Consider the following 55,830-nt stretch of genomic DNA (forward strand, 5'->3'; position numbering starts at 1 on the left):
CGCACACCCGGCACACCCCGCAACCGGTGCCGGTTCCCCCTCCAGCCGTAGCGGCAGTTCAACGGGTGTGGAGCTGTATCGGGTCGGGCATTCCTGTACCTCCACTTTTGGCCGGTACTCCACACCTTCGACCGTTCAGCGAGGACCCAGTAGGGGCATCCGTAGGGGCAAGTAGCCGTCTGATGATGCGAATTGCTACGAAGTGACACCTGCGGGGGCAAGATGGACACATGGCGATTGGGGAACTTGTCAGGGACCTACGCACGTCTCGCGGCTGGTCACAGGGGCGACTAGCGTCGGAGATCAACGACGCCTTTGGGACCAACCTGGACCGGGAGTATGTGAGCCGCTGGGAGCGTTCCAAAGTGACGCCGGGGCCGTACTACCTCCGGTGCCTGTCGGCCGTCCTGGACGTGCCCCTAGCCGTGCTTGAGGGTGAAGTGAAGCGCCGTACGTTCCTCAGCGATGTCGCAGCGACCGCCATAGCACCTGTGGTGGCTTCAGACTTGCTCAGCGCGGGGTTCGCCGCCCGGCTGGCCAAGGGGCCGACCGCGGACGATTGGGAGGCGAAGCTCGCCACGTACGGCACCGAGTACATGAGCCTTGGAGCCGCCGATATCCAACGCCGCGTCACCGGTGAGCTGGTAGCCGTCCAGCAGCAGCTAGACACCCCACAGCTCTGGTCCGTTGCCGCGCGTCTGATGACGCTCTACGCCAAGACGTTCCCCGGCTCCGACGGGGCCAAGGCCGTGAACTGGTACCGCATGGCAGCCAAAGCCGCTGACGAGTCGGGCGATGAGCACACCCGCGTATGGGTGCGGGGACGAGCGGCGATCGCCCTTGGCTACGAGGGGGCGTCCCTTGGCGTTGCCGACGTACTTGCTGATCAGGCCCTGGCCATCAGCGACAAGCCGTCCCTGGGGCTCTTGAACGCGGTCATGGGCAAGGCGCACGCCGCAGCCATCCGGGGCGACCACACGACCGCACGCAAGCTCATGGACGAAGGCCGCCGGGTCTTCGACGCCGCCGCATCGTACGAACAGACCTCCGACTACGCCGTGCCCTGGTGGCGGATGAACGTCTTCACCTCGCTCCTCGCAGCCCGGCTGGGTGACGAGAGTGCGGCTGTGGCAGCGCAGGAAGCCGCACGCCGGGAGTTGCCCGCAACGCTGCCACGGTTCGCCACCCACCTTGAAATGCACCGGGGCCTGATGCTCGCCCGTTCCGGTGATCGCTCCGGAGGCGTGGCCTACGCACGCGCAGCCCTAGACGAGCTTCCCCCGGAAAAACACTCGCTGACTCTGCGTCTCCTCATGTCCGAGGTGGAACGCTCGTGATTTCCCTCGGTCCGCCATGGGTGAGCTTCACCGCTTTGAGGGCAGGGCGCGTCCTCCTCGGAGCGTTGGTGCTCCCCGGGCGGGTCGAAGCGGGTTAGCGCTGGCCGGGGAGGGGGAGGCGGGCGGTGATGCGGAAGCCGCCGCCGGGGCGGGGGCCGGTCTCCAGATGGCCGCCGACCATGCCGACGCGTTCGCGCATGCCGATCAGGCCGTGCCCGAGCCCGTCGGCGCCGCCCTCCTCGTACAGTTCCGCCTGGGCGCCGCGTCCGTCGTCCTCGGCCAGCAGGCACAGCTCGTCCGGCCCGTAGGTGACGCGCACCCGGGCCCCGGCCTGCGGTCCGCCGTGTTTGCGGGTGTTGGTCAGGGCCTCCTGCACGATGCGGTACGCCGTCAGCTCGACGCCGCTGGGCAGCGGGCGCGGCGTGCCTTCGATGAGGAAGTCCACCGTCAGGCCGGTGCCGCGTACCTGCTCGACGAGTTCGGTGAGCTGCTCCACGCCCGGCTGCGGCACGTACTCGCCGGGGTCGCCGTCCTCGCTGGTGCGCAGCACGCCCAGCAGGCGGCGCATCTCGGCGAGCGCCTGGCGGCCGGTCGCGGAGATCGTCCCGAGGGCCTGCCGCGCCTGGTCCGGTGTGGAGTCCAGGACGTAGGCGGCGCCGTCGGCCTGCACGACCATCACGGAGACGTTGTGCGCCACCACGTCGTGCAGCTCGCGCGCGATGCGGGCCCGTTCGGCGGCGACAGCCATCTTCGCCTGCGCCTCGCGCTCCTTCTCCAGCCGCGCCGCGCGCTCCTCCAGCTGCATGTAGTAGGCGCGGCGGGTGCGCAGGCTGTCGCCCAGCACCCAGGCCAGCAGCATGCAGACGGTGAGGAAGATGGTGCCGACGACCGCGCTGAACGTGCCCGAGTTCTCGTCGTGCTGGAACAGGAACACCGTCGCCAGCGTGGGCGCGACGAACGCCCCGGCCAGCGCCGCGCGGGAGGCCCAGCGCACCTGTCCGGAGGCAGCGGTGTAGACGATCACCAGCAGCGCGAAGTCGGGGATGACGGCGAACACCTGCACGAACAGCTGCGCCAGACCGGCCGCGCCCGCCGCCACCAGCATCCACTGGGGCCAGCGCCGTCGCAGCCACACCACGGCACACAGCGTCAGCGTGATGGGGAGGGCGGCGAGCACCTGCCAGTGCTCCAGCGTGGCGTACCGACCGGCCGTTGCCTCGCTTTCCAGCCAGATCGCGGACAGCAGCAGCAGGCAGGCGGCCCAGAAGCCGTCCACCCACATGGGATGCCTGCGGAGGAACTCGTAGAGCCGGTGCACGTCACCCAGCGTAAAGAGGCATTCCGGCGGGCGGGTCAGCCGCAGGACCGATCCCCGGGCGCCGCGCGTACGCCCCAGGGTGGACGCGTGGCACCAGCACGCACCCCGGCCGCCTACCGTGGGACGACGTGAGCGAGGACTTCTCCGACGCCGACGACCCCGGAGTCAGCGCCCGCACCGGGCTTGAGGCCCCGTGTCCCGGTGATGACGACGGGCCGGGCGAGCACCCCGGGCCGGGCGGTGACGACGGGCCAGGCGAGCACCCCAGGCCCCAGGGACACACCGGGCACACCAGACGCTCCGGGCACGGCGGCCACTTTGGCTTCACCGGCTGGCGGGAGGCCACCGAGCACGCCCTGTACGGCCCGGACGGCTTCTTCATGCGCGAGGCGCCCGGCGCGCACTTCCGCACCTCCGTGCACGCCTCCGCCCAGTACGCCGAGGCCGTCGCCGAGCTGCTGTGCCGGGTGGACGCCGCGCTCGGGTGCCCCAAGCCGCTGGCCCTGGTGGACGTGGGCGCCGGGCGCGGCGAACTGCTGGCCGGGGTGCTGGCGGCGCTGCCCGGGAGCGTCGCGCGGCGGCTGCGTCCGGTGGCCGTCGAGCGCGCCGCCCGCCCCGGCGGGCTCGACCCGCGCGTGACGTGGCAGGCGGAACCCCCGCAGGGCGTGCGCGGACTGCTGTTCGCCAACGAGTGGCTGGACAACGTGCCGTGCGACGTCGCCGAGTCCGACGCCGATGGTCGCTGGCACCGGGTGCTGGTCCGCGCCGACGGCACCGAACGGCTCGGGCCCCCGGTGGACGGCGCCGACGCGGCCTGGCTCGCCCGCTGGTGGCCGCCGGCGGTGCGCGAACCCGGGCTGCGCGCGGAGATCGGCGCACCGCGCGACACCGCGTGGCGGGCGGCGGTCGGCACGCTGGACGCGGGGCTGGCCGTCGCCGCCGACTACGCGCACACCGCGCGCGACCGCCCGCTGTTCGGCACCCTCACCGGCTACCGCGACGGGCGCGCGGTGCCCCCGGTGCCGGACGGCTCCTGCGACATCACCGCCCACGTCGCGCTCGACGCCTGCGCCGGACCCCGTGCGCTGCTGCTGCCCCAGCGGGCGGCGCTGACCCGGCTGGGCGTGGCGGGCACGCGGCCACCGCTGGACCTGGCGCGCACCGACCCGGCCGCCTACCTCCGCGCGCTGTCCGCCGCCGGGGACGCCGCCGAACTCCTGGCCCCGGGCGGCCTGGGCGGCCACGTGTGGCTCACCGAACCGGTCACCATCGCCAACCCCCTGGGGTGACCCGCTGTGGGACGGGCCGCCGGGCTCGGGCCGTCCGGAGCCGGGTGGGGCGCCCTGCCCCGGGAGCGTCGCGCGGCGGCGGGGCGCGTCGTGGGCAACGTCTAGCATGAGGGCGACGTCCGGTACCGAACCGCGGACTGGAACGGAAGGCACGAAAGCCCGTGAACGAACACCGCGCCCCCGAGCGCCCCGCGCGGCTGCGCGTCGGCGTGGTCGGCGCTGGCCGGGTCGGCCCGGCGCTCGCCGCCGCGCTCGCGCTGGCCGGGCACCAGCCCGTGGCCGCCTCCGGGGTCTCCGACGCCTCGCGGCGCCGCGCCGCCGAGCTGCTGCCCGGCGTGCCCCTGCTCGACCCCGCCGGGGTGCTGGCCCGCGCCGAGCTGGTGCTGCTCACCGTGCCGGATGACGCGCTGCCGGAGCTGGTGTCCAGGCTGGCCGAGACCGGCGCCGTGCGCCCCGGCCAGCTCATCGCCCACACCTCCGGCCGTTACGGCACCGCCGTGCTCGACCCGGCGCTGCGCGCGGGCGCGCTGCCGCTCGCGCTGCACCCGGTGATGACGTTCACCGGCACCTCGGTTGACGTGCAGCGCCTGGCGGGGTGCTCGTTCGGGGTGACGGCGCCCGAGGAGCTGCGGCTGGCCGCCGAGGCGCTGGTGATCGAGATGGGCGGGGAGCCGGAGTACATCGCGGAGGAGGCCCGTCCGCTCTACCACGCGGCGCTGGCGCTGGGCGCGAACTACCTGGTCACCCTCGTGGCGCAGGCGCAGGAGCTGTTGCGCGCCTCCGGGGTCGGGGCGCCCGACCGGATGCTCGGGCCACTGCTGGGCGCCGCGCTGGACAACGCCCTGCGCTCCGGTGACGCCGCGCTCACCGGCCCCGTGGCGCGCGGGGACGCGGGCACCGTGGCGGCGCACCTCGCCGAGCTGCGGCGGCACGCCCCGCACACGGTGTCCGGCTACGTCGCGATGGCCCGCGCCACCGCCGACCGCGCGCTCGCCCACGGGCTGCTCAAGCCGGAGCTGGCCGAGGACCTGCTGGAAGTCCTCTCCGACGCGAGCTCCGCCGCGCCCGGGGACGGCCCCCGATGACGCACCCGCCCACCCTGCTGCGCACCGCCGCCGAGCTGCGCGCGAGCGCGCCGCCGCGCGGCCCGCGCGCCGTGGTGATGACGATGGGCGCCCTGCACGCGGGCCACGCCGCGCTCATCACCGCAGCGCGCGCCCGCGCGGGCCGCGACGGCCAGGTGGTGGTGACGGTGTTCGTCAACCCGCTGCAGTTCGGCGCGGGCGAGGACCTGGACCGCTACCCACGCACCCTGGACGCTGACCTGGAGGTGGCCGCCACGGCGGGCGCCGACATCGTCTTCGCGCCGCCGGTGGAGGAGGTCTACCCCGGCGGCGAGCCCGAGGTGCGCGTCGCGGCGGGGCCGATGGGGGAGCGGCTGGAGGGCGCGCACCGGCCCGGGCACTTCGACGGCATGCTCACCGTCGTCGCCAAGCTGCTGCACCTGACCGCGCCGGACGTCGCCCTGTACGGCGAGAAGGACGCGCAGCAGCTCGCGCTGATCCGGCGCATGGTGCGGGACCTGAACTTCCCCGTCGAGATCGTGGGCGTGCCCACCGTGCGCGAGCCGGACGGGCTGGCCCTGTCCAGCCGCAACCGCTATCTCTCCCGCCCCGAGCGCCGTACCGCGCTCACGCTCTCCCGCGCGCTGTTCGCGGCCCGGGACCGGCTGACGGCCGAGTCCGCGCTGCGCGCCCGGGCCGAGGCGGCCGGGGCGCACGAGGGGCGGGCGGCGGCGCTGGCCCGGGTGGGGGAGTCGCGGGCGTCGGCGGACGCGCACGCCCTGGCGCACGCCCACGGCCTGCCGTCGGCCGCGCTGGCCGCCGCCCGGGCGGTGCTGGCGGAGGCCGACCGGCTGGAGATCGACTACCTCGCGCTGGTGAACCCGGCCGACTTCACCGACGTCACCGACGGCTACACCGGTGAGGCCGTGCTCGCCGTCGCCGCCCGGGTCGGCACCACCCGGCTCATCGACAACGTCCGCCTCTGCTTCGGGGGCCCGACCGGAGCATCCGCATGAACCACGCGCCCACGACCCACCCCCACGGCATACAGGCCCTCACCGCCCCGCTGCCGAGCTGGGCGATCGAGGCGGACGTCGTCGTGGTCGGTACCGGCGTGGCCGGGCTGACGGCGGCCCTGCGCTGCGCCGCTGCGGGCCGTACCACCGTCATCGTCACCAAGACCGACCTGGGCGAGGGCTCCACCCGCTGGGCGCAGGGCGGCATCGCCGCGGCCCTCGGCGAGGGCGACACCCCCGAGCAGCACCTCGCCGACACCCTCACCGCGGGCGCCGGGCTGTGCGACGAGGACGCGGTGCGCACCCTGGTCACCGAGGGCCCGGCCGCCGTGCGCCGCCTGATCGCCGCCGGAGCCGTCTTCGACACCGCGCCGGAGTCCGGCCAGATCGCGCTCACCCGGGAGGGCGGCCACCACCGCCGCCGCATCGCCCACGCGGGCGGCGACGCCACCGGCGCGGAGATCTCCCGCGCGCTGCTGCACGCCGTCCGCGCCGCCGGTATCCGCACCATCGACCACGCGCTCGTGCTCGACCTGCTGCGCGACGCCGGTGGCCGGGCGGCGGGCGTCACCCTGCACGTGATGGGCGAGGGGCGGCACGACGGGGTGGGCGCCGTGCACGCCCCGGCGGTGGTGCTGGCTACCGGCGGCATGGGCCAGGTGTTCTCGGCCACCACCAACCCGGCTGTCTCCACCGGGGACGGCGTGGCGCTCGCGCTGCGCGCCGGAGCGGAGGTCAGCGACCTGGAGTTCGTGCAGTTCCACCCCACTGTGCTGTATCTGGGGCCCGGCGCGCGCGGACAGCAGCCGCTGATCTCGGAGGCGGTGCGCGGCGAGGGCGCCCACCTGGTGGACGCCGACGGGGTGCGGTTCATGACCGGGCAGCACCCGCTGGGCGAGCTGGCCCCGCGCGACGTCGTCGCCAAGGGCATCATGCGCCGCTGCCAGGAGCGGGGCACCGACCACATGTTCCTCGACGCCCGGCACTTCGGCGCCGCGATGTGGGCCGAGCGCTTTCCCACGATCCTGGCCGCCTGCCGCGCCCACGGCATCGACCCGGTGACGCGGCCGGTCCCCGTCGCCCCGGCCGCGCACTACGCCTCCGGCGGCATCCGCACCGACCTGCGGGGCCGCACCACCGTGCCCGGTCTGTACGCCTGCGGGGAAGCCGCCTGCACCGGCGTGCACGGCGCCAACCGGCTGGCGTCGAACTCGCTGCTGGAGGGTCTGGTGTTCGCCGAGCACATCGCGGCCGACATCACCGGCGCCCCGGCCGGCCCCCGCGACGGCGCCCCGGCCGATGCGTGGGCACCCGCCGCGTCCCCGGGTCCGGGTCCGGGTCCGCTGACCGTCGCCGTCCGGCAGACGCCGCTGCTGCCGCCGCAGGCGCGCGGCACCCTCCAGCGCGCCATGACGGCGGGCGCGGGCGTGCTGCGCTCGGCGGCCAGCCTGGACGCGGCCGCCGAGGCGCTGCGGGAGCTGCCGCGCGCGCCGGACAGCCAGCCCGTCGAGCCGGGCACCGAGGCGTGGGAGGCCACCAACCTGCACCTGGTGGCGTCCGTGCTCGTCGCCGCCGCCCGGCAGCGCGCGGAGACCCGGGGTTGCCACTGGCGCGAGGACCACCCAGACCGCGACGATGCCCACTGGGCCCGGCACCTCGTCGTCACCCTCGACGCCGGGGCCGAGCCCGGGTCTGACGCCCCCGCCCTCACCCTGCGCACCACCGACGCGACCGGCTTCCCGCCGGTCGTCCCCGCCGCCCTCCAGGAGAAGCCGTGACAGCCCCCGACGAGCCCCGCCCGACCGTAGACCTGCCGCTGCTCCAGATCGGCGGCCTGGACGCCTCCCTGGGCGGCGGCTGCGGCGACGCCTGCGGCTGCGGCGTTCCCGAGTCTGACGACGCGCTCGACCCGCTGGAGTGCGGTCTTGACCCCGACCTCGCCCAGCTCCTGGCCGCCGCCGGGCTCGACCCGGTGCGGGTGGAGGACATCGCGCACCTGGCGATCGAGGAGGACCTCGACCACGGCGTGGACGTCACCACCGTCGCCACCATCCCCGAGGAGGCCGTCGCCACCGGCGACTTCACCGCCCGGGAGGCCGGTGTGGTGGCGGGCCTGCGCGTCGCCGAGGCGGTGCTGTCGGTGGTGTGCACCGACGAGTTCGAGGTCGAGCGGCACGCCGAGGACGGCGACCGGGTCGAGGCGGGCACCACCCTGCTGAGCGTCCGCACCCGCACCCGCGACCTGCTCACCGGCGAACGCAGCGCGCTCAACCTGCTGTGCCACCTGTCCGGCATCGCCACCGCGACCCGCGCCTGGGCGGACGCGCTGGCCGGGACCAAGGCCCGCGTCCGCGACACCCGCAAGACGACGCCGGGCCTGCGCGCGCTGGAGAAGTACGCGGTGCGCTGCGGCGGCGGCGTCAACCACCGGTTCTCGCTGTCCGACGCGGCGCTGGTCAAGGACAACCACGTGGTGGCGGCCGGCGGCGTCGCGGCGGCCTTCCGGGCGGTGCGCGAGGAGTTCCCGGACCTGCCCATCGAGGTGGAGGTGGACCGGCTGGACCAGATCGAGCCGGTGCTCGCCGAGGGCGCCGACCTCATCCTGCTGGACAACTTCACCCCCGAGCAGACCGCCGAGGCCGTCGCCCTGGCCGCCGGACGCGCCGTGCTGGAGTCCTCCGGACGGCTGACGCTGGCGAACGCCGCCGCGTACGCGGCCACCGGCGTGGACTACCTGGCCGTGGGCGCGCTCACCCACTCCACGCCGATCCTCGACATCGGCCTGGACCTGCGCGACGAGCACCGCGCCGGGGCCGACGGGAACGGTGCCTGAGCGATGCTGCTGACCATCGACGTCGGAAACACCCACACCGTGCTCGGCCTGTTCGACGGTGAGGAGATCGTCGAGCACTGGCGCATCTCCACCGACGCCCGCCGCACCGCCGACGAACTGGCCGTGCTGCTCCAGGGCCTGATGGGCATGCACCCGCTGCTCGGCATGGAACTGGGCGAGGGGATCGAGGGCATCGCCATCTGCTCCACCGTGCCCTCGGTGCTCCACGAGCTGCGCGAGGTCACCCGGCGCTACTACGGCGACATCCCGGCGGTGCTGGTGGAACCGGGCATCAAGACGGGTGTGCCGGTGCTCACCGACCACCCCAAGGAGGTCGGCGCCGACCGCATCATCAACTCCGTCGCCGCCGTCGAGCTGTACGGAGGCCCCTGCGTCGTCGTGGACTTCGGCACCGCGACGACGTTCGACGCAGTCTCCGCGCGCGGCGAGTACGTCGGCGGCGTCATCGCCCCGGGCATCGAGATCAGCGTCGAGGCGCTGGGCGTGCGCGGGGCGCAGCTGCGCAAGATCGAGCTGGCCCGGCCGCGCGCGGTGATCGGCAAGAACACCGTCGAGGCGATGCAGTCCGGCATCCTGTACGGCTTCGCGGGCCAGGTGGACGCGGTGGCCGAGCGCATGGCCCGCGAGCTGTGCGGACCCGGCGGCGACCCGGACGACGTCACCGTCATCGCCACCGGCGGGCTGGCCCCGATGGTGCTGGGGGAGTCCTCCGTCATCGACGAGCACGAGCCCTGGCTGACGCTGATCGGCCTGCGCCTGGTCTACGAACGCAACGTCACCCGCGGCTGAAGCGCCCCGCCTCGGACGGGGCCGCCCGAGCGGGAGAGCGCGGCGGGGGTGGCGACGCGCCACCGAAGGTCCACCTCTTCACCTCGTGGCGGGGGCCGCGTGGGGGCCGAGATCGTGCAGGACGCGGCCGAGTTGGTCGCGGGTGAGGGGCGGCCCGGGAAGGGGACGGGCGGCCTCGGCGCGCAGACCGTCGAGGAGGAGGGCGAGGTAGCGCCGCCAGGAGCCGGGAACGACGGAGGCGGAGGCTGGTACGACCCTGCCGAGCGCGGCCAGGGTGAACAGGAGGTCCTCGGCCACCACGTCCTCGCGCAGGGCGCCCTCTTCCTGGGCGCGGGCGATCAGGAGGCGAACCGTCTCGCGGTGGTGGGTGTGCAACTCCTGGAGTGAGGTGATCCCTTCGATACCGGTCGTCATCAGGTCGTTGGCGCCCCGGTCCGCCGCCAGGCCCGTGAAGATCCCTTCCAGGTAGCCGGTCAGCCCGGTCCACGCGTCGGCGCTGGTCCGGGCTTCTTCGCCGCTGCGCCGGGTCTCGCTCAGCATCTCGCCGAAGACCGCCTCGACCAGCGCCGCCCGGTTCGGGAAGTGCCGGTACAGCGTGGCGTTGCCGACCCCGGCGCGGCGGGCGATCTCGTCGAGCGGAGCGTGCAGCCCCTGAGCTGCGAACACCTCGTGCGCAGCGCTCCGCAGGGCTTCCCGGTTGCGCCGCGCGTCCCGGCGCAGCGGCGCGGGGGCTTCTTCCCCGGTGGGCATCTGCCGTTGCTCCCTTTCGGATCGCAGAGAAACGTGGACCATTTTCCGGTTGCGATGCTAGCGCCCCTAACCCTAAACGGGGAGTTATCCCCGTTTAGGGTTAGGGGGGAGTGGCTGTGGCGGATACGGTGCTGGTCCTGGGTGGGGGCGGGCTAACCGCGTACGCGCGGCAAGTCCGCGCCGTCTGGCGCGACTGAGCCGCTTGTCCGCCAGGCCCGCGAGCCCGCTTCCGGGCGTCCGCGACGGCGTCACGGCGGTCGCGCAGACCAAGCAGAGGCTCGGGATGGACGGAGGGGTTGGTCGGGTCGCGCAGACCGGCCGGAGCTTGCCGGGCGAAGAGGTGATGCCGGGATGGGGGGGCACCGGAGGGTGGCCCCGGACGGAGGCGGCACCGGAGGGTGGCCCCGGACGGAGGCGCCGGGGGTGCGCCCGGCCGGGTGAGGGCCGGGTCGCCCGGGCGGGCGCGTCTTTGGGGTGTTTCGTCCGTTTAGCACTTAAAGTCACGACTATGCCCACGCCACATGGTTCCCGAGGCGGCATGGCGTTCAGCGCGGACGAACTGTCCGTGCTCCGCCGGGTCCTCGCCTGCGCCCTCCAGTCCGCCGCGCTCCCGGCCCAGGAGATCCGGGAGTGCCTTCACCTCGCCCTGGCCGTGGACGACGCGAGCCGCGAGAGCCACCGCCTGCGCGACTTCCTCTTCGCCGACGTGGCCCGCTACCGCGCCGCGCTCCCCGGCTCCGCGACGGGCTACCTGGCCCAGCTGCGCACCGCGCTCGACGCGGGGTACACCCCATCCGACGAGGACGTCGCCGCCCTGCGCCGCCTGTGCGCCGACCGCACCGGCGCCCAGGAGTCGGCCCGCCGCGTGGAACTCCTGGTCCGCGCGGCCCTCCCGGTGGCACACCGCCGCCTGCTCGCCCTGCCGGGCGGCGCGGACGCGGCGGGTGTCGCGGAGGCCGCTCGCGGCGTCCAGGATGCCGACGGCGCGGACGAGAAGGGGGAGCCGAGGAAGGAGCCCGCGAAGAAGCCGGAGCCCGCTCCCGCCCAGCCGTCCCAGCCGTCCCAGCCCGGACGCGCCCGCCCCTCGCGCCGCCCCGTCCCCACCCCCGGCGAGGTCTTCCCGCCGCGCCGCAAACCACAGCGTCCCGAACAGGCCCGCCCCCACGCCCTCACGGCGTAGCCCGCTCGGCGGGGCCGCACCCAGCCCGCAACCACAGCGTGGGGAAAACCACATCCAGTGGAGACCGCCCGGACGAATCTGGTAAAGGACCAGGCCCTACCCTGGAGATTACGCGTAAAGATCAAGGAGCTAGGGCATGGAGTACATCGCCGCACTGACCCCCTCCGCGGTGATGGCCGTGGCCTTCACCGCTCTCATCGTGACGATCGTCAAGAGCCAAGGTGGGGCCAACAAGGCCAAGGAGGACGCTGCCGTGGATGCGGCATACGCCCGCGCGGAGCGCGCCGAGTCGGAGGCTCGCGTCTGACCGGGGCGGAGCTCGCGCCTGACCGGCGGGGCGGGCACACGACCTACACACCACAACGCACGGGGCGGGGCCGATGGCTCCGCCTCTTTCTCGTGTTGAGGCGCCCGCGACTATCATCGAGGTGTGCCCCGACCTTTGGGTGAGCTGGAAGACGCTGTCATGACGCGGGTATGGCAGTGGAACCGTCCCGTCACTGTGCGAGAAGTTCTTGAGGATCTGCGGGAGGAACGGCAGATCGCCTACACCACGGTCATGACGGTAATGGACAACCTGCATCAGAAGGGCTGGCTCCGGCGCGAGCAGGAGGGCCGTGCCTATCGTTATGAACCCGTCTCCACCCGCGCCGCCTACGCCGCTGCCCTGATGAACGACGCGTGGTCGCACAGCGACAACCCGGCCGCGACCCTCGTCGCCTTCTTCGGGATGTTGTCGCCCGAACAGGCCGACGCCCTGCGCGACGCGCTGCGCGTCTCACAACTCAATGGCGTGCGACTCACCGAGGCCGACGAGGGATAGCGTGCGGGCATGGCAGAAGAGATAAGCGGGAAGCACGCCATCGCCCCCGACCCCGGCAGCCCAGCCAACGCCGTCAACCCCATCACGGTACGGCGCGCACGGACGGGCGATGTGCGCACGGTGCGCCGTCTGATCGACACCTACGCGCGCGACCGCATCCTGCTCGACAAAGCCACCGTGACGCTTTACGAGGACATCCAGGAGTTCTGGGTGGCCGAGCGCACCGCGGACGGCGCCGTGGTGGGCTGCGGCGCGCTGCACGTCATGTGGGAGGACCTGGCGGAGGTCCGCACGCTGGCGGTGGACCCGGTGGCCCGGGGCACAGGCGTCGGGCACATGCTGCTGGAGCGGCTGCTGGAAACCGCGCGCCAGCTCGGCGTCCGGCGTATTTTCTGCCTGACGTTCGAAGTGGACTTCTTCGGCAAGCACGGATTCGCCGAGATCGGGGACGCGCCGGTGGACGGCGATGTGTACAGCGAACTGCTGCGCTCCTCCGACGAAGGCGTCGCGGAGTTCCTGGGACTCGAACGCGTGAAGCCCAACACCCTCGGCAACAGCCGCATGCTGCTGCACCTCTCGTGACAGCCGGGGGCGCGGACGCGTCCCTCGCCGCCGGCTGTCACGAACGCATCACGTCTCCTCCCCGCCGTGGATCCCTATGTCCGAATCCTCCCGCCAATCCCCGGTGCCCAGGTGCGCAAACTCGGCGGAGGGTTTGTGTTTTCCCGGGAAAGGCGGTTTGCTGTGGGTTGTCGATATCAGTATTCGTTATCGCGCCCTGTCTGTGTGATCTGGCGCGGAAGTGCGATTGGGAGCAGCTGTGGCACAGAAGGTTCAGGTACTTCTTGTAGACGACCTCGACGGCGGCGAGGCGGACGAGACGATCACGTTCGCACTGGACGGCAAGTCCTACGAGATCGACCTCAACACCGCGAACGCGGAGAAGCTCCGGGATTCCCTCGCCGAATTCGTCAAGGCGGGGCGCCGCACCGGTAAGGCTTCGGGCGGCGGCCGTGGAAAGGCCCGGGCGGCCTCGGGCGGCGGTACGCAGGACACCGCGAAGATCCGTGCATGGGCCAAGGAGAACGGCTACAGCGTCAACGAACGCGGCCGGGTTCCGGCCGACATCCGCGAAGCGTACGAGAAGGCGAACGGCTGACGCCGCGCATCCCGGTGCAGCACGGCCCGGTGGCACTCCGTCGCGGCCGCGCTGACCAACCGGACGAGGTCGGCCTCAACGCCGCCTCGTCCCGCCTCTGACTCGGGGGGTCGCAGCCATCCGGCGACCCCCCGGGAGCCGCACCGGGTACCCGGGCCGCCCGCTGCGGCGTCGCACGGTGGGCAGTCCAGGCAAGTCGGGCAGCCCGGACCGCCCGGACAGCGCGGCCCCGCCCGGGCGGTGAGCTCCAGCTCCACGCCGCCCCACTGCAGCCACTCCAGCAGCCCCGGCAGCTCCTCCGCGCTCCCGGGCGGCACCCGCAGGAGTACCCGGGCTCCGGGTGCGTCCCACTCCACCGCGCCGCTGGGCACCCCGCGCCGCAGCAGCGCCAGCGCCGCGTCCAGCGGCAGTTCCAGATAGTCATACGCGGCGCCCGCGCACGGTTCGTCCACACTCATGCCGGGAGCAACGCCGACCCCCACGGTAAGTCACTTACGGTTGACAAAGCGGCACCCAGTGTGCCGCCGCCGTGGGTGAGGCGTTCTTCTTTCAGCGCAACGGTGTTCGCCCGTAGCGGATGTGCCCCGGCCCCTCGGCATGGAACAACCGCCGCCTGGGGTAAGACATCACTAGTGGTCACGGGGGTGTGGCACCAGACGATGCCGCTCAGGGCGGGCGTGTCGGCCCATGAGGCGTTCGCCCTGGGCGTACGGAATGCGGGTGCATCCGCTTGGCCTGCGGGAACATCGTCTCGCACCATCGGGTTGGTACTGGTGTCGCCCGCACCGGGGCTCTTCACTGACGGATCTCGGCGCGGGTGTCGGCAGTAGGAATGAGCGGTCCCCCGTTGCGGGACTAAGCTGCGGAAGGACAGGGAGGGGACCTACCCCTTACTGACTGACCGCTCTGAGGAGCGATTAACGATGTTCGAGAGGTTCACCGACCGCGCGCGGCGGGTTGTCGTCCTGGCTCAGGAAGAAGCCCGGATGCTCAACCACAACTACATCGGCACCGAGCACATCCTCCTGGGCCTGATCCACGAGGGCGAGGGCGTCGCCGCCAAAGCACTGGAGAGCCTCGGGATTTCTCTTGAGGCGGTCCGCCAGCAGGTGGAGGAGATCATCGGCCAGGGCCAGCAGGCCCCGTCCGGCCACATCCCCTTCACCCCCCGGGCCAAGAAGGTGCTGGAGCTCTCGCTCCGCGAGGCCCTGCAGCTCGGTCACAACTACATCGGCACCGAGCACATCCTGCTCGGCCTGATCCGCGAGGGCGAGGGCGTCGCCGCCCAGGTCCTGGTGAAGCTGGGCGCCGATCTGAACCGGGTGCGCCAGCAGGTCATCCAGCTGCTTTCCGGTTACTCGGGCGGCAAGGAGACGGCCGCCGCCGGCGGTCCCGCCGAGGGCACCCCGTCCACGTCGCTCGTCCTCGACCAGTTCGGCCGCAACCTGACGCAGGCCGCGCGCGAATCCAAGCTCGACCCGGTCATCGGGCGCGAGAAGGAGATCGAGCGCGTCATGCAGGTGCTCTCGCGCCGCACCAAGAACAACCCGGTGCTCATCGGCGAGCCCGGCGTCGGCAAGACCGCCGTCGTCGAGGGCCTGGCACAGGCCATCGTCAAGGGCGAGGTGCCCGAAACCCTCAAGGACAAGCACCTCTATACCCTGGACCTGGGCGCGCTGGTCGCCGGTTCCCGCTACCGCGGTGACTTCGAGGAGCGCCTGAAGAAGGTGCTCAAGGAGATCCGCACCCGTGGCGACATCATCCTGTTCATCGACGAGCTGCACACCCTGGTCGGCGCCGGTGCCGCCGAGGGCGCGATTGACGCGGCGAGCATCCTCAAGCCGATGCTGGCCCGTGGTGAGCTGCAGACCATCGGTGCCACGACGCTGGACGAGTACCGCAAGCACCTGGAGAAGGACGCCGCGCTGGAGCGCCGCTTCCAGCCGATCCAGGTCGCCGAGCCCTCGCTCGCGCACACCATCGAGATCCTCAAGGGCCTGCGGGACCGCTACGAGGCGCACCACCGCGTCTCCATCACCGACGCCGCACTCGTCGGCGCCGCCACCCTGGCCGACCGCTACATCTCCGACCGCTTCCTGCCGGACAAGGCGATCGACCTGATCGACGAGGCCGGTTCCCGGATGCGCATCCGCCGCATGACGGCCCCGCCGGACCTGCGCGAGTTCGACGAGAAGATCGCGAACGTGCGCCGGGAGAAGGAGTCCGCGATCGACGCGCAGGACTTCGAGAAGGCCGCCAACCTGCGGGACAGCGAGAAGCAGCTGCTCGCGCAGAAGGCCAAGCGGGAGAAGGAGTGGAAGGCCGGCGACATGGACGTCGTCGCCGAGGTGGACGAGGAGCTCATCGCCGAGGTCCTCGCCGCGTCCACCGGCATCCCGGTGTTCAAGCTGACCGAGGAGGAGTCCTCGCGGCTGCTGCGCATGGAAGACGAGCTGCACAAGCGCGTCATCGGCCAGGAGGACGCCATCAAGGCGCTCTCCCAGGCGATCCGGCGCACCCGTGCGGGCCTGAAGGACCCCAAGCGCCCCGGTGGCTCGTTCATCTTCGCCGGCCCGTCCGGCGTCGGTAAGACGGAGCTGTCCAAGACGCTCGCGGAGTTCCTCTTCGGCGACGAGGACGCGCTGATCTCCCTCGACATGTCGGAGTTCAGCGAGAAGCACACCGTCTCCCGGCTGTTCGGCTCGCCTCCCGGCTACGTCGGCTACGAGGAGGGCGGCCAGCTCACGGAGAAGGTGCGCCGCAAGCCGTTCTCGGTCGTCCTGTTCGACGAGGTCGAGAAGGCCCACCCGGACATCTTCAACTCCCTGTTGCAGATCCTGGAGGACGGTCGCCTGACCGACTCCCAGGGCCGGGTCGTGGACTTCAAGAACACCGTCATCATCATGACGACGAACCTCGGCACCCGGGACATCTCCAAGGGCTTCAACCTCGGTTTCGCCGCGCAGAGCGACGTGAAGTCGAACTACGAGCGCATGAAGAACAAGGTCAACGAAGAGCTGAAGCAGCACTTCCGGCCCGAGTTCCTCAACCGCGTGGACGACACGGTGGTCTTCCACCAGCTCTCGCAGGAAGACATCATCCGCATCGTTGACCTGATGATCCACCAGGTGGACGAGCGGCTGAAGGACCGCGACATGGGCATCGAGCTGAGCACCGAGGCCAAGGAACTGCTGGCCAAGCGCGGCTACGACCCGGTCATGGGCGCCCGCCCGCTGCGCCGCACCATCCAGCGGGAGATCGAGGACACCCTGTCCGAGAAGATCCTCTTCGGCGAACTCCGCCCCGGCCACATCGTCGTGGTGGACACCGAAGGCGAGGGCGAGACCGCCAAGTTCACCTTCCGCGGCGAGGAGAAGGCAGCCCTCCCCGACGCCCCACCGGTCGAGGCCGCAGGCGGCCCCAACATGACCAAGGACAGCTGACGGCCACGGCCTGACGCCCCAGCCAACGACGGCCCCGGCATCCGCCCTTGCGGACACCGGGGCCGTCGCCGTACCCAAGCCCTTACCGCGACTACCGCGACGACCACCGTCCCGGGCACACTGAGCCAGGCGTGACCGGCTTGTCCCTGTCACGCCCCGCCCGCGAAGGGCGGAGCACTCCTGGACCGCCTGGTGAAGAGCGTCGCCGATCACCCCTCCGCGCTGGACGAGTCCACGCCGGGTGGGTGAGACCTGACTACTCCGTGGCGGCCGGGAGGCTGTCCATGAAGCTGCTGACGGAGAAGACGGCGTTGCCGGGGCCGGGCGGGCCGTAGCCGGGGGGTGAGGTGAGGCCGTACTCCTCCATCGTCGCGCGGTAGGACTGGAGCAGGCGGATGTGGTATTCGAGCGGGGCGCCGAGCGGGTTCGCCTTGCCCAGGGGGGTGGTGGGCTCCGGGCACCAGGTGGTAAAGCGGGGGGTGATGCCCCGGGACATGAAGTAGTGCAGGCCCTCGGTGGTGGAGTCGATCGCCTCGTCCACCGAGGTGAAGCCGAACGGTTCGGCCATCTCGACGCCCGCGACGAAGTTGGGGATGACGTTGCGCGGCCCGAAGACGTCGGCGGAGTCCAGGATGCGGCGGTGCCACTCGGCGCGGCCGACGTAGCGCTCCTTGCCGGGGCAGTAGAGCTGGAACAGGCGCTCGTCCCACACCTCGTAGTTGGGGTGGTAGATGCGGATGCCGTAGTCGTGGAAGCGCTGGACGTCGGCCTTGGGCAGGGCCTGGGCGACCACCTTGCCGATCCAGCGGCCCGGGAAACGTTCTTCGATGGCCTGCGCGTAGCCGCCGTAGAAGTCGGCCTCGTCCCGGCCGCCGACGTGGGAGGTGATCGAACCGCCGGTGAGCGTGTACGCGGTGGAGGCGCGGGCCGTGTCGTGCTTGTCGATGATGTCGAGGGCTTCCAGCACCTCTTCCACCGGCTTGACGCCCGTGTAGGGACGGCCCGCCGCCTTGTGCTGGCGCCAGTTGTGGTTGATGTCGCAGTACTGGCACTCCTCCTTGGCGCCGAAGTACTGGCACACCCGGAAGACGGTCAGGTAGATCAGGTAGCCCCACTGGATGGTGGGCGCCACCTCCATCACGGACTTGCCCCCGGCGAGCGTGTGCCGGTAGTAGTCCGGCATGGGCGGCAGGCCGACGTCGGCGATGCGGGCGCCGTCGAGGTAGAGGCCGAGGGCGCCGTCGTCGCCGGGCATCACGCGGTAAGGCGAGGACGGGTTCACGCGCACCGAGACCACGGTGCGGCGCAGCTCGTAGGGGCCGCCGGTGAGCACGATCTCCTCGGGCGGCCGGCGCAGGGCGGCCTCGCCCAGCTCGGGCAGGGTGCGGTGGTCGAAGGAGAAGATGAAGTACGACTTCGGCTTGACGTCGCCGTCCTCGTTGCCGCTGAGCGCGGAGTCGTCGAACGCGATCCCGCCGCGCAACAGGTCCTCCTTGATCACCGCCTCCGGTGGTACCTGCGGGAACCGGCCCATCAGGTCCTCGACCAACGCGGTACGACTCTCCATGCGACGCGCCTCCTACTCCCGCTCCTGCGCTGCACCCCCCACTGTCACACGCCGCTCTCGCCGCGCGTGCGCGGGGAGCCGTTGTCCGGCTTCTCGATCTTCCGTGCAGGCGCGGGAACGTGTCGGTCCGGGGCGTGCCGTGGTGCGTCCGGTAGCCGTCGTCCCGCACGGTGTGGACGCGGGGCCGTCCGCCGGGCCGCCCGAAGCCCTCTCAGGCGGACGGCGCGGACGGCGCGGACGGCGCGGACGGCGGGAGCCGGAGGATGGCCCGCGCGCCCGGGTCGGCGTTGGCGAACGTCAGCCGGGCGCCCAGGACGCGGGCCTGACCGGCGGCGATGGTCAGGCCCAGCCCGTGGCCCTGCCCGGCGCGATCGGCGGAGCCGGTGCGGAACCGGCTCGGGCCGTCGGCCAGCAGCGACGCCGGGAAGCCCGGACCGTGGTCGCGTACGCGCAGCTCGCGCGCCTCGACGGTGACCTCGACGGGCGGCGCGCCGTGCCGGGCCGCGTTGGCCAGCAGGTTGCCCAGCACGCGTTCCAGCCGGCGCGGGTCGGTGGTGACGATCGCGTCCTCGCGGACGTGGACGGTCACGTCCGGCGCTAGGGCCCGCACCCGGCGCGTGACGAACTCGCCGAGCGGCACGTCGTGCAGCTCCGCGCGCTCGGCGGCGCCGTCGAGCCGGGCGACCTCCAGAATGTCCTCGACCAGCGTGCGCAGTACCTGCGCCCGGTCGCGCACCAGCTCGGCGGGGCGGCCGTCGGGCAGCAGCCCGGCCGCCGTCACCAGTCCGGTGACCGGGGTGCGCAGCTCGTGCGCGATGTCGGCGGTGACGCGGCGTTCGGCGTCCAGGCGGGTCTGGAGCGCGTCGGCCATGGCGTCGATGGCGCGGGCCAGTTCGTCGGCCTCGTCCTGGGCGCGTCCGCCGATGGCCTCGCGGACCCGCACGTCCGCGTCGCCCGCCGCCACCCGGCCCGCCGCCGCGGCGGCCTTGCGCAGCCGCCGGGACAGCCGCCCGCCGATGAGCACGCCCAGCGCCGTGCTGCCGACGACGACGGAGCCGGCGCCGATGACGAGGGTGCGGTCGAGGTCGGCCAGGACGGAGTAGCGGTCGGCGAAGCGGGCGTGCAGGGACAGCACGCCGCCGTCCGGCAGGGGCGCGGCGGCCCACACGTTGGGGGCGTCGTGGCCGTCGTCGCTGACGTAGGTGGCCCGCTCGCCGCTCGCGACGGCCTCGCGCAGCGGCTTGGGCAGCTCGGGGTCGTTCAGCGTGGCGCCGAGCGTGAGCCGCTGGTGGGACTCGTAGATCCGCTCGGCCGAGCGCAGCCGCTCGTCCTGCACGTCGCGGCTGTCGCTGATCATCGTCACCCGGGCGGCGTTGTGCACGATGAGGCTCAGCAGCAGCGCCACCAGCGCGCTGACGGCGGCGATGGCGCCGCTCAGCTTCCACCGCAGCCCGACCCGGAACGCTCGCACGGCCGCCGCTCAGCCCTTCAGCTTGTATCCGAAGCCACGGACCGTCTCGATCCGGTGCTGCCCGACCTTCGCCCGCAGCCGCTGCACGTGGACGTCCACGACACGGCTGTCGCCGCCCCAGCCGTAGTCCCACACCCGCTCCAGCAGCCGCTCGCGCGAGAGCACGGTGCCGGGGGCGGCGCAGAACTCCAGCAGCAGCCGCATCTCGGTGGGGGTCAGCGGCACGGGGGTGCCCGAACGCCGCACCTCCATGCCGTCGGTGTCCACCTCCAGCTCACCGAAGCGCAGCACGCCGTCGGGCGGCTCCGGGGCGGCCGGACCGTCCGTGCCGCCCGCCGGTCCCGGCGCGCGGGAGTGCTGGAAGCGGCGCAGGACGGCACGGATGCGGGCGACGAGTACCGCGCCGTCGAACGGCTTGGTCACGTAATCGTCGGCGCCCGCCTCCAGACCGAGTACGACGTCGATGGGGTCGGCGCGCGCGGACAACATGATCACGGGCACGGTGGACTCGTCCCGGATGCGACGGCACAGGCTCACCCCGTCCAGGCCCGGCACCATCACGTCCAGCAGCGCCACGTCGGGCCGGTCGGCGCGGAACGCCGCCAGCCCGGCAAGGCCGTCGGAGGCGGCGGTCACCGTGAACCCGTCGCGCTCCAGGGTGAGCTGGAGCGCCTCGCGGATCACGTCGTCGTCCTCGACGAACAGCACGTGTGTTGCGGCCACGGTGCGCTCAGTCCTCCTCGCGCGGGTCACGGGACTTCTCGGCCCCGGGCTGGCTGCCGGTGGGCTCGGGGTACTCCTGGTAGACGCGGTCCAGCTCGTGGAAGCCGCCGTCGCGCCACCGGTAGGTCACCACGTCCTCACCGGACGGGCAGCACAGCGCGTCGCCCGGCAGGTAGATCGGCTGGTGCAGGGTGAGGGCGTCGTCGGCGATCTCCGCGTAGGACGCGGTGCCCTCGTGGGCGAAGACGTTCCGCCACTCGCCCGGCGCCTGCTGCTGGTAGACGTACGAGCCCAGCCCGTGGCCGTCCGCGCAGGTGGAGACGTTGACCACCAGGTCAGCCGCCGCGTCTTCGCCCGTCAGCTGGCCGTAGGCGATGTCGATGGGCCAGGCGTCCGCCACGCAGGGGCTCAGCCCCTCCTTCACCTCGCGGCCGACGGCCGGATCGCCTTTGAGCAGCGAGACGACCTCCACCTCCTCGTCCGCTCCGGGTGGGGAGACCGGAGCGGCCACCGTCGCCGACGGGTCGGCCGAGCGCGGCGCCTCCGGTTCGGCGGGCGCGGCGGGCTCGTCCTCGCCGCTCGCCCCTGGCGACGGGGTAGCCGCTGGCAGCGGGCTGGCCTGCGAGCTGGTGTCCGCCTCGCCGCCGTCCGCCTGCTCGACCCGCACCCCGCCCCCGGCCGCGCAGCCGCTCAGCACGAACACGAGCAGCCCCAGCGTGACGAGCGCCCAGGCGAGCGTCACCGTGGGACGCATCCCAGGCCGCACCGGGCGGGCGCCGGGCCTGGACGGGCGGGCGCCGGACCGAACCGGACGGGCGCCGGACCGCACCGGGCGGGCGCCGGACCGCACCGGACGGGCGCCGGGCAGCGTCAGGCCGCGCACACCGCGCGGTTTCGCTCCGGACGCCGCCCGCTCGTGCGCTCCCGCTGTGAACCCTGCTCGCACTGCTCCCTGCTCTCCAGCTCCGCACGCAGCCGGGCCAGCGCCCGGTGCAGCGTGCTCTTCACCGTGCCCGGGGACATGCCAAGCGCCTCGGCCGTCTCCTCGGTGCTCATCTGCTCCCAGTGGCGCAGCAGGACCACGCTGCGCTGCTTGGGCGCGAGCACGCCGAGAATGTCAGCCAACAGGGCCCGATCGGCGTGCTGGCCGAACCGGTCCTCGTCGGTGGCGACCTCCGGCAGCGTGTCCGTCGGCACCTCCTGGAGCCGCCGGGAGCGCCACCACTCGGTCCGTGTGTTGATCATCACACGGCGGAGGTAGGCGTCGGCCAGCGACTTGTCCTCGATGCCGTCCCATTTTCCCAGAGTCCGTACGAGTGCCGTCTGCAGGAGGTCCTGGGCGTCGGCGGGGTCGGGCACCAGGCGCCGCGCACTGCGCAGCAGCGCGTCCTGGCGGCTGCGCACGTAGGTTTCGAAGGACTCGAAACTGGTCAGATTGTCGTGCGGCGTCACTTCGCCTCCCCATGGTTCGCCGGGCGTCCTCGTTCGTACGCTGACGACGGTAGGGAGGCGGTGTTGCGCGACCGCGCCGTGCGCGGCACGGGCCTCAGGCGGAATGCCATCGGTTATGTAACAGCGCGAGGTGTTGCCCCTGACCCGGCCGCAGGCGGGGAGGGTCAGGGGCGAGTGCGTCAGGTCGGCAAAGGGCGGTCAGGCCGGCAAGCGGTAGGTGCCGTCGGCCAGTGGCTCGACCAGGCCGTCCGCGACGAGCCCGTCCAGCGCCCGGGCCCGCTGCGCCGCGTCGGCCCACACCGCGTCCAGCGCGCCCTGTCGCACCGGTCCGTCGGCGTCGCGCAGCACCGCGAGCAGCTTCCCGCGCACCTGCCGGTCCGTCCCGGCGTACGTCTGCCCCCGCCGTGGCGGACCGTCGTGCGGCGGCGACCCGGCCAGCCGCCAGGCACACCGCCCGGCGATCGGGCACCGCGCGCACTCCGGTGAGCGGGCCGTGCACACCAGCGCGCCCAGCTCCATCGTCGCCGCCGCCCAGCGCGCCGCCGTGGCCTCGGCCTCGGGCAGCACCGCCCGCGCCAGCTGGCGTTCGGCGGCGGTCGTGGCGTTCGGCGGGTACTGGGTGCCGGTGAGGGCACGGGCGAACACGCGCCGCACGTTGGTGTCGAGCACGGCGTGCCGCTTGCCGTAGGCGAAGGAGGCCACGGCGGCGGCCGTGTACTCGCCGACGCCGGGCAGCGCGAGCAGCTGCGCGTGCTCGGCCGGGACGTCGCCGCCGTGCCGTTCCGCTATGGCGGCGGCCGCCCCGTGCAGCCGCAGCGCCCGGCGCGGATAGCCCAGCCGCCCCCAGGCGCGAACCGCCTCACCGGGTGACTCGGCGGCCAGGTCGGCGGGGCGCGGCCAGCGGGCGAGCCACTGCTCGTAGACGGGCAGCACACGGCTGACCGGCGTCTGCTGGAGCATGAACTCGCTGACCATGACGCCCCAGGCGCCCGCTTCGGGCCGGCGCCAGGGCAGGTCCCTGGCGTGGGCGTCGAACCAGTCGATGACAAGACCGTGCAGCGCGGTAGCGCTGGGCTCCGGGGACGCGGAAGGGGCCGGGGCCCCGGTCTCGGCCGGGCTCTCGGGCCCCGCTTCGGGTCCGGCCCCGGCTCCGGTCTCGGGTCCGCTCTCGGGTTCGGTGGTGGTCTCGGTGGTGGCAGTCATGACCCCACGATCCTGGCACGGCGGGCGGTGAGCCGGAAACGCCGCGCGTCGTCACCGCAACGCGAGGGGCCGCGTTGCGGCAAGCGGCGGAGCGCGGGAGGGGTGTGAGCCGGATTCTGATACGAAAAGTTGTCTGACGCACCGGCGGGTACGGCCAGTCGAGTGGCTGAAGTCTCGTAAGGTTTCCGCGTGGGATCACTGCGCAATCCGATCGGGCCGCTCCCCTCCTCCATCTACTGGCGCCGGAGGGCCGTTGCGCTGGCCCTGCTCCTGCTGCTCGTCGCGCTCGTGGTGTGGCTGTTCACCGGCTTCGGCGGCGACGGCGACCAGCGCGGCCAGGCGGACGGCGGTGCGGACGGGAAGGGCGGCGCGTCCAGCCCGATCACTCCCGGCCCGAGCGCCACCGAGTCGCTGCCCGACAACCGTCCCGGCGGCCGCGAGGAGGCCGACGGCGGCGCGGACGGCGGCTCCAGCGCCAGCGGTGGCGCGGGCGGCAGCGCATCCGGCTCCGGTGACGGCTCCGGCGGAGGCGACGCGGGCGGCAGCGGCTCCGGTGGTGGCTCCGGTGACGGCTCCGGCGGAAGCGACGCGGGCGGGAGCGAGAGCGCCGACGGCGGGACCGGCGCCGGTGGCGGCCTGCCCGTCTGCACGTCTGCCGTGGCCACACTGAGCCTGAAGAGCGCGGAGAACACCTACGCGCCCGGCGAGCGGCCCGAACTGCGCATCACGGTGGACAACGGCGGTGCGGCGGACTGCCGGGTGGGCGTGGGGCCGCGCCAGGCGATCCTCACCATCACGGACGCCGAGGACGAGACGGTGTGGTCCTCCGAGCACTGCGACTCCGAGGGCAAAGCGGCCACGATGCGGGTACCGGCCGGCCAGAGCGTCACCCACACCGTGGAGTGGGACCGCAGGGGCAGCGCCCCGGACTGCCCCAAGGGCGCGCGCGACGCGGCCGCCCCGGGCACCTACCTGGCCGAGGTGGACCTCCCCGGCCTCGGCACCGCCCAGATCTCCTTCGTCCTCGCCAAGGACTGACGCGCCCCGCCGCCTCACAGAGCCGACGACAGGCACCCCGGCGTCCGCCCACCCGGCCCGGTATCCGCCCGGCCCGCGTCACCCGGCCCGCGTCACCCGGCCCGCGCCGCCCGGCGGTGTCAGACGTAGCGTTCCAGGATGGAGGACTCCGCGAGGCGGGAGAGGCCCTCGCGGACCGAGCGGGCGCGGGCTTCGCCGACGCCGTCCACCATCTGGAGGTCGTCCACGCTCGCCGCCAGCAGCTTCTGGAGCCCGCCGAAGTGCTCCACCAGCCGCTCGATGACGGTGTTCGGCAGCCGTGGCACCTTGGCCAGCAGGCGGAACCCGCGCGGGGAGACGGCCGAGTCCAGCGTCTCGGGGGCGCCGCTGTAGCCCAGCGCCCGGGCCACGGTGGACAGTTCGAGCAGCTCGGAGTGGGTGAGGCGGTCCAGCTCGGTGAGCGCGCTGCCGACCGTGCGGCCCCGCTTGCCGGAGGGCTGCGGCACGTAGTCGCGCGCCACCAGCTCCCGTTCGGGCTCGACGCCCGCGATCAGCTCGTCCAGCTGGAGTGAGAGCAGCCGCCCGTCGGTGCCCAGCTCCACCACGTACTCGGCGATCTCGGTGGCGATGCGGCGCACCATCTCCAGCCGCTGCGCGACCGCCGAGACGTCGCGCACCGTCACCAGGTCCTCGATCTCCAGCGCGGACAGCGTGCCCGCCACCTCGTCCAGCCGCAGCTTGTAGCGCTCCAAAGTGGCTAGCGCCTGGTTCGCGCGGGAGAGGATCGCCGCCGAGTCCTCCAGCACCCGCCGGTGGCCGTTGACGTAGAGCGCGATCAGCCGCATCGACTGGCTGACGGAGACCACCGGGAAGCCCGTCTGGATGGAGACCCGCTGGGCCGTGCGGTGCCGCGTGCCGGTCTCCTCGGTGGGGATCGACGCGTCCGGCACGAGCTGCACGCCCGCGCGGACGATCTTGGTGATGTCCTTGTCCAGCACCAGCGCCCCGTCGAGCTTGCACAGCTCCCGCAGCCGGGTCGCGGAGAACTCCACGTCCAGCACGAAGCCGCCGCTGCACAGCGGCTCCACCGTGCGGTCCATGCCGAGGACGATGAGCCCGCCGGTGTTGCCGCGCAGCACGCGCTCCAAGCCGTCGCGCAGCGCGGTGCCCGGAGCGACCGCGCTGAGTGAGGCACGCAACAGCTTGTCGGCGGCTCCGGCCCGGTCGGTGGGTGCCACGGCGCTCCTTCGGTCGTGCCTGGTTCCGGCGAGGGTCGTACGTACGGGCGAGACCAGGGCAAAGTCTACCGGCGGCGCCGGGGCTCAGGCCCGCGCGTTCTTCGGCGGCAGCGCGCGCAGGGCGTCGCCTATGTCGGCCACCTCCAGCACCCGCATGCCCGCGGGCACCCGGCCCGGGTCCGCGGGCACCAGCGCGTGGGTGAAACCGAGGCGGGCGGCCTCACTCAGCCGCCGCTGCACGCCCGTCACCCGGCGCACCTCACCGGCGAGCCCCACCTCACCGATCGCCACCAGGTTCTTCGGCAGCGGGGTGTCGATCGCGGCGCTGGCCAGGGCGAGCGCCACGGCCAGGTCGGCGGCGGGCTCCGACAGCCGCACGCCGCCGACCGTCGCGCTGTAGATGTCCCGCTTGCCGAGCGCGTTGATCCGGCCGCGCTGCTCCAGCACCGCGAGCATCATCGACACCCGCGAGTTCTCCAGGCCCGACGTGGTGCGCCGGGGCGAGGGGATCTGCGTGTCCACCGTCAGCGCCTGCACCTCGGCCACCAGCGGGCGGCGGCCCTCCAGCGTCACCGTCAGACAGGTGCCGGGGACGGGCTCGTCGCGCCGGGTGAGGAACAGGCCCGACGGGTCGGCCAGGCCCGTGATGCCCTCGTCGTGCAGCTCGAAGCAGCCCACCTCGTCCGTCGCGCCGTAGCGGTTCTTCACGCCGCGTACCAGCCGCAGCCGCGCGTGCCGGTCACCCTCGAAGTGCAGCACCACATCCACCAGGTGCTCCAGCAGGCGCGGGCCGGCGATCGCCCCGTCCTTGGTGACGTGGCCCACCAGCAGCGTGGCCATGCCGCGTTCCTTGGACGCCCGGATCAGCGCCCCGGCCACCTCGCGCACCTGGGCCATGCCGCCGGGCGCGCCGTCGATCTCCGGGGAGGCGACCGTCTGCACCGAGTCCAGCACCAGCAGGGAGGGTTTCACGTCGTCCAGGTGGCCGAGCACCGCCGACAGGTCCGTCTCGGCGGCCAGGTACAGGTGCTCGTCGAGCGCGCCGATCCGGTCCGCCCGCATGCGGACCTGGCCCGCCGACTCCTCGCCGGTGACGTAGAGCGTGTGCCGCCCCGCCCCGGCCGCCTTCGCCGCGACGTCCAGCAGCAGCGTGGACTTGCCCACGCCCGGCTCCCCGGCCAGCAGTACCACCGCGCCGGGCACCAGCCCACCGCCCAGCACCCGGTCCAGCTCCGGGACGCCGGTCGCGCGGGCGGCGGCCTGCCGGGCGTCCACCTGGCCGATCGGCAGCGCGGGCGCGCTCACCCGGCCCGGCGCCGTCGTCCGCACGCCGCCGCTGGCGGCGCCCAGTTCCTCGATGGTGTTCCACGCCTGGCACTCGTGGCAGCGGCCGAGCCACTTGGGCGTGGCCCAGCCGCACTCGGAGCAGCGGTAGGTGGGGCGGTCCTTCGCGGACGACTTGCGGGCAGCCATGGCGCTCACGGTAGCGGCGGCCACCGACAGCGCGGGCGGCGCCGGTGCGGTGGGCGTTGCGCATGCGCAACCCCCGCGCGCCGGGTCGGCCGGGCGCAGCCGGGCAGTCCCTGGGTGGGATGGGGGCTGTGCGGTGGCGGACGGGCGGCCCGAAGGCGGGCCATCCGAAAGCACACCGGGGCTACCCGGAGGCGCCCCGGTGTGGTCGGGGGAGGGGCTGATGCTGTTCGGCGGGCGGTTCGGTGCCGACCCGGGCGCGCACCCCGCCGGGGCGCCCGGTTCGTGCGGTGGGGCGGGCTGGAGGGGATCGCCGGAGGCGGCGCGTCCTCTATCGAGTGAGATCGCATCACCCGTCCGTGTTAACTCTGCTCGCGGACGGGTGGTTTGCGCTCCGGAGCCGCCTACCGTCACCGGGTGATGACCACCAGGCGCGAGCAGCTCCCCGACCGCACCGGTGCCCACCGGGCCCGCCGGGCCGTGCCGCGTGCCGCCGCGCAGGTCGCCGTTCCCTCGGGCGGACCGGCCCTGCCGGACGGACCGGGCGCGCCGGGCAGGCCGGACGCGCCGGTGTCCGGCGGCCCGCAGACGACCGGCAGCCCGGCGGCGACCGGCGGTGCGGCCGAACCCGGTGGCCCGGGCCGGTCAGCGGGCCAGGCGAAACGATCCGCACGGCGCGCGGCGGGTTCCGGCACCGGCGCGCACCGCGCCACCTCCGGCCGCTCCGCACGCTCCGGCGGCGGAAGCGGCGGTGGCGGCCGGCACCGCGACGAGCGGCCGCCCGCGCACTTCGACTCCTACCTCGACGGCCTGTTCACCTACTGCCTGTCCGTCATGTGCGACCACGACGCCGCCATCACCGCACTCGGCGAGGCGCTCGCCGTCGCCGAACGGCAGCGGCTGCGCGACCGGGCACCCGCCGACCCGGCCCAGCACCGGCCCTGGTTGTACGCGCTGACCCGCTGGTCCTGCCTGCGCCGCCTGTCCGCGGGCGCCCCGCCGCGCACCGAGAGCCCGCCACTGTCCGGGCCCGCCGCCGACCAGCGCCGCCGCGAGCTGGGCGCGCTCGCCTGGCCCGAGGCCGCCGGAACCGCGCCCGAGCAGCGCGAGGCGCTGGAGCTGGCGGTGCGTCACCAGCTGCCCGTGCACGAGGTGGCCGCCGTGCTGGGCCGGAGCGAGGACGTAGCCCGCAACGTGCTCTCCAGCGGCGCCTGCGAGGTCGAGCGGACCCGGGCCGCGCTCGCCGTCGTCGCCACCGGCGGCTGCCGGACCGTCTCGCGCATCGCCGCCGACCACGAGGTCCTGCTCGGCACCGCGCTCTGCCGCGAGCTGGTGCGGCACGTCGATGAGTGCCCGGTGTGCCGCCGCGCCGCCGAACGGGCCATGGCCGGGCAGCCCTGGCCCGGAACCGCGCCCGCCGGCACCGGCGCGCTGACGGTGCTGGCCGCGCCCCGCGCCGCCGTCCACGCCGCCCTGCGCATCGCGCTGCTCGCGCGGCTGCTGCACACGCCCCGCTTCGACCGGCGTGGCTTCCCCGTCGCCGACCGCGACCGCGCCGCGCGCCGGGAGCGGCTGCGCAGCCGTGCCGTCACCACGACCGTCGTCGCCACCGTCATCGCGGCGCCCGTGCTGGCGGTGTGGGCCGCGTACCGGAGCGCGCCGGTGACCGGTGAGGCGCGTGAGGACGCCTCCGTCGCCGCCGTGGAGACCGAGGACTCCGAAGAGCTCGGCGACGGCGGCGACAGCGGCGCGAAAGGCACCGGCGGCCAGCGCTCCCACGGCGAGCACGGCCCCGCTCCGGGCGAGGAGACCGAGCGCCGCCGGGCGGAGGTCACCGTCACCGCCGAGAAGGAGAACACCACGCGCGACGAGGAACGGGTGACGCGCACGCCCTCCCACCGGGCCGTGCCCCCGCCGACGCCCGCGACCCCCGCACCGCCGGCCCCCGGACGGCTGACCGTGGAGGCGGGCACCAGCGGCGGCGCGACCTCCATCACGCTCACCGCGTCCGGCGGCTCGGCGATCACCTGGTCCGCGGCGGCCGACGCGCCCTGGCTGCGGCTGAGCCACAGCTCCGGCACGCTGGCGCCGGGGGAGTCCACGACGATCACGGTCACCGTGGACCGGGACGCGGAGCCGACCGGCCCGTGGCGGGCGCACATCCACATCGCGCCCGCCGGCGCGGTCATCACCGTCGAGGGGCAGGGCAAGGCGCCCGACCCCGACCCCTCCGAACCCCCGCCCGGGCCGACACCCACGCCGACGCCGCAGGACCCGGGAACCTCGCCTGCCCCCAGCTCCTGAGGGCGTCCCCCGCCCCCCGGGGCCTCAGCCGTCCGCTGGCGCCAGCGTGTACGCGAAGGTGTAGCCGTACGCCTCTTCCCCGAGCTTGAGTACGTACTCGCCCTCGCCCCGCAGCCCGGCGAGCTCCCCGGTGCCGGAGTCCGGCAGCACCTCGAAGGTGCCGCGCAGGGTGCCGTCTTCCCCGAAGTGGCCCTGCTCCACCGTGACGAAGGTGCCTGCCCGCCCGTCCACGTGCCCGCTGAACGCCACCAGCCCGGTAAACCGGCCCACGCGCGCGGAGCGGTAAGCGATCGTGTACGCCGCCCGCGCGTCCTTGGCCTCGATGCCACCGCTGAATGAGCACGTCGCCGTGGCCCGGGCCAGCGTGGGAACGCCCCCCTCGCCCCCGCCGTCGGTCACCGGCTCCTCCTGCCACCCGGAGAAGCTGATGCTGCCCGTCGTCTGCGTCCGTGCCGCCGCTGCCGCTGCCGCTGCTGTCGCTGTCATCGCGGTCCCTGCTTTCCTCGCCGTCCTGGTCCGGGCCGTCTGCCCGGACGTGATCTCTGTTCGGGCCGCCCGGTTGTGCCGCGCGGCCCGTGTGACCAGCCTGGACGGCATACCTGACATCCACTGTCAGGTACGTGGGAGACCATGGCGGCATGCGTGCCGACCGTCTGGTGACCCTCCTGCTGCTGCTCCAGAACCGGGGCCAGATGACCGCCCGTGACCTGGCCACCGAGCTGGAGGTGTCCGTGCGCACCGTCTACCGCGACATCGAGGCGCTGGGCGCCTCCGGCGTCCCGGTGTGCGCCGACCGTGGCCCGGCCGGCGGCTATCGCCTAATCGAGGGCTACCGGACGCGGCTGACCGGCCTGACCGACGCCGAGGCCCGCGCGCTGTTCCTGGGCGGGCTGCCCGGACCGGCCGGGGAGCTGGGGATGGGCGCCGTTCTCGCCACCGCCCAGCTCAAAGTCCAGGCCGCGCTACCGGCTCCGCTGGCCGGGGCCACCCGCCTGGTGCAGGAGCGCTTCCACCTGGACGCCTCAGCCTGGTTCCGGGAGACCGAAGCCGTGCCGTATCTGGCCCTGGCCGCCGAGGCGGTGTGGGAGCGGCGGGAGCTGCGGGTCCACTACCGGCGGTGGAACGGCGAGGTCCACCGCGAGCTGCACCCGCTCGGCCTCGTCCTCAAGGGCGGCACCTGGTACCTGGTGGCCCGCGCGGAGACGGCCGTGCGCACGTACCGGGTCGCACGGCTGCTGGCCGCCGAACCCACGGGAGAGACCTTCACGCGCCCGGACGGCTTCGACCTCGCCGCGTACTGGCGGGCCGTCTCCGAGCGGTTGACCGCCGCACTCCACCAGGACACCGCGCGGCTGCGCCTGTCCCCGCGAGGCCAGCGGCTGCTCCCCGCGCTCTTCGGCGGCGCGGGCACCCGTGCCCTGCGCACCGCGGGCGCTGCGGACGCCGAGGGCTGGGTGGAGCTGGACCTGCTGGTCGAGGCGCAGGAGGTGGCCGTGGCCGACCTGCTGCGCCTGGGCACGGAGGCCGAGGTCCTCGCTCCCGCCACCCTCCGCACCGCACTGGCCCGCACCGTCGCCACCCTCCACACCCGCTACACCGGCTGACCCCGGCCCCGCCCTGACCGGCGCGCCGGGCGCGCCCACGGCCGGGGTCTGGCCAGCGCCGGTCAGGCCCCGGGGGGTGGGGCGTCTGCGGGGTGGGGGGCCAGGAGGGGCAGGGTGGAGGCCAGGCGGTGTTCGCACAGCTCCGCCAGGCGGTCGTACCCGGCCTTGCCCATCAGCTCCGTCAGCTCCGCCCGGTAGGAGACGTACACCGGGTCGCCGCCGCCGTGCGCGGACGGGGCGCCGGTGCACCACCAGTGCAGGTCGTGGCCGCCCGAGCCCCAGCCCCGGCGGTCGTACTCGCCGATGGACACCCGCAGCCGCTGTTCCCCGTCGGGCAGCTCCACCCAGTCGTAGGTGCGCCGCACCGGCAGCTGCCAGCACACGTCCGGCTTCGTCTCCAGCGGCTCGCGGTCCTCCCGCAGCGCCAGCAGGTGCAGCGCGCAGCCGGCGCCGCCCGCGAAGTCGGCCCGGTTGTTGAAGATGCACGCCCCGCCGTAGCGGCGCGTCTTGCGCTCGCCGTCCTCGTCGGTCTCCACCCAGCCCGTGGTGGTGCCGACGTCGTGGAACTGCCACGTCTGCGGCGTGAGGCGGGCGGCGTGCTCAGCGACGCGGCGCTCGTCGTCCTCGTCGGAGAAGTGCGCGCCCAAAGTGCAGCAGCCGTCCCCCGCGCGGCCCGCCTGGATGCCCTGGCAGCCGCGCCCGAAGACGCAGCTCCAGCGCGAGGTGAGCCACGTCAGGTCGCAGCGGAAGAACTGGTCCTCGTCGGCCGGGTCGGGGAACTCCACCCAGGCCCTGGCGTGGTCGAGATCCACCTCCTCGCCCGCCGCGCGGCGCGCCTCGCCGCCCACGTTCCGCATGGTGTTCGGTCCGGTCTTCCGTGGTTTGCCCGGACCATGCCCTGGTGCCCTGTTCGTCGTGCCCACGCCCCCAGGGTACGGGCCGCCCGCGACACCGGACGGGCGCGGCGCGTTAGCGTTCTCCCCCATGAGACTCGGTGTCCTCGACGTGGGTTCGAATACCGTTCACCTTCTGGTGGTGGACGCGCACGGTGGTGCCCGCCCCATCCCCGCCTACTCGCACAAGGCGGAGCTGCGGCTGGCGGAGCTGCTGGACGCGCGCGGGGCGATCACCGGTGCGGGCGTGGAGCGTCTGGTGGCCACCGTCCGGGAGGCGCTGGACGTCGCCGAGGACAAGGGGGTGGAGAACCTGCTCCCGTTCGCGACCTCCGCCGTGCGCGAGGCCCCCAACGGCGCCGCCGTCCTCACCCGCGTCGCCGCCGAGACCGGCGTCGATCTTCAGGTGCTCTCCGGGCCCGACGAGGCCCGGCTGACGTTCCTGGCCGCGCGGCGCTGGTTCGGGTGGTCCTCCGGACGCCTGCTGGTGCTCGACATCGGCGGCGGCTCGCTGGAGCTCGCCTGCGGCCACGACGAGGAACCGGACGCCGCGCTGTCGCTGCCGCTGGGCGCGGGACGGCTGACCGGCTCCTGGCTGCCCGGCGACCCGCCCGACCTCGCCGACGTCCGCGCCCTGCGCCGCCACGTGCGCACCGAGATCGCCCGCGTCGTCGGCACCTTCAGCCGCCTGGGCGCACCGGACCACGCGGTGGCCACGTCCAAGACGTTCAAGCAGCTGGCCCGCCTGTGCGGGGCCGCGCGCAGCGCCGAAGGGCTGTACGTGCACCGTGAGCTGCGCCGCGCCGCCCTCCAGGAGTGGCTGCCGAAGCTGGCGGAGATGACCGCCGAACAGCGCGCGGAGCTGCCCGGCGTCTCCCTGGGCCGGGCGCCGCAGCTGCTGGCCGGTGCGCTGGTCGCGGAGGCCGCGATGGACCTGTTCGACGTCGAAGCGCTGGAGATCTGCCCCTGGGCGCTGCGCGAGGGCGTCATCCTGCGGCGCCTGGACCACCTGCGCTCGGCGTGAGACTCCTCACGCGGTTCCCCCGCGCGGGCGTTCCGTACCCTGGTGCGCGTGATCGCAGACGCACGGGCCCGGCTGGAGCGGCCGCGCCCGCCGAAGGTCGCGTTGTCCACGGCGTCGGTGTACCCGGAGACGACGGCGACCGCCTTCGAGATGGCCGGACGCCTCGGCTACGACGGCCTTGAGGTGATGGTCTGGACCGATCCGGTCAGCCAGGACGTCGAGGCCCTGCGCCGCCTCGCCGACCAGCACGGCGTGCCGGTGCTCGCCGTGCACGCGCCTTGTCTGCTGATCACCCAGCGCGTGTGGTCCACCGACCCGTGGACGAAACTCACCCGGGCGCGGGCCGCCGCCGAGCGGCTGGGCGCGGACACCGTCGTCGTCCACCCGCCGTTCCGCTGGCAGCGGACGTACGCGCGCGAATTCGTCGAGGGCGTGTGGCGCATGGCGGACGAGACGGACGTGCGGTTCGCGGTGGAGAACATGTACCCCTGGCGCTACCGCGACCGCGAGATGCAGGCGTACGCGCCCGACTGGGACCCCACCGAGCACGACTTCCGCCACTTCACCATCGACCTCTCCCACACCGCGACGGCCCGCACCGACACCCTGGCCATGCTGGACCGCATGGGCGATCGCCTGGGCCACGTCCACATCGCCGACGGCAGCGGCTCGGGGAAGGACGAACACCTGGTGCCCGGCCGGGGCAACCAGCCGTGCGCCCAGGTGCTGGCGCACCTGGCGGCGTCCGGTTTCGGCGGGCACGTGGTGGTGGAAGTCAATACGCGGCGCGCGATGTCCTCCGCCGAACGTGAGGCGGACCTCGCCGAGGCGCTGGCCTACACCCGCCGCCACCTGGGGGCGGCCCGGCCCGCCTGACCCGGCGGCGCGTGCGCGCGGCGCGGTTCGCTTGCGGCGCGCGCTGCCTGCGCTGGCCTGCTTTCCCGTGCCCCGTGCTGGGGAGGTTCCGTGCGCGCGTCGTGTCTCAGCATGCGGTGGGGGTGTCCGGATCATGGGCGGGGCGGCGTACGCTCGAAGGCTAAGGAAGCACCACGGACGCACCCGTCACCGAGACCAGGGAGTGCACCATGCCCCAGCTGAGGTCCCGCACCGTCACCCACGGCCGCAACATGGCGGGCGCGCGCGCCCTCCTGCGGGCCGCCGGCGTAGCCCGCGAGGACTTCGGCAAGCCGATCATCGCGGTGGCCAACAGCTTCACCGAGTTCGTGCCCGGGCACACCCACCTCCAGCCGGTGGGCCGCATCGTCTCCGACGCGATCAAGGCCGCTGGCGGCGTGCCGCGCGAGTTCAACACCATCGCCGTGGACGACGGCATCGCCATGGGCCACGGCGGCATGCTGTACTCGCTGCCCTCGCGCGACCTGATCGCCGACTCGGTCGAGTACATGACCGAGGCGCACTGCGCCGACGCACTCGTGTGCATCTCCAACTGCGACAAGATCACCCCGGGCATGCTGATGGCCGCGCTGCGGCTGAACATCCCGGTGGTCTTCGTCTCCGGCGGCCCGATGGAGGCCGGGAAGACGACGCTGGTGGACGGCACCGTGCGCAGCAACCTGGACCTGGTGCACGCCATGTCCGAGGCCGTGAGCGACACCGTCTCCGACGAGGACCTGGAGCGCATCGAGGAAGCCGCCTGCCCCACCTGCGGCTCCTGCTCCGGCATGTTCACCGCGAACTCGATGAACTGCCTCACCGAGGCGCTGGGCCTGGCGCTGCCCGGCAACGGTTCGGTGCTCGCCACGCACACCGCGCGCAAGGAGCTGTACGAGGCCGCGGGCCGCACCGTCGTGGACATCGCCCTGCGCTACTACGAGCAGGACGACGCCACCGTGCTCCCGCGCAACGTCGCCTCCCGGGCCGCGTTCGAGAACGCCATGGCGCTGGACGTCGCCATGGGCGGCTCCACCAACACCGTGCTGCACCTGCTGGCCGCCGCCCAGGAGGCGGGGCTGGACTTCACCATGGCCGACATCGACGCCGTCTCCCGCCGCGTGCCGTGCGTCTGCAAGGTCGCGCCGAACGGCAACTACCACATGGAGGACGTGCACCGCGCGGGCGGTATCCCGGCCATCCTGGGCGAGTTGCAGCGCGCCGGGCACCTGCACGAGGACGTGCACGCCGTGCACAGCCCGTCGCTGGCCGACTGGCTCAAGGAGTGGGACATCCGCGGCGGCTCGCCCTCACCCGAGGCGACCGAGATGTTCTACGCCGCCCCCGGCTGCGTCCGCTCGGCCACCGCGTTCTCCCAGTCCGAGCAGTGGGAGTCCCTGGACACCGACGCCGCGCACGGCTGCATCCGCGACACCGCCCACGCCTACTCCGCCGACGGCGGCCTGGCCGTGCTCTACGGCAACCTCGCCGAGGACGGCTGCGTGGTGAAGACCGCGGGCGTGGACGAGTCGATCTGGACGTTCGAGGGACCGGCCGTCGTCGTGGAGTCCCAGGAGGACGCCGTGGACGCGATCCTGAACAAGCGCGTCAAGGAAGGGGACGTCGTCGTGGTGCGCTACGAGGGTCCCAAGGGCGGCCCGGGCATGCAGGAGATGCTGTACCCGACGGCGTTCCTCAAGGGCCGCGGGCTGGGCGCCAAGTGCGCGCTGGTCACCGACGGGCGCTTCTCCGGCGGCACCTCGGGCCTGTCCATCGGCCACGCCTCCCCGGAGGCCGCCGCGGGCGGCACGATCGCGCTCGTCCAGGACGGCGACCGCATCGCCATCGACATCCCCCACCGCACGATCGAACTGAAGGTGGACGAAGCCGAACTGGCCGCCCGCCGCCAGGCGCTGGGCGGCATGTACGCGCCCACAGGCCGGGACCGCAAGGTCAGCCAGGCCCTGCGCGCCTACGCGGCGATGGCGACGTCCGCCGACAAGGGCGCCGTCCGCGACGTCACCCTCCTCAGCTGACACCCCCGGCCACACCTGCCCCGGCCCCGGCGTCCTGGGTGGCGTCGGGGCCGGGGTGTGGGCGCGTCCCGGACATCGAGGGTGGGCCAGGGTGCGTGGTCGTCCCCGCCGTGCTTCTCGAACGAGAGCCTCACTCGGGAACGTCCAAGTACGGGTCCAGCAGCGAGCGCTCGACGACACGGCTTCCGCTGGTCGCGGTCTGGTAGGCGGCTAGCAAGCGGCGGGCGTTGACAGGGGACCGGAGCAGGTACGCGCCTTCCCGGAGGGAGGCGTGATCGTCGGCCGCGATGAGGACGGCGTTGCCGTGCTGGGAGGCGATCTCCACGGCCTCCTGGTCCGTGTTGACCTTCCTGATCAAGGCAAAGAGTCTCTTCCGGGCCTCGCTTGCGCTGATCAACACAGCGGCTCCTCACATGTGGCAGAACTGGCTACGCCTCTGGTTGTCGCTGGCGTGCCCCCAGTGGCCCGCTCCATGGGCGCGCCACGCCAGCCCCCCTCGGCGCGGGACGTACCCGGCCGGGGGCGTTCAAGGGGTGCCAGGGGAGGGTGCCGCGCCGCGCCGGGCCGTCGGCAGCGGGCGGCTGCCGGGTGGGAGGCCCGGCGAACCGTCGGCTCCGAGCAGCTCGCCCATGAGGAAACGCCGGGTCAGGTCCGCCACGGCTTCGGGGCGTTCCAGCACGGCCCAGTGGTCTGTCTCCGGGATGACGCGGAAGGTGCTCGGGGTGATCGTGGACGCGAAGGCCCGCTGGTGGGCGGGGGAGCTGACGGTGTCGTGCTCGCCGCTGAACACCAGCGTCGGCACCCCGGACAGGCCACCGGTCAGTGGCAGCCGCCGGTGCATGGCGCGGTCGAGGACGGCCATCGCGTGCGGCGTGCGGAGCACGGTGCGCAGCAGTGAGCGGCGCACGTACCGGTGCGCCAGGTCGCGCCGGTGGACGGGGCGGGCGGGGTCCGCGCAGAGCATGCTCTCCGCCGCGAGGTCGGCGAACGCCTCGGCCTGCCCGGCCGCGAGCTGGTCGGCGGCGCGACCCCAGTGGGCCTGCTGCGCGGGCGTGATGTGGGCCGGGACGCCGCCGAGGACCAGGCGGGCGACGCGCTCGGGGCGACGCTGGGCGTAGCCGAAGGCGATGGCCGAACCGTAGGAGTAGCCGAACAGGTTGACCCGCGGCACGCCCAGGTCGTCGATGATGTGGGCGACGGCGGTGCACAGCAGCGCGCTGTCCTGCTCGGGGCGCAGCGGGTCGGAGTCGCCCATGCCGGGCAGGTCGGCGGTGACCACGTCCGCGACGGGCCCGATGGCGTCCTCCAGGTGAGTCCAGCCGTACATGCCCTGGAGCGCCCCGCCCAGCACGATGAGCGGCTCGGTGCGCGGACGCGGCTGCTCCAGCACGCGGTAGGCGTACGCCAGGCCCGCCACGCGCAGGCGTCGGACCCGCTCACGCGGTGGGCCGCTGGCGCACGGCACGTCACCCGCGTGCGGGGCGTCACTGGTGTGCGGCCTGGCGCTTTCCTGCTGCGAGGCGCTCGCGCGCTGCGTGGCGTTCTGCCCCGGCCCTGGCGTCATGGCTCAGCCGCCGACCAGGACGAGGGCCGCGTTGTGGCCGCCGAAGCCGAGTGAGGTCTTCACCGCGCACTCCAGCCGCGCGGGCCGGGCCGCCTTGGCCACCACGTCCACCGGAACGAGCGGGTCGAGGGCGTCCAGGTTGACGGTCGGCGGGACGCGTTGGTGCTCCAGCGCGAGCACGGTCAGCGCCGTCTCGATGCCGCCCGAGGCGCCGAGCGCGTGCCCGGTCATCGCCTTGGTGGAGGTGACCAGCGGGCGCTCGCCCAGGACGCGGTGCAGCATGGAGCTTTCCACCAGGTCGTTGACGACCGTGGAGGTGCCGTGCGCGTTGACGTGATCGACGTCCGCCGGGGCCACGTCCGCGTCGGCCAGCGCCGCGCGCAGTGCCCGTTCCACGCCCGCGCCCTCGGGGTCGGGTGCGACGGGGGAGTACGCGTCGTTGGTCGCGCCGTACCCGACGACGTGCGCCCGTACCCGCGCCCCACGGGCCCGGGCGTGCTCGGGCCGCTCCAGCACCAGCAGGCCCGCGCCCTCGCCGATGACGAACCCGTCCCGGTCCGCGTCGAACGGGCGGCAGGCGGCGGCCGGATCATCCCGGCGGGTGGACAGCGCCCGCAGGCGGCACGCGCTGGCGATCAGCAGCCGCGCGCACACCGACTCCGCGCCGCCCGCGACCGCGACGTCACAGACCCCCGCGCGCAGCAGCATGCGCGCCGTGCCGATGGCGTCGGTGCCGGACGCGCACGCCGTGGCCACCGAAAGCCCCGGCCCGTGCGCGCCCAGCTCCCGGCAGACGGCGCTGACCGCGCCATTGACCGAGGTGAGTGCGCCCAGCTTGGGAGATACCCGGCGCGGGCCCCGCGCGGCGAGCGCGGCGGCCTGCTCGTCGTAGAACGGCAGCCCACCGTGCGCCGAGCCGATGACGACGGCGACGCGCCCGGCGTCCCACACCGCCGGGTCCAGACCGGCGTCGGCCACCGCCTCCCGGGCGGCGACGACGGCGAGCTGGGCGAAACGGTCCATCAGCCGGGTGCGCTCCACGCCCAGCACCGCTTCCGGGTCGAGGGCTGCGCCGTCGATGCCGTAGAAGAAGTCGCAGGACAGACCGGCCAGTTCGGCGGGACGGCAGACACCGGACGGCGTACCGGCCGTCGTCACGGCGTGCCAGGTCTCCGCCGCGCCAACCCCGGCGGCCGTGACCAGGCCAAGGCCCGTCACCGCCGCCGCGAAGCCATCCCCGGCCGGTCCCCGAGCGCCGCTCGCGTGCCCGCTACCCGCGTGCCCGCCACCCACGTGCCCGCCGCCCTCCCCGCTCACGCCGCCGCCCGGTCCGCTACGACGGCCACCAGGCGCCCCACCGTGTCCCGGGAGGTCAGCTCCACGTCGTCCAGGTCGATGCGCAGCCGGTCCTCGATCAGCAGGCGCAGCTCCTCCAGCGCCAGGGAGTCCATGCGCAGTTGCCGCAGCGGGACCTCGGGACGCACGGCAGCGGCGTCCACCCCGAACTTCTGCGTCAGCAGCGTGCTGACGTGCTCTGCGATCTCCACTCGGCCGTTCCCTCGCTCCCCGCCCCTGCGCAGCGGTCGTACGGGTATGTCGTACGTCGGACAAGGTGCAAAACGCCGGGGGTGCGCGCGAGGTTACGTCGCCCGGCGCCGCGACACCCGAAGGAGGCCCGCCGAACAGCCGTAGGGTGCCGGATTTGCCAGCACGGCCGGGTCCGCCGCCCCCGAGCTCCGCCAAACGGCTCCGGCCCGGCGTGGGACACCCGGTGCGGACCCGTCGGACGTGGAACCATACGCCCGCCGATCGAGTCGTTATAGGCATGAATCCGGCGAAGCAGACAAAGCATAGAGAACGGTGGATAAGTGATGAACGGAATGAAAGGAATACGGATTCCGCGCGGGGCGGTGGCGTGCGGCGCCGCGCTCGGACTGGGTGCCGCGCTCACCGGTGTGGCACCCGCGAACAGCGCGGAGGCGCGCGGGGCCGCGAATGGGCGCTACAACGCCGAGGAGATCCACCACTTCCTGGAGGGCTTCTACGGCAACACCGGCCCGCGCGCGTGGGAGCGCGAACATCTCGTCGGAGACGACCTCAAGCGGCGCGCCGAGCAGACCGAGGACTTCGACCTGCTGATGTGCGCACAGAACACGCCGGAGGACATCGAGGTGGGCGAGGTGACCGCAGCCCAGTCCGCTGGGGTCGGCTGGGCGACGGTGCGGCTGAGCTGGGGTGACAGCGCGGAGGCCACCGCCTTCACCGCCTACGTCGAGCTGGACGGCGACAAGCCGCTCAAGCTGCACGAGGTGGCCTGCGAGACGCCGGAGACTGGCGGCTGAGGCTTCCGGTTACCGGAGGTCGCGGCCTCCGGTAACCGGAACCTGGGCGCTACCGAACTCTTGCCCAGTGCTCCACCCTTCAGGGTGGAGGTGCAGGGCATCTTTGCGCCGGCGGCCCGGAGGGGCGCAGCGCCACTGCTAAGGTCGCTTTGTCCGACAACGGAGTTGTCGGACCTACCGTCGGACGGGCGGGATGTAAAGCCTGTGGAGACCTGGTAAGGCCGTTCCTCACCGAGCGGCACGGGTCCGTGAAGCAGGAACCCGCGGTGGCACCGCGTAGCGGTGCGGACCGGAATCGTCGCCCCTTCAGGGCGACGAGGACGTCAATTGAAGAAGGCGATCCCGTCGTCGGGGAGGTCCCCCAGGTCCTTGGCCCACTGGCTCGGGTCCACGACCTTCTTCAGCTGGGCGGACATGTACGGGCGCAGCGGCACCTGCGGGGTGGCCTTCTCCCCCACCCACATCAGGTCGCCCTTGACGTAGCCGTACAGGCGCTTGCCGCCGCTGTACGGGCTCGCGGAGGCGAGGCTGGCGATGGCGTCGGTCGCGAGGTCGATCTGCGGCTTGCCCTCGGCCAGCTCGCCGTACCAGATCTCGGCGACGCCCTGGTCGCGGATCATGGTCACCTCGACCTTGCGGCCCTCGCTGATCCGCCAGTAGCCGGTCTCCGTCTCCAGCGGGCGCACCTTGTTGCCGTCGGCGTCCAGCACCCAGGAGTGCGAGACGTACTCCAGGAAGTCCCGCCCGTCGTGGCGGAAGGAGACCTCCTGACCGAAGTTGCACTGCTCGGAACCGGAGGACTCCGGGAAGTCGGCGACGCCCGCGCCCGTCCAGTCGCCGAGGAGGAAGGCGAGGGGGACGAGGCCGGGGTGCAGGTCGGACGGGATCTCGATCATGGAGTCAGACGCTCGCTGGTTCGGGTTAGCGGATGCGGTGCGGGTGGGGCGGAGTGGTCGCGCGGGGGTGCCGCCTCGGGACGCGGCGCCGGGCTCAGCGCTGGCCCTGGAAGAGCTTCTTGACGACCAGGAGCGCGAACCCGCCGGTCCCGAGGACGACCAGGACCATCAGGGAGATGAAGAATGCCTCAAGCACGGGGGCGCTCCTTGCGCGGCTCGGTTGGACGGACGGCCGGGGCCGAGTCTAGTCGCCGGGCCGGGCGCCGGCGCTGTGAGGTCCGCCGCCCGGCTACGCCGGATACGGTGGCCCCATGGCCAACGGTGCAGACGGTACGCGCAGGCTCGTGATCAAGGTGACGGCCGGGAGTGACGCCCCCGAGCGCTGCTCGCAGGCGTTCACGGTCGCCGCGGTGGCGGCGGCGAGCGGGGTGGAGGTCTCGCTGTGGCTCACCGGTGAGTCGGCGTGGTTCGCGCTGCCGGGCCGCGCGGCGGAGTTCGAGCTGCCGCACGCGGCGCCGCTGCCGGAGCTGATCGCGGGCATCCAGGCGGCCGGACGCATCACCCTGTGCACCCAGTGCGCGGCGCGGCGGGACATCACGGAGGCCGACGTGCTCGACGGCATCCGCATCGCCGGCGCCCAGGTCTTCGTCGCCGAAGCCACGGCACTGGGCACCCAGGCGCTGGTGTACTAGGAGTTTCCCGGCCTCTTCCCGAAACCGGGTGGCCGTTTCCCGAAACCGGGTGGCCGTGCCACCGGACCCCCTTCGGCTTCCCCGCCGCGCTTGCGCCCGGCAGCGGCAAGGGCCGCATCCCTCGGCGTCCAACCCGGGATGCGGCCCTCGGCCTGCGGCGTGCCAGCGCGCGGCGCGCGGCTGTCGCGGTGCGTCAGACCGCGATGGCGACCTCCGCGACGCCGCCCTGCTGGGCGACGACCGTGCGGTCGGCGGTGCCGCCGGGCACCAGCGCGCGGACGGTCCAGGTGCCCTCGGCCGCGTAGAACCGGAACTGGCCGGTCGCGGACGTCGGCACCTCGGCGGTGAACTCACCGGTGGAGTCCAGCAGCCGCACGTAGCCGGTGACGGGCTCGCCGCCACGGGTCACGTGGCCCTGGATGGTGGTCTCACCGGGCTTGATGGTGGAGGCGTCCGGGCCGCCTGCCTGTGCTCCGCACATGGGGTTCCTCTTTCGGATCGGGAAAGCGGGGTGGGGTGCGTCAGCGGGACGCCGTTACTTGGCCGGGCCGAGCTCGATCGGGACGCCGACGAGGGAGCCGTACTCCGTCCAGGAGCCGTCGTAGTTCTTGACGTTCTCCTGGCCCAGCAGCTCGTGCAGCACGAACCAGGTGTGGGCGGAGCGCTCGCCGATGCGGCAGTAGGCGATGGTGTCGGTGCCCAGGTCCACGCCCTCGGCCTCGTACAGCTCCTTCAGCTCCGCGTCGGTCTTGAAGGTGCCGTCGTCGTTGGCCGACTTCGACCACGGGATGTTGCGGGCGCTGGGCACGTGGCCCGCGCGCTGCGACTGCTCCTGCGGCAGGTGCGCCGGGGCGAGCAGCTTGCCGCTGAACTCGTCGGGGGAGCGCACGTCCACCAGGTTCTGGTTGCCGATGGCGTTCACCACGTCGTCGCGGAAGGCGCGGATCGAGGTGTTCTGCGGCTGGGCCCGGTACTGGGTGGCGGGACGGCTGGGTACCTCGGCGGCCAGGTCGCGCGAGTCCAGCTCCCACTTCTTGCGGCCGCCGTCGAGCAGACGCACGTCCTGGTGGCCGTAGAGCTTGAAGTACCAGTACGCGTACGCGGCGAACCAGTTGTTGTTGCCGCCGTAGAGGACGACGGTGTCGTCGTTGCCGATGCCCTTCTCGGACAGCAGCTTCTCGAAACCTGCCTGGTCGACGAAGTCGCGGCGCACGGGGTCCTGGAGGTCCTGCTTCCAGTCGATCCGGACGGCGTTCCTGATGTGGTTCTTGTCGTAGGCCGAGGTGTCCTCGTCCACCTCGACGATGACCACCTTGGGGTCGTCGATGTGGGCCTCGACCCAGTCGGCGTCCACCAGGACGTCACTGCGGCTCATGGAATCTCCTCCGGGGGCGTGGGTGCGATGCGGTGTGGGGTGCGGGGCGAGCCGTGCGGCTCGGCGGGGTTCGGGCAGCGTGCTGGTGCGGGCCGGGGCGTGGTGGGTGCGGTGGGGTACCGCCTGCCACGCGGGCGGGTGCACGGCGCTGTGCGGCGGCGGTGGGTGGTGGCCCCGGTTGCGGGCGGGGCCGGTGCGGGCGCCTAGCGCCCCACCCTGCCGCAGGCGTACGCCGACCGGGTGCGTCCGGCCGGTGGCGCGGGGCCGTCAGGCGGTGGGGCGACAGAGCATGGCGGCGACGCGGCACAGGTCCACGGTCCGTCGCTTGGTGAGTTCCGCCTGTCGGGTCATGCCGTCGATCGTAAGGACGCGGACGGTATGTGTCACCGACGTTCCGCATCCCGAGACGTGCGTGTTTGCATGGTGGGACGCGAGGCAGGGGTCAAGGGGTGCGCGGCGCCGTCTGGTGCGACCCCGGGCGGCTGCATCTCGCGGCCGACCGGGCGCCCGTCTCGGATCGTGGACGCCGGTGCGGGTGGTGTCAGCCCGCGAGGTCGATCTGCTCGCCGGTGAAGTTGACCTCGACGCCGTCCGGGGTGGCCTCGATGCCGGTCAGCTCGACGCCCGGGGGCAGGCCGTTGATCTGCCGGGTGTAGTCGATCCGCTCGCGGATGAACCCTTCAACCCCCGGGATCTCCTGGCCCGGCACGGACTCCGCGTACAGCTTGATCGTGTCGCCGTTCTCCACGCTCAGCGCGGACGTCGTGGTGCCCTCGATCGTCCGGCCCAGGAACGGCACCTGCACCTGCCCGGTGACCTGCACCTTCGGCTCGCCCTCCGCGGTCTCACCGCCGTAGGCGATGGACACGCCCTCCGCGGCCGCCTCGGTGAGCGCCTCGTAGGTGAGGTACGCCGTGCCCGTCGCCTTGGCGGCGACGCCACCGCTGTAACTGTCGTTGAGCGTGATGTCGCGGGCTTTCACGTCGAACTCGTTCACCTGGAGCGTCTGGCCCTCGCCGGAGGCGGTGACGCCGTTGAGCGTGATGTCCACCGACTCCAGTTCCCTGTCCGCCAGCTGGGTGAGGAACGGGAAGCCGTTGATCGTCACCTCGGCGTCCTCGGCGCCACCCCGCGCGGTGCGGGCGCGGTCGGCCAGCTTCCCCTCCGCGTAGTTCACCGCCAGCCGGTCCGCGGCGACGAACAGCCCGCCGACGATCAGCAGGAGGATGAGCATGGTCCGGACTATGCGCATGGTCTTCGGCCCCCAGATCGACTGCCGATGATCCTAACGGCGCGGTAACGGCGCGGGACGGCCCGGCCCCACCGGAGCATCAGGCCGCCAGCCGGGCCAGCACGTAGACGGCCGGTGCGGCCAGCGCCAGCGGCAGCGCCACCCCGGCCGTCAGGTGCACGAACCGCGACGGCCAGTCGTAGCTCGCCGCGCGCAGGCCGACCAGCGCGCACCCGCCCGCCACCACGCCCACGAGGGCCCCGGCTCCGGCACCCGCCAGCGCGCCCAGCGCCACGGCGTCCGCCCCGGCCAGCAGGGCCGCACCCGCCCCGGCGCCCGCCCCGGCGGCGAGCGCCAGCACGACCGACACCGGACCCGGCAGCGGCACCGCCCGCACCGCCGTGGCCGCCCCCACGGCGAGCGCGCCCACGGTCACCACGCCGGCGGCGTGTTCGGCGGCGGCGAGGAAACCGGCCGCCAGCACCGCCAGCACGGTGGCCGCGACCCCGGCCGTCAGCGCGTACAGCCGTTCCTCCGGCTTGCCGCGATGGCGCAGCTGGAGCAGCAGCACCAGCAGCATCCAGAAGCCGAGCGCGCCCAGCAGCGCCGTCGCGGTGTGCGCGCGGCCCACGCCGAGCAGGGCGGCGTCGGCCGCCACGCCCGCCAGGAACGCCAGCGCGATGCCCTGCCGCGCGGGCCACATGCCGTTCAGCCGGTACCAGCCCGCGGCCGTCACCGCCTGGAGCACGACGAGCGGCACCACGAGCGCGAACCGGCCCAGCGGCGCGGTAACAGCGAGGGTGGCGGCCAGGACGAGGGTGAGCCCGGCGGGCAGGGGCCCCGGGGGGATGACGGGGTTGCCGACGCGTTCGGCGACGCCGCCCGGGCCGTGCACGGAGCGGCCCGCGCGGCGTCGGCCCCGGGCGCGCTTGGCCTGCGGTGGCACGGTCGCCGCCGGTGCGGCGGGGGTCGGCGAGACCGCTGCGGGGGGTGCCGCTGCCGGGGGTGCCGCTGCCGGGGGCGCGGGGACCGGTGCGGGGACCGACGCGGGGGGTGGCGCCGACGGCTGCGGCGGCTGTGGCTGCCCGCGGTGGCCGTGCGGGTGGTGCGGGTGGTGCGGTGCGCTGCTCACCGGGCGCCTCCGGCGAAGGGCGGGAGCACCTCGATCGAGCCGCCCTGCGACAGCCGCACCGCCTCGTGGGCGCGGGTGCCGACCGGGTCGCCGTCCACCAGGAACGAGCAGCGCTGGAGCACGCGGGCGAACTCCGGGCGGGCGGTGTGCCGGGCCCGGGCGGTCTCCAGGGCCTCGGCCAGCGTGGCCGCCTCGTACCCCTCCTCCGCGACTCCGGCCGCGGCCTTCGCCGCCGCCCAGTAGCGGATCGTTCCCTGTACGGCCATGTAGCGACTCCCACCGCGACGAGCTTGTGCGTGCGTCCATCATGCCGCGCGGGCGGGGGTGCGCGGTGTGTGCCCCGGCTGTGCCCCTCCCCGGAACCCGGGAGTTGAGCACCCCCGGGTTTCGGGGAAGGGAGGGGCGGGACACCGCGTGGTGTACATCGCACTACGGTCAGGCGCCTGTGTCGGCTATCCTCGTGCGGGTAAGGACTCGGGCAATGTCGCCTTCGAGTCCTTTCGTGTTTGAGGGCGGCCCTCACCGCAGGCGCCGCCCCCGCCCTCGATGGGACCGAGGAAGGACTCACCGTCATGAGCTCGCTTCTCCTCCTGACCAACGCTCTCCAGCCGTCCGCCGAAGTGCTGCCCGCGCTCGGGCTGCTGCTGCACAATGTGCGCGTCGCCCCCGCTGAGGGCCCCGCACTCGTCAACACGCCAGGCGCCGACGTCATCCTGATCGACGGGCGGCGTGACCTGCCGCAGGTGCGCTCGCTGTGCCAGCTGCTGCACTCCACCGGGCCCGGCTGCCCTCTGGTGCTGATCGTGACGGAGGGCGGCCTCGCGGCGGTCACCGCCGAGTGGGGCGTGGACGACGTACTCCTGGACACCGCGGGCCCGGCCGAGGTGGAGGCGCGGCTGCGGCTGGCGCTGGGGCGGCAGCAGCTCACCGTGGACGACAGCCCGATGGAGATCCGTACCGGCGATCTCTCGGTGGACGAGGCGACGTACAGCGCCAAGCTCAAGGGCCGGGTGCTGGACCTGACCTTCAAGGAGTTCGAACTGCTGAAGTACCTGGCCCAGCACCCGGGCCGGGTCTTCACCCGCGCGCAGCTGCTCCAGGAGGTGTGGGGCTACGACTACTTCGGCGGCACCCGCACGGTGGACGTGCACGTGCGGCGGCTGCGCGCGAAGCTCGGCCCGGAGCACGAGTCGCTGATCGGCACGGTGCGCAACGTCGGCTACCGGTTCGTGATGCCGGAGAAGAAGGCGGGCAAGGGGGAGCAGAAGGGCGAGCGCGAGGACAGCGGCGGCGAGGCGGGGACAAGCGTGGCCGAGGAGGCCGAGCGGGTCGCCAAGAAGGCGGCGGACGCGGGCCGGGGCGGACGCCGGTGAGCTGGCAGTGAACCATGAGCGCGCGGGCGGTGACCGTCCGCGCGAGAACGGTACCGGGGCGTGACCCGGGTGCCGGTCCCCCCGCGTAGACTGCCCGCCGTGGCGAAGGTGACGCGAGACGACGTGGCACGGCTGGCGGGTACCTCGACCGCCGTCGTGAGCTATGTGATCAACAACGGTCCCCGGCCGGTCGCTCCCGCCACCCGGGAGCGGGTGCTCGCGGCGATCAAGGACCTGGGGTACCGGCCCGACCGCGTCGCCCAGGCCATGGCTTCCCGGCGTACCGATCTCATAGGCATGATCGTCCCCGACGCGCGGCAGCCGTTCTTCGCGGAGATGGCGCACGCCGTCGAACGCGCGGCGGCCGAGCGCGGGAAGATGGTGCTCGTCGGCAACTCGGACTACCTCGACGAGCGCGAGGTGCACTACCTGCGGGCGTTCCTCGGGATGCGGGTCTCGGGCCTGATCCTGGTCAGCCAGGGCCCGAGCGAGCGCGCGGCGGCCGAGATCGAGGCGTGGGACGCGCGCGTGGTGCTGCTGCACCGGCGTCCGGAGGCGATCGAGGACGTCGCCGTGGTGACGGACGACGTCGGCGGTGCGCAGCTGGCCACCCGGCACCTGCTGGAGCACGGCCACCCCTACGTGGCCTGTCTGGGCGGTGTGGAGTCCACGCCGGTGGTCGGCGACCCGGTCACCGACCACGTGGAGGGCTGGCGCCGGGCGATGCGGGAAGCTGGTCACGCCACCGAGGGGCGGCTCTTCCAGGCGCCCTACAACCGCTACGACGCCTACGAGGTGGCGCTGAAGCTGCTGGCCGGTCCCGACCGTCCGCCCGCGATCATCTGCGCGACGGACGACCAGGCGATCGGCGTGCTGCGCGCGGCCCGCGAACTGCGCGTGGACGTGCCCGGCGAGCTGGCGGTCGCCGGTTTCGACGACGTCAAGGAGGCGGCGCTCACGGACCCGCCGCTGACGACGGTCGCCTCCGACCGCCCCGGCATGGCCCGGGCGGCGGTGGATCTCGTGCTGGACGATTCCGTGCGCACCACGGGCTCGCGCCGCGAGCGGCTGCGTCAGTTCCCCTCCGCCCTGGTGGTGCGCCGCAGCTGCGGCTGCGGCTGACGCCGCGCCCGCCCGCGCCGTGGCCGTGCCCCCGGGCCGGGGCCGTGCCCGCGCGGGCCGATATGGCTCGTCGCCTCCCCACGCGTGCCGGTTCCGGGTCAGGAGCGGGTCGCTCCGGGTGAGCAGTTCCCCGCCGTCAGCCCGCGGCAGCCCGGGCCCGCCTCGGCGGCGACGTCGCGCGGGTTGATCAGCGCGCAGCGGTCGAGGGTGAGGCAGCCACAGCCGATGCAGTCGTCCAGGTCGTCCCGCAGCTCGGTCAGCTGCTTGATCCGCAGGTTCAAATCCTCCCGCCAGCACTCGGAGAGCCGGGCCCAGTCGGCGCGGCTGGGAGTGCGGTTCTCCGGCAGGAGAGCCAGCGCCGCGCGAATGTGCTCCAGCGAGATGCCCACGCGCTGGGAGGCGCGGATGAACGCGACCCGGCGCAGCGTCTCGCGCGTGTAGCGGCGCTGGTTGCCGCTGGTGCGGCGGGAGTGGATCAGCCCGTTGCGCTCGTAGAACCGCAGGGCGGAGGTGGCCACGCCGCTGCGCGCGGCCACCTCGCCGACGGTCAGCTCGTGCTGCTTCCAGGACGGTGGGGTCGTCATGCGTCCCACCGTAGCTTGACATGAACTTAAGTTGAAGTACGAGGCTCGGCGCAGCGGCCGGTGAAGGCCCGGCCGCCCGACCAAGGGAGCCACCATGCCCGCGCCGCCCGTGCTGTCCGCCGTCACCCCGCTGCGTCTCGCCATGCTCACCGGAAGTGTCCGCGAGGGCCGCTTCGGACCGACCGTCACCCGCTGGTTCGCCGAACAGGCCCGCGAGTACGGGGCGTTCGACGTGGACGTCATCGACATCGCCGACTATCCGCTGCCGCTGGTGATGCCCGGCTGGGGCGGCGCCACGGACGCTGCCACCGCACGTCACCACCAGGAGCTGGGCGGCCGGCTGGCGCGGGCCGACGCTTTCGTGGTCGTCACCCCGGAGTACAACCACAGCTTTCCGGCCGCCCTGAAGAACGCGGTTGACTGGTACCGGCAGGAGTGGGAGGCCAAACCCGTCGGCCTGGTCTCCTACGGCGGGCAGGGCGGCGGGATTCGCGCGGCCGAGCACCTGCGGCAGGTGTTCGCGGAGATGCACGCCCTCACCGTGCGCGACGCGCTGAGCTTCCCGAACGCCTGGGACATCTTCGGCGACGACGGACGGCCCCGGGACGCCGAGGCCGCGAGCACCGCCGCCAAGGGCATGCTGGACCAACTGGACTGGTGGGCGGAGGCGTTGGCCGAGGCCCGCGTCAAGCGCCCGTACGGCGCCTGACGCCCGCCGCCCCCCGTGTGCGCTGGGCGGACGGCGGGCGTCCCGGAGAAGCGGGCGCGTCCCGGTGTGGGGTCAGCGGACGACGGTGATGCGGTCCGCGGCCGGGGCGTCCAGCGGGGTGTCGGCGGAGGAGTGGGCGCGCAGGTACTCCTCCAGCGCGCGCAGGTCGCCGCCGCCCACCAGCGGGTCGGTGCCCTCGGCCAGCGTCGGGAAGCCGTCACCCCCGCCGGCGAGGAAGGAGTTGACGGCGACCCGGTAGACGCGGTCCGCCGCCAGCGGCGCACCGTGCAGCCGCACCGAGTCGGCGACGACCCGGTCGGCACCGGTACGCGTCAGGTCCAGGGTGTAGGTGAACCCGTCCGAGACCTGGAGGATCTTCGGCGACGCCGCGTTCGCCCCGCTCACCTGCTCGCGCAGCACGTCCAGCAGCTGCCCGCCGGTCAGCGACACGACGTTGACCGTGTTGGCGAACGGCTGGACGGTGTAGCCCTCGGCGTAGGTCACCACGCCGTCGCCCTCACCCCCGGAGGCCGCGTAGGTGAGGTCGGCGCGGATGCCGCCGGGGTTCATCAGCGCCAGTTCGGCCGCCTCGTCCTGGGTGCGGGCGTGGGCGAGCTGCGCGTCGGCGACGAGATCACCCAGTGGTGTCTCCGGCAGCGAGCGGTCCGCGGTGATGTCCTCGGAGACGTACCCGATCGGGCGGTTCGCGACCGGCGCGGCCAGCTCCTGCCACCGGTCGATGAGCCGGGTCAGGTCCGGCGCCCGTGGCTGCTCGCGGTGGACGACGTGGTTGGTGCCGCTCACCGAGGCGCGCACGATGTCCCGCCGGGCCCGGTCGTAGGTCATCTCCAGCTCGGTGAACAGGCGGCCGTAGGACGCGGCCGACGTCACCAGGCGGTCGTTGCCCTCCGGGTCCGGCAGGCCGCACACGTACGGCTGGTGCGTGTGGCCGGTGACCAGCGCGTCCACGCCCGCGTCCGTCCGCGCCGCGATGTCCACGATCGGGCCGGAGACACCGCCGCCGGACGCGTCACAGTCGGCGTTGTAGGCCGGATTCGCCGGGTAGCCGCCCTCGTGGACGAGCGCGATCACGGCGTGCACGCCCTTGCGCCGCAGCTCCTCGGTGTACTTGTTGATCGTCTCGGCCTCGTCGAGGAACGTCAGCCCTTCGATGCCCTCGGCGGAGACGAGGTTCGCGGTGCCCTCCAGCGTGACGCCGATGAAGCCGACCTTCACCCCCCGCTCCTTGACCACCGTGTACGGCTTCAGCAGCGGCTTGCCGGTCTGCTCGCTGACGACGTTGGCGGCCAGGAGCGGGAATTCCGCACCGCCGAAGCCGCGCTCGCCGTAGCAGCCGTCAGCCGGGTGGCAGCCGCCGCGCTGGAGCCGTAGCAGCTCCTGTTGCCCCTCGTCGAACTCGTGGTTGCCGACGCCCACGACATCCATGTCGAGCGCGTTCATCGCCTCGATCGTTGGCTCGTCGTGGAACAGGCCGGACAGCAGCGGGCTCGCGCCCACGACGTCACCGGCCGCGACCGTGACCGAGCGGCGCTCGCCCGCGCGGGCCTTACGCAGCGCCGTGGCCAGGTACTCCACGCCGCCGGCCGGGACCGCCTCGGTGGTGCCGTCCGGGTGCTCGTGGGTGACGGTGCCGCTGGAGCCGGCAGGCGGCTGAAGGTGGCCGTGGAAGTCGTTGATGGCCAGCACCTGAAGGTCCACCATGCGGCCCGGGTAGTGGCCGGTGCCGGGGCCGGTCCCGGTGCTGTGGCCGGTTCCGGGGCGCTCGGGCGCGGCCTGGGCGGCGGGTGGCAGGGCGGCCGCGCCGAGGGCGAGGCTGGCGGCCAGCCCCGTCGCGACGGCGGCGAAACGGCGCGAGTACCGCCGTCCGCGCAGGCGCTGTGCCGCGCGTGTGTGTGACGTTCGCGGCAGGTGTGACGTGTGTGGCGCTTCTGGTACTTCCGATACTTCCGACATGACGTTTTTCCCCTCCGAAGCCAGTGAGAGCAGACGGCAGCCTACGGTCAACGCGCGTAGCCCGTCAGGAGTCGTGCGGTAACCACAAGGTGGCGATCAGCGGGCGTAGGCTCTGCGGCATGAGCGACGTGGTGGTGACCGACCGGGTGTCCGACGAGGTCGTGGGGGAGGCGCTGGTGCTCATCGACGCCGCCGCCCGGACCGACGGCCAGTCAGCCGTCTCCGAACAGGGCCGGCTCCAGCTGCGCGGAGGCCACCGGCCGGGCGTCACGCACTTCCTGATCCGCTCCGGCGGCGAACTCGTCGGCTACGGCCAGCTGGAGGACACCGACCCGGTGGAGGCACCGGCCGGTGAACTGGTCGTCCACCCCGCACACCGTGGCCGTGGCTACGGCCGCGCGCTGGGCCTGGCCCTGCTGCACACCTCCGGGCGCCGGCTGCGCCTGTGGGCCCACGGCGGTCACGCCGCCGCCCGCCACCTCGCGCAGACCCTCGGCCTGACCCTGTTCCGCGAGCTGCGCCAGCTGCGCATGCCGCTGCGCGCGGACGCCCTGCCGCAGGTGACACTCCCCGAGGGCGTCGCCCTGCGCACCTTCGTCCCCGGCAAGGACGACGCCGCCTGGCTCGACGCCAACGCCGCCGCCTTCGCCCACCACCCGGAACAGGGCACGCTCACCCAGCGTGACCTCGACGCCCGCAAGGCCGAGCCCTGGTTCGACGCCGACGGCTTCTTCCTCGCCGTCGCGGGCGACGACCCCGAGCGCATCGTCGGCTTCCACTGGACCAAGGTGCACGAGGCCGAACAGCTCGGCGAGGTGTACGTCCTCGGCGTCATCCCCGGCCACCAGGGCGGCGGACTCGGGCGCGCCCTGACCACCACCGGGCTGCGCCACCTCGCCGAGGCCCGCCGCATGCCCACCGCGATGCTCTACGTGGACGCCGACAACACCCCGGCCGTGACCGTCTACGAACGCCTCGGCTTCCGCACCCACGCGGTGGACCTGATGTACCGCACCGAGACGTGACACACCGTGCCCGTCGGCTGCCGCTGGGGGGTGCGGGCTCCGGGGCTGAACCCCGGCCGGTCACGGGTGGCGGTGGGTGCGCGCAGCCGGGGCATCGCCTGCGCGCCATGTGGGTGTAACCGCTGATTCAGACTCGGTTGCGAGTATCGCGGGGTGCAGCGCGCCGGAGGAGAAGTTTCGCAGGCGGTCGCCGTGCCCGGGTGGCGGGTGCGTCCGGCCGACGAGCCCGGCCTGCGCGAAGAGCGGAACAATGGGGGAATGACCCACTCCGCGCACCCCGCCCAGCCCGAGCCGACCCAGCCCAAGCGGAACGGCCGCGCCAAGCCAGCCCGCCGCGAGCGCGAGGCCCGCGCCGAGCGGGACGGCCGCGCTGAGCGGGACGGCAGTGCGGACCAGGAAGGCCACACCGGGCGGGACGGCCGTGCCAAGCAGGACGGCCGCGCGGACCAGGACGGCCGTGCCAAGCCCGCCCGCGTCGGTAAGAAGGATGCCCGCGCCGGACAGGACGCCCGCACCGGGAGCGCGCCCCGCACCGGGAGCGCGGTCGGCACCGGGCGGGACGCCACCGACGCCGTGCAGCCCCCCGTGGGGGCGCTCACCGCCTCGCGCCCGCAGGCCATGGCGGTGCCTACGCTGGGCGGCGGCTCGCTGGCCGCCGCGCTCGACCCGGACCTGGACTCCGAACCAGACTCCTTCGACCTCGACGCCGACGACACCGCCGACCTGCCCCGCGACCGCTTCCTGGAGCGCGAGCGCAGCTGGCTGGCGTTCAATGAGCGCGTCCTGGAGCTGGCCGAGGACCCGAGCGTGCCGCTGCTGGAGCGGGCGAACTTCCTGGCGATCTTCGCCAGCAACCTGGACGAGTTCTTCATGGTCCGCGTCGCCGGGCTGAAGCGGCGCATCGCCACCGGGGTGGCCAACCGGTCGGCGTCCGGGCTCCAGCCGCGCGAGGTGCTGGAGCTGATCTGGACGCGGTCGCGTGAGCTCATGGCCCGGCACGCCGCCTGCTACCAGCAGGACGTCGCCCCCGCGCTCGCCGACGAGGGCGTCCACCTGATCCGCTGGGCGGAGCTGACCGAGAAGGAGCAGGCCCGCCTGTTCAGCCTGTTCCGGCACCAGATCTACCCGGTGCTCACCCCGCTGGCCGTGGACCCGGCGCACCCCTTCCCCTACATCTCCGGCCTCTCCCTCAACCTCGCCGTTGTCGTGCGCAACCCGATCAGCGGGCACAACCACTTCGCCCGCGTGAAGGTGCCGCCGCTGCTGGCCCGGTTCCTGGAGGCGTCCCCGCAGCGGTACGTGCCGCTGGAGGACGTCATAGCGGCGCACCTGGAGGAGCTGTTCCCCGGGATGGAGGTGCTGGCGCACCACATGTTCCGCGTCACCCGCAACGAGGACCTGGAGGTCGAGGAGGACGACGCGGAGAACCTGCTCCAGGCGCTGGAGAAGGAACTGATGCGCCGCCGCTTCGGGCCGCCGGTGCGGCTGGAGGTCGAGGAGTCCATCGACCCGTACGTGCTGGACCTGCTGGTGCGCGAGCTGAAGGTCTCCGACGCGGAGGTCTACCCGCTGCCCGGCCCGCTGGACCTGGCGGGCCTGTCCGCGCTCGTCGGCCGGGTAGAGCGTCCGGAGCTGCGCTTCCCGAAATACATCGCCGGTACGCACCGCGACCTGGCCGAGGTGGAGTCCGCCTCCGCGCCCGACGTCTTCGCGGCCCTGCGCGAACGCGATGTGCTCCTGCACCACCCCTACGACTCTTTCTCCACCTCCGTGCAGGCGTTCCTGGAGCAGGCCGCCGCCGACCCGGACGTGCTGGCCATCAAGCAGACGCTCTACCGCACCTCCGGTGACTCACCGATCGTGGACGCGCTGATCGACGCCGCCGAGTCCGGCAAGCAGGTCCTCGTTCTGGTCGAGATCAAGGCGCGGTTCGACGAGCAGGCCAACATCAAGTGGGCGCGCAAGCTGGAGGAGGCGGGCTGCCACGTCGTCTACGGTCTGGTCGGCCTGAAGACGCACTGCAAGCTCTCCCTCGTCGTGCGGCAGGAGGGCGAGCAGCTGCGCCGCTACGCCCACGTCGGCACCGGCAACTACCACCCCAAGACGGCCCGCCTCTACGAGGACGTCGGCCTGCTGACGGCCGACCCCGAGGTCGGCGCGGACCTGTCCGACCTGTTCAACCGCCTCTCCGGCTACTCCCGCCGGGAGACCTACCGGCGGCTGCTGGTCGCCCCCACCTCGCTGCGCGACGGGCTGGTCGCGCGCATCGCCAGGGAGGTCGCCCACCACCGCGCGGGACGGCCCGCCTTCGTCCGGATCAAGGTCAACTCGATCGTGGACGAGACCGTGATCGACGCGCTCTACCGCGCCGCGCGCGCCGGGGTGCCCGTGGACCTGTGGGTACGCGGCATCTGCGCCGTGCGTCCCGGCGTGCCCGGGCTGAGCGAGAACATCCGCGTCCGCTCGATACTGGGCCGGTTCCTGGAGCACTCGCGCGTCTTCGCGTTCGGCAACGGCGGCGAGCCGGAGGTGTGGGTCGGCAGCGCTGACCTCATGCACCGCAACCTCGACCGGCGTATCGAGGCGCTCGTCCGCGTCACCGACCCCGGACACCGCGCGGCGCTCAACCGGCTGCTGGAGACCGGCGTGGAAGACACCACCGCCTCCTGGCACCTCGGCCCCGACGGCGACTGGACCCGGCACGCCACCGACGCCGACGGCAGGCCGCTGCGCAACGTACAGGAAACGCTCATCGACGCCCGGAGGCGCCGACGTGGCCCCACGACATGACCTGACGGCGGACGCCGCCCGGGTCCCCGCCCCCACCCGCCCCGCCTCGGCACCGTCCCCGTCCGGCCGCCGCGCCCCGGACCGCGACGGGCCAGGCCGCGAGGCGCGGGGCGGTCCCGCGCCTCGCGCCTCGGCGCTGGATCGCGGCGGGCCGGAGCGTCCCGGGCCGGTGCCGCCCGCCACGGGCGAGGCTGGCCCCCGGCGCGAGGCTCACCCCCCGGACGAGGCTGGCCCCCGGCGTGCGGCCCACCTCCCGGACGAGGCTGGCCCCCGGCGTGCGGCCCACCTCCCGGGCGAGGCTGGCCCGCCGCCGACCGGGGACCCGGGCGCCTTCCACCCCGCCGGGACGGCCGCCGAGGTGCTCTCCGGCTACCTGCACCACCAGGCGGGCGAACTGCTGCGGGCGCTGCGCCAGCACGAGGAGACGGCGGGCAGCGCGGAACGGGCCGCCGACACCGCCGAGGCCGTCCGCCTGCTGCGCCGCGCCGCCCGCCGCATCGCGGGCACCCTGCACACCTTCCGCCGCCTGCTCGACCCGGGCTGGGCCGACCACCTGGCCACCGAACTGAACTGGCTGGGCGAACTGCTGGCCCGCGAATACGACTACGCCACCCGCCTGGACCGCCTGCTCGCCGCCCTGCACCGGCTCGCGGCACCCGGCGAACACACCGCGCCCTCCGCTGCCCCGGCCACCCGCCCCGGCGTCGGCGCCGCCCGCGCCGGTGCCCTGCTGGAGCGTCAGCTCACCCTCCTGCGCACCCGCGCCCACTCCGCCGCCCTACAGGCACTGGGCTCCGGCCGGTTCCACGCCGTCGCCGACGCGGTGGCCGTGCTCGCCTCCGAAGCACCGCTGTCCGCCGACGCTACCGCCGCCCCGCTCCCCGTCCTGCGCCCCTGCCTGGAGCACACCCACCGCCGCCTCACCACCGCCGTGGACGCCCTGCCGCTCGGCCCCGGCGCCCTGGCCCACACCCTCACCGGCACCGAGGACCGCTACGACGGCTCCTGGCACCACGTCCGCCTGCTCCTGCGCCACGTGCGGTACGCGCGGGAGGTGCTGGGAGAAGAGAGCGGGCTGCTCGACACCGCCGCGCGCCACCTGCACC

At 73.6% G+C, this 55,830-nt stretch carries 52 protein-coding genes (1 of these 52 only partly in view); 27 read left to right on the forward strand and 25 right to left on the reverse strand.

The window, feature by feature from the left end:
• The first annotated feature begins 230 nt into the window (after positions 1-230).
• Positions 231-1,337 (forward strand): helix-turn-helix domain-containing protein, encoded by a 1,107-nt coding sequence (locus JJV70_RS19565; RefSeq protein WP_219049324.1) that lies wholly within the window; start codon positions 231-233, stop codon positions 1,335-1,337.
• Positions 1,338-1,431: 94 nt separating this feature from the next.
• On the opposite strand, the gene JJV70_RS19570 is transcribed toward JJV70_RS19565, so the two are convergent.
• Positions 1,432-2,655 carry a sensor histidine kinase gene (locus tag JJV70_RS19570; RefSeq protein ID WP_219049325.1) on the reverse strand — a complete coding sequence of 408 codons (1,224 nt, stop codon included), beginning with the start codon at positions 2,653-2,655 and terminating at the stop codon, positions 1,432-1,434.
• 356 nt (positions 2,656-3,011) lie between these two features.
• Here JJV70_RS19570 and JJV70_RS19575 point away from each other — a divergent pair, with 356 nt between their 5' ends.
• The 6 genes from JJV70_RS19575 to JJV70_RS19600 all read left to right on the forward strand — a co-directional run bounded on the left by JJV70_RS19575 (position 3,012) and on the right by JJV70_RS19600 (position 9,667).
• Positions 3,012-3,944: an SAM-dependent methyltransferase gene (locus JJV70_RS19575; protein WP_257574246.1), complete on the forward strand. Its 933-nt coding sequence runs from the start codon at positions 3,012-3,014 to the stop codon at positions 3,942-3,944.
• Between the two features lie 161 nt (positions 3,945-4,105).
• Positions 4,106-5,029 carry a Rossmann-like and DUF2520 domain-containing protein gene (locus JJV70_RS19580; RefSeq protein ID WP_219049326.1) on the forward strand — a complete coding sequence of 308 codons (924 nt, stop codon included), beginning with the start codon at positions 4,106-4,108 and terminating at the stop codon, positions 5,027-5,029.
• Positions 5,026-6,024, forward strand: coding sequence for a pantoate--beta-alanine ligase (panC, locus tag JJV70_RS19585; RefSeq protein WP_219049327.1), 999 nt, complete (start codon positions 5,026-5,028; stop codon positions 6,022-6,024). Before JJV70_RS19580 ends, panC begins: the two co-directional genes overlap by 4 nt.
• The gene (locus JJV70_RS19590) at positions 6,021-7,802 is read left to right on the forward strand and encodes an L-aspartate oxidase (RefSeq protein WP_219049328.1); all 1,782 of its coding nucleotides are present in this window, start codon (positions 6,021-6,023) and stop codon (positions 7,800-7,802) included. The genes panC and JJV70_RS19590 overlap by 4 nt, the downstream gene beginning before the upstream one ends.
• Positions 7,799-8,857, forward strand: coding sequence for a carboxylating nicotinate-nucleotide diphosphorylase (nadC, locus tag JJV70_RS19595; protein ID WP_219049329.1), 1,059 nt, complete (start codon positions 7,799-7,801; stop codon positions 8,855-8,857). The genes JJV70_RS19590 and nadC overlap by 4 nt, the downstream gene beginning before the upstream one ends.
• Before the next feature lie 3 nt (positions 8,858-8,860).
• Complete coding sequence (locus JJV70_RS19600; protein ID WP_219049330.1) at positions 8,861-9,667, forward strand: type III pantothenate kinase; 807 nt, start codon at positions 8,861-8,863, stop codon at positions 9,665-9,667.
• Positions 9,668-9,745: 78 nt separating this feature from the next.
• Here the strand turns inward: JJV70_RS19600 and JJV70_RS19605 are convergent, their stop codons facing one another.
• The gene (locus JJV70_RS19605) at positions 9,746-10,417 is read right to left on the reverse strand and encodes a TetR/AcrR family transcriptional regulator (RefSeq protein ID WP_219049331.1); all 672 of its coding nucleotides are present in this window, start codon (positions 10,415-10,417) and stop codon (positions 9,746-9,748) included.
• 508 nt (positions 10,418-10,925) lie between these two features.
• Here JJV70_RS19605 and JJV70_RS19610 point away from each other — a divergent pair.
• The 5 genes from JJV70_RS19610 (at position 10,926) to JJV70_RS19630 (ending at position 13,579) form a co-directional block, all read left to right on the forward strand.
• Positions 10,926-11,597, forward strand: a complete 672-nt coding sequence (locus JJV70_RS19610; RefSeq protein WP_219049332.1) for a hypothetical protein — start codon at positions 10,926-10,928, stop codon at positions 11,595-11,597.
• A gap of 136 nt (positions 11,598-11,733) precedes the next feature.
• Positions 11,734-11,904 (forward strand): hypothetical protein, encoded by a 171-nt coding sequence (locus JJV70_RS19615; protein WP_219049333.1) that lies wholly within the window; start codon positions 11,734-11,736, stop codon positions 11,902-11,904.
• A gap of 123 nt (positions 11,905-12,027) precedes the next feature.
• Positions 12,028-12,420, forward strand: a complete 393-nt coding sequence (locus tag JJV70_RS19620; protein ID WP_219049334.1) for a BlaI/MecI/CopY family transcriptional regulator — start codon at positions 12,028-12,030, stop codon at positions 12,418-12,420.
• A 9-nt stretch (positions 12,421-12,429) separates the two neighbouring features.
• Positions 12,430-13,002 (forward strand): amino-acid N-acetyltransferase, encoded by a 573-nt coding sequence (locus JJV70_RS19625; protein ID WP_219049335.1) that lies wholly within the window; start codon positions 12,430-12,432, stop codon positions 13,000-13,002.
• Between the two features lie 238 nt (positions 13,003-13,240).
• Positions 13,241-13,579 carry an Lsr2 family protein gene (locus JJV70_RS19630; protein WP_219049336.1) on the forward strand — a complete coding sequence of 113 codons (339 nt, stop codon included), beginning with the start codon at positions 13,241-13,243 and terminating at the stop codon, positions 13,577-13,579.
• On the opposite strand, the gene JJV70_RS19635 is transcribed toward JJV70_RS19630, so the two are convergent.
• Positions 13,510-14,037 (reverse strand): hypothetical protein, encoded by a 528-nt coding sequence (locus JJV70_RS19635; RefSeq protein WP_219049337.1) that lies wholly within the window; start codon positions 14,035-14,037, stop codon positions 13,510-13,512. The genes JJV70_RS19630 and JJV70_RS19635 overlap by 70 nt on opposite strands.
• A gap of 465 nt (positions 14,038-14,502) precedes the next feature.
• Between JJV70_RS19635 and JJV70_RS19640 the strand changes: the two genes are divergently transcribed.
• Positions 14,503-17,022, forward strand: coding sequence for an ATP-dependent Clp protease ATP-binding subunit (locus JJV70_RS19640; protein WP_219049338.1), 2,520 nt, complete (start codon positions 14,503-14,505; stop codon positions 17,020-17,022).
• Positions 17,023-17,278: 256 nt separating this feature from the next.
• Here JJV70_RS19640 and JJV70_RS19645 read toward each other — a convergent pair whose 3' ends face one another.
• From JJV70_RS19645 to JJV70_RS19670, 6 genes are all read right to left on the reverse strand, one after another.
• A complete protein-coding gene (locus tag JJV70_RS19645; RefSeq protein WP_219049339.1) occupies positions 17,279-18,589 on the reverse strand; it encodes a radical SAM protein in 1,311 nt (436 codons plus the stop codon).
• A gap of 211 nt (positions 18,590-18,800) precedes the next feature.
• Positions 18,801-20,060 (reverse strand): HAMP domain-containing sensor histidine kinase, encoded by a 1,260-nt coding sequence (locus JJV70_RS19650; protein ID WP_219049340.1) that lies wholly within the window; start codon positions 20,058-20,060, stop codon positions 18,801-18,803.
• A 9-nt stretch (positions 20,061-20,069) separates the two neighbouring features.
• Positions 20,070-20,783: a two-component system response regulator CseB gene (gene cseB / locus JJV70_RS19655; RefSeq protein ID WP_219049341.1), complete on the reverse strand. Its 714-nt coding sequence runs from the start codon at positions 20,781-20,783 to the stop codon at positions 20,070-20,072.
• A 7-nt stretch (positions 20,784-20,790) separates the two neighbouring features.
• Positions 20,791-21,537: an LppP/LprE family lipoprotein gene (locus JJV70_RS19660; protein WP_219049342.1), complete on the reverse strand. Its 747-nt coding sequence runs from the start codon at positions 21,535-21,537 to the stop codon at positions 20,791-20,793.
• 116 nt (positions 21,538-21,653) lie between these two features.
• A complete protein-coding gene (locus tag JJV70_RS19665; protein ID WP_308294909.1) occupies positions 21,654-22,235 on the reverse strand; it encodes a SigE family RNA polymerase sigma factor in 582 nt (193 codons plus the stop codon).
• Positions 22,236-22,433: 198 nt separating this feature from the next.
• Entirely contained in the window at positions 22,434-23,438 is a 1,005-nt protein-coding gene (locus JJV70_RS19670) for an A/G-specific adenine glycosylase (RefSeq protein WP_219049343.1), read from the reverse strand.
• 189 nt (positions 23,439-23,627) lie between these two features.
• Between JJV70_RS19670 and JJV70_RS19675 the strand changes: the two genes are divergently transcribed.
• Entirely contained in the window at positions 23,628-24,476 is an 849-nt protein-coding gene (locus tag JJV70_RS19675; RefSeq protein ID WP_219049344.1) for a hypothetical protein, read from the forward strand.
• A gap of 119 nt (positions 24,477-24,595) precedes the next feature.
• Here the strand turns inward: JJV70_RS19675 and disA are convergent, their stop codons facing one another.
• Together disA and radA are read right to left on the reverse strand one after the other, a co-directional pair.
• Positions 24,596-25,654 (reverse strand): DNA integrity scanning diadenylate cyclase DisA, encoded by a 1,059-nt coding sequence (disA, locus tag JJV70_RS19680; RefSeq protein WP_219049400.1) that lies wholly within the window; start codon positions 25,652-25,654, stop codon positions 24,596-24,598.
• 123 nt (positions 25,655-25,777) lie between these two features.
• Positions 25,778-27,166 (reverse strand): DNA repair protein RadA, encoded by a 1,389-nt coding sequence (radA, locus tag JJV70_RS19685; protein WP_219049345.1) that lies wholly within the window; start codon positions 27,164-27,166, stop codon positions 25,778-25,780.
• A gap of 417 nt (positions 27,167-27,583) precedes the next feature.
• On the opposite strand from radA, the gene JJV70_RS19690 reads away from it, so the two are divergent.
• Complete coding sequence (locus JJV70_RS19690) at positions 27,584-29,467, forward strand: sigma-70 family RNA polymerase sigma factor (RefSeq protein WP_257574253.1); 1,884 nt, start codon at positions 27,584-27,586, stop codon at positions 29,465-29,467.
• Between the two features lie 24 nt (positions 29,468-29,491).
• Here the strand turns inward: JJV70_RS19690 and JJV70_RS19695 are convergent, their stop codons facing one another.
• Positions 29,492-29,953, reverse strand: a complete 462-nt coding sequence (locus JJV70_RS19695) for a DUF3224 domain-containing protein (RefSeq protein ID WP_219049347.1) — start codon at positions 29,951-29,953, stop codon at positions 29,492-29,494.
• 152 nt (positions 29,954-30,105) lie between these two features.
• On the opposite strand from JJV70_RS19695, the gene JJV70_RS19700 reads away from it, so the two are divergent.
• A complete protein-coding gene (locus tag JJV70_RS19700) occupies positions 30,106-31,071 on the forward strand; it encodes a YafY family protein (RefSeq protein WP_219049348.1) in 966 nt (321 codons plus the stop codon).
• A 62-nt stretch (positions 31,072-31,133) separates the two neighbouring features.
• Here the strand turns inward: JJV70_RS19700 and JJV70_RS19705 are convergent, their stop codons facing one another.
• Positions 31,134-31,928, reverse strand: a complete 795-nt coding sequence (locus JJV70_RS19705; protein ID WP_219049349.1) for a hypothetical protein — start codon at positions 31,926-31,928, stop codon at positions 31,134-31,136.
• 127 nt (positions 31,929-32,055) lie between these two features.
• Here JJV70_RS19705 and JJV70_RS19710 point away from each other — a divergent pair, with 127 nt between their 5' ends.
• The 3 genes from JJV70_RS19710 (at position 32,056) to ilvD (ending at position 35,915) form a co-directional block, all read left to right on the forward strand.
• Complete coding sequence (locus JJV70_RS19710) at positions 32,056-32,988, forward strand: Ppx/GppA phosphatase family protein (protein WP_219049350.1); 933 nt, start codon at positions 32,056-32,058, stop codon at positions 32,986-32,988.
• 150 nt (positions 32,989-33,138) lie between these two features.
• A complete protein-coding gene (locus tag JJV70_RS19715) occupies positions 33,139-33,864 on the forward strand; it encodes a sugar phosphate isomerase/epimerase (RefSeq protein ID WP_219049401.1) in 726 nt (241 codons plus the stop codon).
• Positions 33,865-34,073: 209 nt separating this feature from the next.
• Positions 34,074-35,915: a dihydroxy-acid dehydratase gene (ilvD, locus tag JJV70_RS19720; RefSeq protein ID WP_219049351.1), complete on the forward strand. Its 1,842-nt coding sequence runs from the start codon at positions 34,074-34,076 to the stop codon at positions 35,913-35,915.
• 130 nt (positions 35,916-36,045) lie between these two features.
• Here ilvD and JJV70_RS19725 read toward each other — a convergent pair whose 3' ends face one another.
• The 4 genes from JJV70_RS19725 to JJV70_RS19740 form a co-directional block, all read right to left on the reverse strand.
• A complete protein-coding gene (locus JJV70_RS19725; protein ID WP_219049352.1) occupies positions 36,046-36,315 on the reverse strand; it encodes a type II toxin-antitoxin system Phd/YefM family antitoxin in 270 nt (89 codons plus the stop codon).
• 126 nt (positions 36,316-36,441) lie between these two features.
• Positions 36,442-37,479, reverse strand: a complete 1,038-nt coding sequence (locus JJV70_RS19730; RefSeq protein WP_219049353.1) for an alpha/beta fold hydrolase — start codon at positions 37,477-37,479, stop codon at positions 36,442-36,444.
• 3 nt (positions 37,480-37,482) lie between these two features.
• Positions 37,483-38,697 (reverse strand): beta-ketoacyl-[acyl-carrier-protein] synthase family protein, encoded by a 1,215-nt coding sequence (locus JJV70_RS19735; protein ID WP_308294911.1) that lies wholly within the window; start codon positions 38,695-38,697, stop codon positions 37,483-37,485.
• A gap of 95 nt (positions 38,698-38,792) precedes the next feature.
• Positions 38,793-39,026, reverse strand: a complete 234-nt coding sequence (locus tag JJV70_RS19740) for an acyl carrier protein (RefSeq protein WP_219049354.1) — start codon at positions 39,024-39,026, stop codon at positions 38,793-38,795.
• A gap of 324 nt (positions 39,027-39,350) precedes the next feature.
• Here JJV70_RS19740 and JJV70_RS19745 point away from each other — a divergent pair, with 324 nt between their 5' ends.
• Entirely contained in the window at positions 39,351-39,821 is a 471-nt protein-coding gene (locus JJV70_RS19745; protein ID WP_257574226.1) for a hypothetical protein, read from the forward strand.
• A 323-nt stretch (positions 39,822-40,144) separates the two neighbouring features.
• Here JJV70_RS19745 and JJV70_RS19750 read toward each other — a convergent pair whose 3' ends face one another.
• Positions 40,145-40,717: an FABP family protein gene (locus JJV70_RS19750; RefSeq protein WP_219049356.1), complete on the reverse strand. Its 573-nt coding sequence runs from the start codon at positions 40,715-40,717 to the stop codon at positions 40,145-40,147.
• Positions 40,718-41,028: 311 nt separating this feature from the next.
• Between JJV70_RS19750 and JJV70_RS19755 the strand changes: the two genes are divergently transcribed.
• Positions 41,029-41,409, forward strand: a complete 381-nt coding sequence (locus JJV70_RS19755; protein WP_219049357.1) for a DsrE family protein — start codon at positions 41,029-41,031, stop codon at positions 41,407-41,409.
• A 193-nt stretch (positions 41,410-41,602) separates the two neighbouring features.
• Here JJV70_RS19755 and JJV70_RS19760 read toward each other — a convergent pair whose 3' ends face one another.
• From JJV70_RS19760 to JJV70_RS19780, 5 genes are all read right to left on the reverse strand, one after another.
• A complete protein-coding gene (locus tag JJV70_RS19760) occupies positions 41,603-41,890 on the reverse strand; it encodes a DUF1416 domain-containing protein (protein ID WP_219049358.1) in 288 nt (95 codons plus the stop codon).
• A 54-nt stretch (positions 41,891-41,944) separates the two neighbouring features.
• Positions 41,945-42,784 carry a sulfurtransferase gene (locus JJV70_RS19765; RefSeq protein ID WP_219049359.1) on the reverse strand — a complete coding sequence of 280 codons (840 nt, stop codon included), beginning with the start codon at positions 42,782-42,784 and terminating at the stop codon, positions 41,945-41,947.
• Between the two features lie 541 nt (positions 42,785-43,325).
• The gene (locus tag JJV70_RS19770) at positions 43,326-44,018 is read right to left on the reverse strand and encodes a DUF2993 domain-containing protein (RefSeq protein WP_219049360.1); all 693 of its coding nucleotides are present in this window, start codon (positions 44,016-44,018) and stop codon (positions 43,326-43,328) included.
• A 97-nt stretch (positions 44,019-44,115) separates the two neighbouring features.
• On the reverse strand, positions 44,116-44,961 hold the full coding sequence (locus tag JJV70_RS19775) for a hypothetical protein (protein WP_219049361.1): 846 nt from the start codon (positions 44,959-44,961) through the stop codon (positions 44,116-44,118).
• A 182-nt stretch (positions 44,962-45,143) separates the two neighbouring features.
• A complete protein-coding gene (locus JJV70_RS19780) occupies positions 45,144-45,413 on the reverse strand; it encodes a MoaD/ThiS family protein (RefSeq protein WP_219049362.1) in 270 nt (89 codons plus the stop codon).
• A gap of 306 nt (positions 45,414-45,719) precedes the next feature.
• Here JJV70_RS19780 and JJV70_RS19785 point away from each other — a divergent pair, with 306 nt between their 5' ends.
• Both JJV70_RS19785 and JJV70_RS19790 read left to right on the forward strand, forming a co-directional pair.
• Entirely contained in the window at positions 45,720-46,520 is an 801-nt protein-coding gene (locus tag JJV70_RS19785) for a response regulator transcription factor (protein WP_219049363.1), read from the forward strand.
• A 99-nt stretch (positions 46,521-46,619) separates the two neighbouring features.
• Positions 46,620-47,642: a LacI family DNA-binding transcriptional regulator gene (locus JJV70_RS19790; RefSeq protein WP_219049364.1), complete on the forward strand. Its 1,023-nt coding sequence runs from the start codon at positions 46,620-46,622 to the stop codon at positions 47,640-47,642.
• Positions 47,643-47,740: 98 nt separating this feature from the next.
• Here the strand turns inward: JJV70_RS19790 and soxR are convergent, their stop codons facing one another.
• Positions 47,741-48,226, reverse strand: a complete 486-nt coding sequence (soxR, locus tag JJV70_RS19795; protein WP_219049365.1) for a redox-sensitive transcriptional activator SoxR — start codon at positions 48,224-48,226, stop codon at positions 47,741-47,743.
• 94 nt (positions 48,227-48,320) lie between these two features.
• Here soxR and JJV70_RS19800 point away from each other — a divergent pair, with 94 nt between their 5' ends.
• Entirely contained in the window at positions 48,321-48,935 is a 615-nt protein-coding gene (locus JJV70_RS19800) for an NADPH-dependent FMN reductase (RefSeq protein ID WP_257574227.1), read from the forward strand.
• A 72-nt stretch (positions 48,936-49,007) separates the two neighbouring features.
• Here JJV70_RS19800 and JJV70_RS19805 read toward each other — a convergent pair whose 3' ends face one another.
• Positions 49,008-50,909, reverse strand: coding sequence for a bifunctional UDP-sugar hydrolase/5'-nucleotidase (locus JJV70_RS19805; RefSeq protein WP_219049366.1), 1,902 nt, complete (start codon positions 50,907-50,909; stop codon positions 49,008-49,010).
• Between the two features lie 119 nt (positions 50,910-51,028).
• On the opposite strand from JJV70_RS19805, the gene mshD reads away from it, so the two are divergent.
• The 3 genes from mshD to JJV70_RS19820 form a co-directional block, all read left to right on the forward strand.
• Positions 51,029-51,934, forward strand: coding sequence for a mycothiol synthase (gene mshD, locus JJV70_RS19810; protein ID WP_219049367.1), 906 nt, complete (start codon positions 51,029-51,031; stop codon positions 51,932-51,934).
• 258 nt (positions 51,935-52,192) lie between these two features.
• The gene (locus JJV70_RS19815; protein WP_257574228.1) at positions 52,193-54,724 is read left to right on the forward strand and encodes an RNA degradosome polyphosphate kinase; all 2,532 of its coding nucleotides are present in this window, start codon (positions 52,193-52,195) and stop codon (positions 54,722-54,724) included.
• Positions 54,708-55,830, forward strand: the 5' portion of a protein-coding gene (locus JJV70_RS19820; protein ID WP_308294912.1) for a CHAD domain-containing protein. It continues 197 nt past the right edge of the window; the window shows 1,123 of its 1,320 coding nt (coding positions 1-1,123); the start codon lies at positions 54,708-54,710; its stop codon lies beyond the right edge, outside the window. Before JJV70_RS19815 ends, JJV70_RS19820 begins: the two co-directional genes overlap by 17 nt.

The sequence above is a fragment of the Streptomyces sp. JJ66 genome (assembly GCF_019303495.1).
GTDB lineage: Bacteria > Actinomycetota > Actinomycetes > Streptomycetales > Streptomycetaceae > Streptomyces.

Bases quoted from the DNA above. Each gene is read 5' to 3' on its own strand.
- JJV70_RS19565 (WP_219049324.1), top strand. From the start codon at position 231: ATGGCGATTGGGGAACTTGTCAGGGACCTACGCACGTCTCGCGGCTGG.
- panC (WP_219049327.1), top strand. From the start codon at position 5,026: ATGACGCACCCGCCCACCCTGCTGCGCACCGCCGCCGAGCTGCGCGCG.
- JJV70_RS19590 (WP_219049328.1), top strand. From the start codon at position 6,021: ATGAACCACGCGCCCACGACCCACCCCCACGGCATACAGGCCCTCACC.
- JJV70_RS19600 (WP_219049330.1), top strand. From the start codon at position 8,861: ATGCTGCTGACCATCGACGTCGGAAACACCCACACCGTGCTCGGCCTG.
- JJV70_RS19605 (WP_219049331.1), bottom strand. From the start codon at position 10,417: ATGCCCACCGGGGAAGAAGCCCCCGCGCCGCTGCGCCGGGACGCGCGG.
- JJV70_RS19610 (WP_219049332.1), top strand. From the start codon at position 10,926: ATGCCCACGCCACATGGTTCCCGAGGCGGCATGGCGTTCAGCGCGGAC.
- JJV70_RS19615 (WP_219049333.1), top strand. From the start codon at position 11,734: ATGGAGTACATCGCCGCACTGACCCCCTCCGCGGTGATGGCCGTGGCC.
- JJV70_RS19625 (WP_219049335.1), top strand. From the start codon at position 12,430: ATGGCAGAAGAGATAAGCGGGAAGCACGCCATCGCCCCCGACCCCGGC.
- JJV70_RS19635 (WP_219049337.1), bottom strand. From the start codon at position 14,037: ATGAGTGTGGACGAACCGTGCGCGGGCGCCGCGTATGACTATCTGGAA.
- JJV70_RS19640 (WP_219049338.1), top strand. From the start codon at position 14,503: ATGTTCGAGAGGTTCACCGACCGCGCGCGGCGGGTTGTCGTCCTGGCT.
- JJV70_RS19645 (WP_219049339.1), bottom strand. From the start codon at position 18,589: ATGGAGAGTCGTACCGCGTTGGTCGAGGACCTGATGGGCCGGTTCCCG.
- JJV70_RS19660 (WP_219049342.1), bottom strand. From the start codon at position 21,537: ATGCGTCCCACGGTGACGCTCGCCTGGGCGCTCGTCACGCTGGGGCTG.
- JJV70_RS19670 (WP_219049343.1), bottom strand. From the start codon at position 23,438: ATGACTGCCACCACCGAGACCACCACCGAACCCGAGAGCGGACCCGAG.
- radA (WP_219049345.1), bottom strand. From the start codon at position 27,166: ATGGCTGCCCGCAAGTCGTCCGCGAAGGACCGCCCCACCTACCGCTGC.
- JJV70_RS19690 (WP_257574253.1), top strand. From the start codon at position 27,584: ATGACCACCAGGCGCGAGCAGCTCCCCGACCGCACCGGTGCCCACCGG.
- JJV70_RS19695 (WP_219049347.1), bottom strand. From the start codon at position 29,953: ATGACAGCGACAGCAGCGGCAGCGGCAGCGGCGGCACGGACGCAGACG.
- JJV70_RS19700 (WP_219049348.1), top strand. From the start codon at position 30,106: ATGCGTGCCGACCGTCTGGTGACCCTCCTGCTGCTGCTCCAGAACCGG.
- JJV70_RS19705 (WP_219049349.1), bottom strand. From the start codon at position 31,928: ATGCGGAACGTGGGCGGCGAGGCGCGCCGCGCGGCGGGCGAGGAGGTG.
- JJV70_RS19710 (WP_219049350.1), top strand. From the start codon at position 32,056: ATGAGACTCGGTGTCCTCGACGTGGGTTCGAATACCGTTCACCTTCTG.
- JJV70_RS19715 (WP_219049401.1), top strand. From the start codon at position 33,139: ATGGCCGGACGCCTCGGCTACGACGGCCTTGAGGTGATGGTCTGGACC.
- ilvD (WP_219049351.1), top strand. From the start codon at position 34,074: ATGCCCCAGCTGAGGTCCCGCACCGTCACCCACGGCCGCAACATGGCG.
- JJV70_RS19730 (WP_219049353.1), bottom strand. From the start codon at position 37,479: ATGACGCCAGGGCCGGGGCAGAACGCCACGCAGCGCGCGAGCGCCTCG.
- JJV70_RS19745 (WP_257574226.1), top strand. From the start codon at position 39,351: ATGAACGGAATGAAAGGAATACGGATTCCGCGCGGGGCGGTGGCGTGC.
- JJV70_RS19750 (WP_219049356.1), bottom strand. From the start codon at position 40,717: ATGATCGAGATCCCGTCCGACCTGCACCCCGGCCTCGTCCCCCTCGCC.
- JJV70_RS19755 (WP_219049357.1), top strand. From the start codon at position 41,029: ATGGCCAACGGTGCAGACGGTACGCGCAGGCTCGTGATCAAGGTGACG.
- JJV70_RS19760 (WP_219049358.1), bottom strand. From the start codon at position 41,890: ATGTGCGGAGCACAGGCAGGCGGCCCGGACGCCTCCACCATCAAGCCC.
- JJV70_RS19765 (WP_219049359.1), bottom strand. From the start codon at position 42,784: ATGAGCCGCAGTGACGTCCTGGTGGACGCCGACTGGGTCGAGGCCCAC.
- JJV70_RS19770 (WP_219049360.1), bottom strand. From the start codon at position 44,018: ATGCTCATCCTCCTGCTGATCGTCGGCGGGCTGTTCGTCGCCGCGGAC.
- JJV70_RS19780 (WP_219049362.1), bottom strand. From the start codon at position 45,413: ATGGCCGTACAGGGAACGATCCGCTACTGGGCGGCGGCGAAGGCCGCG.
- JJV70_RS19785 (WP_219049363.1), top strand. From the start codon at position 45,720: ATGAGCTCGCTTCTCCTCCTGACCAACGCTCTCCAGCCGTCCGCCGAA.
- soxR (WP_219049365.1), bottom strand. From the start codon at position 48,226: ATGACGACCCCACCGTCCTGGAAGCAGCACGAGCTGACCGTCGGCGAG.
- JJV70_RS19800 (WP_257574227.1), top strand. From the start codon at position 48,321: ATGCCCGCGCCGCCCGTGCTGTCCGCCGTCACCCCGCTGCGTCTCGCC.
- JJV70_RS19805 (WP_219049366.1), bottom strand. From the start codon at position 50,909: ATGTCGGAAGTATCGGAAGTACCAGAAGCGCCACACACGTCACACCTG.
- mshD (WP_219049367.1), top strand. From the start codon at position 51,029: ATGAGCGACGTGGTGGTGACCGACCGGGTGTCCGACGAGGTCGTGGGG.
- JJV70_RS19815 (WP_257574228.1), top strand. From the start codon at position 52,193: ATGACCCACTCCGCGCACCCCGCCCAGCCCGAGCCGACCCAGCCCAAG.